At 69.2% G+C, this 54037-nt stretch carries 63 protein-coding genes and 5 pseudogenes (2 of these 68 cut by a window edge); 39 read left to right on the top strand and 29 right to left on the bottom strand.

The annotated features are described in order from the left end of the window. Positions 1–208, top strand: the final stretch of a protein-coding gene (locus tag ACIPWY_RS18980) for a hypothetical protein (RefSeq protein WP_401533972.1). It extends 923 nt beyond the left edge of the window; only the last 208 of its 1131 coding nucleotides appear in the window; the start codon falls outside the window, past its left edge; its stop codon occupies positions 206–208. Between the two features lie 171 nt (positions 209–379). Here the strand turns inward: ACIPWY_RS18980 and ACIPWY_RS18975 are convergent, their stop codons facing one another. After that, positions 380–1012, bottom strand: a complete 633-nt coding sequence (locus ACIPWY_RS18975; protein WP_362907406.1) for an HdeD family acid-resistance protein — start codon at positions 1010–1012, stop codon at positions 380–382. A 98-nt stretch (positions 1013–1110) separates the two neighbouring features. On the opposite strand from ACIPWY_RS18975, the gene ACIPWY_RS18970 reads away from it, so the two are divergent. The 4 genes from ACIPWY_RS18970 (at position 1111) to ACIPWY_RS18955 (ending at position 6440) form a co-directional block, all read left to right on the top strand. Beyond that, complete coding sequence (locus ACIPWY_RS18970) at positions 1111–1494, top strand: DUF488 family protein (protein WP_362907408.1); 384 nt, start codon at positions 1111–1113, stop codon at positions 1492–1494. A 347-nt stretch (positions 1495–1841) separates the two neighbouring features. Then, positions 1842–3206, top strand: a complete 1365-nt coding sequence (locus ACIPWY_RS18965) for a dipeptidase (protein ID WP_401533970.1) — start codon at positions 1842–1844, stop codon at positions 3204–3206. 20 nt (positions 3207–3226) lie between these two features. Next, positions 3227–5050 (top strand): alkyl/aryl-sulfatase, encoded by a 1824-nt coding sequence (locus tag ACIPWY_RS18960; RefSeq protein ID WP_401533968.1) that lies wholly within the window; start codon positions 3227–3229, stop codon positions 5048–5050. Positions 5051–5141: 91 nt separating this feature from the next. Continuing rightward, positions 5142–6440 (top strand): hypothetical protein, encoded by a 1299-nt coding sequence (locus ACIPWY_RS18955; protein WP_401533966.1) that lies wholly within the window; start codon positions 5142–5144, stop codon positions 6438–6440. An 18-nt stretch (positions 6441–6458) separates the two neighbouring features. Here ACIPWY_RS18955 and ACIPWY_RS18950 read toward each other — a convergent pair whose 3' ends face one another. Continuing rightward, positions 6459–7070, bottom strand: coding sequence for a TetR/AcrR family transcriptional regulator (locus ACIPWY_RS18950; protein ID WP_401533964.1), 612 nt, complete (start codon positions 7068–7070; stop codon positions 6459–6461). A gap of 224 nt (positions 7071–7294) precedes the next feature. On the opposite strand from ACIPWY_RS18950, the gene ACIPWY_RS18945 reads away from it, so the two are divergent. The 5 genes from ACIPWY_RS18945 (at position 7295) to ACIPWY_RS18925 (ending at position 12005) form a co-directional block, all read left to right on the top strand. Then, positions 7295–8221, top strand: a complete 927-nt coding sequence (locus tag ACIPWY_RS18945; RefSeq protein WP_401533962.1) for an acyl-CoA thioesterase — start codon at positions 7295–7297, stop codon at positions 8219–8221. A gap of 43 nt (positions 8222–8264) precedes the next feature. Continuing rightward, positions 8265–8753 carry a PaaI family thioesterase gene (locus tag ACIPWY_RS18940; protein ID WP_362907417.1) on the top strand — a complete coding sequence of 163 codons (489 nt, stop codon included), beginning with the start codon at positions 8265–8267 and terminating at the stop codon, positions 8751–8753. Between the two features lie 69 nt (positions 8754–8822). Continuing rightward, a complete protein-coding gene (locus ACIPWY_RS18935; protein WP_401533959.1) occupies positions 8823–10505 on the top strand; it encodes an AMP-binding protein in 1683 nt (560 codons plus the stop codon). A gap of 291 nt (positions 10506–10796) precedes the next feature. Next, positions 10797–11435 (top strand): SRPBCC family protein, encoded by a 639-nt coding sequence (locus tag ACIPWY_RS18930; protein WP_362907419.1) that lies wholly within the window; start codon positions 10797–10799, stop codon positions 11433–11435. Positions 11436–11492: 57 nt separating this feature from the next. Further along, complete coding sequence (locus ACIPWY_RS18925) at positions 11493–12005, top strand: DinB family protein (RefSeq protein WP_362907420.1); 513 nt, start codon at positions 11493–11495, stop codon at positions 12003–12005. Here ACIPWY_RS18925 and ACIPWY_RS18920 read toward each other — a convergent pair. Then, a complete protein-coding gene (locus ACIPWY_RS18920; RefSeq protein ID WP_362907421.1) occupies positions 11999–13702 on the bottom strand; it encodes an AMP-binding protein in 1704 nt (567 codons plus the stop codon). The two genes, ACIPWY_RS18925 and ACIPWY_RS18920, sit on opposite strands and share 7 nt — an antisense overlap. Before the next feature lie 57 nt (positions 13703–13759). Then, positions 13760–17011 (bottom strand): carboxyl transferase domain-containing protein, encoded by a 3252-nt coding sequence (locus tag ACIPWY_RS18915; protein WP_401533956.1) that lies wholly within the window; start codon positions 17009–17011, stop codon positions 13760–13762. A gap of 184 nt (positions 17012–17195) precedes the next feature. On the opposite strand from ACIPWY_RS18915, the gene ACIPWY_RS18910 reads away from it, so the two are divergent. The 3 genes from ACIPWY_RS18910 (at position 17196) to ACIPWY_RS18900 (ending at position 19664) form a co-directional block, all read left to right on the top strand. Continuing rightward, the gene (locus ACIPWY_RS18910; RefSeq protein WP_393700629.1) at positions 17196–17846 is read left to right on the top strand and encodes a TetR/AcrR family transcriptional regulator; all 651 of its coding nucleotides are present in this window, start codon (positions 17196–17198) and stop codon (positions 17844–17846) included. Positions 17847–17985: 139 nt separating this feature from the next. Continuing rightward, positions 17986–18570, top strand: coding sequence for a nucleosidase (locus ACIPWY_RS18905; protein ID WP_362907425.1), 585 nt, complete (start codon positions 17986–17988; stop codon positions 18568–18570). A gap of 119 nt (positions 18571–18689) precedes the next feature. Continuing rightward, the gene (locus ACIPWY_RS18900) at positions 18690–19664 is read left to right on the top strand and encodes a YihY/virulence factor BrkB family protein (protein WP_393700627.1); all 975 of its coding nucleotides are present in this window, start codon (positions 18690–18692) and stop codon (positions 19662–19664) included. Here the strand turns inward: ACIPWY_RS18900 and ACIPWY_RS18895 are convergent. Next, complete coding sequence (locus ACIPWY_RS18895) at positions 19633–20799, bottom strand: alpha-hydroxy-acid oxidizing protein (RefSeq protein ID WP_362907427.1); 1167 nt, start codon at positions 20797–20799, stop codon at positions 19633–19635. The two genes, ACIPWY_RS18900 and ACIPWY_RS18895, sit on opposite strands and share 32 nt — an antisense overlap. A gap of 130 nt (positions 20800–20929) precedes the next feature. Here ACIPWY_RS18895 and ACIPWY_RS18890 point away from each other — a divergent pair. Next, a pseudogene (locus tag ACIPWY_RS18890) lies at positions 20930–21378 on the top strand (L-threonylcarbamoyladenylate synthase); the annotation flags it as partial. 4 nt (positions 21379–21382) lie between these two features. Here the strand turns inward: ACIPWY_RS18890 and ACIPWY_RS18885 are convergent. Further along, positions 21383–21629, bottom strand: a pseudogene (locus ACIPWY_RS18885) (dehydrogenase); the annotation flags it as partial. Between the two features lie 40 nt (positions 21630–21669). Continuing rightward, complete coding sequence (locus ACIPWY_RS18880) at positions 21670–22425, bottom strand: SDR family NAD(P)-dependent oxidoreductase (protein WP_393700624.1); 756 nt, start codon at positions 22423–22425, stop codon at positions 21670–21672. A 908-nt stretch (positions 22426–23333) separates the two neighbouring features. Between ACIPWY_RS18880 and ACIPWY_RS18875 the strand changes: the two genes are divergently transcribed. The 10 genes and pseudogenes from ACIPWY_RS18875 (at position 23334) to ACIPWY_RS18830 (ending at position 28405) form a co-directional block, all read left to right on the top strand. Continuing rightward, the gene (locus tag ACIPWY_RS18875) at positions 23334–23750 is read left to right on the top strand and encodes an SseB family protein (RefSeq protein WP_393700622.1); all 417 of its coding nucleotides are present in this window, start codon (positions 23334–23336) and stop codon (positions 23748–23750) included. 391 nt (positions 23751–24141) lie between these two features. Further along, positions 24142–24236: pseudogene (locus ACIPWY_RS18870) on the top strand (Hsp70 family protein); the annotation flags it as partial. 436 nt (positions 24237–24672) lie between these two features. Then, on the top strand, positions 24673–25020 hold the full coding sequence (locus ACIPWY_RS18865; protein WP_362907432.1) for a gas vesicle protein: 348 nt from the start codon (positions 24673–24675) through the stop codon (positions 25018–25020). A 26-nt stretch (positions 25021–25046) separates the two neighbouring features. After that, positions 25047–25562, top strand: coding sequence for a gas vesicle structural protein GvpA (locus ACIPWY_RS18860; protein WP_362907434.1), 516 nt, complete (start codon positions 25047–25049; stop codon positions 25560–25562). A 3-nt stretch (positions 25563–25565) separates the two neighbouring features. After that, the gene (locus tag ACIPWY_RS18855) at positions 25566–26279 is read left to right on the top strand and encodes a GvpL/GvpF family gas vesicle protein (RefSeq protein WP_362907436.1); all 714 of its coding nucleotides are present in this window, start codon (positions 25566–25568) and stop codon (positions 26277–26279) included. Positions 26280–26288: 9 nt separating this feature from the next. Next, the gene (locus ACIPWY_RS18850; RefSeq protein WP_329567452.1) at positions 26289–26540 is read left to right on the top strand and encodes a gas vesicle protein GvpG; all 252 of its coding nucleotides are present in this window, start codon (positions 26289–26291) and stop codon (positions 26538–26540) included. Positions 26541–26568: 28 nt separating this feature from the next. Further along, positions 26569–26967 carry a gas vesicle protein gene (locus ACIPWY_RS18845; protein WP_362907438.1) on the top strand — a complete coding sequence of 133 codons (399 nt, stop codon included), beginning with the start codon at positions 26569–26571 and terminating at the stop codon, positions 26965–26967. Next, positions 26960–27772, top strand: coding sequence for a GvpL/GvpF family gas vesicle protein (locus tag ACIPWY_RS18840; protein WP_362907440.1), 813 nt, complete (start codon positions 26960–26962; stop codon positions 27770–27772). Before ACIPWY_RS18845 ends, ACIPWY_RS18840 begins: the two co-directional genes overlap by 8 nt. Beyond that, positions 27772–28020 (top strand): gas vesicle protein, encoded by a 249-nt coding sequence (locus tag ACIPWY_RS18835; protein WP_362907690.1) that lies wholly within the window; start codon positions 27772–27774, stop codon positions 28018–28020. The genes ACIPWY_RS18840 and ACIPWY_RS18835 overlap by 1 nt, the downstream gene beginning before the upstream one ends. Continuing rightward, positions 27998–28405, top strand: coding sequence for a gas vesicle protein K (locus ACIPWY_RS18830; RefSeq protein ID WP_362907442.1), 408 nt, complete (start codon positions 27998–28000; stop codon positions 28403–28405). The genes ACIPWY_RS18835 and ACIPWY_RS18830 overlap by 23 nt, the downstream gene beginning before the upstream one ends. A gap of 409 nt (positions 28406–28814) precedes the next feature. Here the strand turns inward: ACIPWY_RS18830 and ACIPWY_RS18825 are convergent, their stop codons facing one another. Then, positions 28815–28991, bottom strand: a complete 177-nt coding sequence (locus tag ACIPWY_RS18825; protein WP_362907444.1) for a CsbD family protein — start codon at positions 28989–28991, stop codon at positions 28815–28817. Positions 28992–29250: 259 nt separating this feature from the next. On the opposite strand from ACIPWY_RS18825, the gene ACIPWY_RS18820 reads away from it, so the two are divergent. Both ACIPWY_RS18820 and ACIPWY_RS18815 read left to right on the top strand, forming a co-directional pair. Then, positions 29251–29385 carry a hypothetical protein gene (locus ACIPWY_RS18820; RefSeq protein ID WP_362907446.1) on the top strand — a complete coding sequence of 45 codons (135 nt, stop codon included), beginning with the start codon at positions 29251–29253 and terminating at the stop codon, positions 29383–29385. Positions 29386–30553: 1168 nt separating this feature from the next. Further along, positions 30554–30709 (top strand): DUF6131 family protein, encoded by a 156-nt coding sequence (locus ACIPWY_RS18815; RefSeq protein ID WP_234374301.1) that lies wholly within the window; start codon positions 30554–30556, stop codon positions 30707–30709. 113 nt (positions 30710–30822) lie between these two features. Here ACIPWY_RS18815 and ACIPWY_RS18810 read toward each other — a convergent pair whose 3' ends face one another. The 12 genes from ACIPWY_RS18810 to ACIPWY_RS18755 form a co-directional block, all read right to left on the bottom strand. Then, positions 30823–31101 carry a gas vesicle protein K gene (locus ACIPWY_RS18810; protein WP_362907448.1) on the bottom strand — a complete coding sequence of 93 codons (279 nt, stop codon included), beginning with the start codon at positions 31099–31101 and terminating at the stop codon, positions 30823–30825. Then, positions 31098–31328 carry a gas vesicle protein gene (locus ACIPWY_RS18805; RefSeq protein WP_266678019.1) on the bottom strand — a complete coding sequence of 77 codons (231 nt, stop codon included), beginning with the start codon at positions 31326–31328 and terminating at the stop codon, positions 31098–31100. Before ACIPWY_RS18805 ends, ACIPWY_RS18810 begins: the two co-directional genes overlap by 4 nt. A 3-nt stretch (positions 31329–31331) precedes the next feature. After that, positions 31332–32135, bottom strand: a complete 804-nt coding sequence (locus tag ACIPWY_RS18800) for a GvpL/GvpF family gas vesicle protein (protein ID WP_393700617.1) — start codon at positions 32133–32135, stop codon at positions 31332–31334. 50 nt (positions 32136–32185) lie between these two features. Beyond that, on the bottom strand, positions 32186–32530 hold the full coding sequence (locus ACIPWY_RS18795; protein WP_362907454.1) for a gas vesicle protein: 345 nt from the start codon (positions 32528–32530) through the stop codon (positions 32186–32188). Next, positions 32523–33644 (bottom strand): SRPBCC family protein, encoded by a 1122-nt coding sequence (locus tag ACIPWY_RS18790; protein ID WP_393700615.1) that lies wholly within the window; start codon positions 33642–33644, stop codon positions 32523–32525. Before ACIPWY_RS18790 ends, ACIPWY_RS18795 begins: the two co-directional genes overlap by 8 nt. A 6-nt stretch (positions 33645–33650) precedes the next feature. Further along, the gene (locus ACIPWY_RS18785; protein WP_393700613.1) at positions 33651–34481 is read right to left on the bottom strand and encodes a histone protein; all 831 of its coding nucleotides are present in this window, start codon (positions 34479–34481) and stop codon (positions 33651–33653) included. 7 nt (positions 34482–34488) lie between these two features. Beyond that, positions 34489–34743, bottom strand: a complete 255-nt coding sequence (locus tag ACIPWY_RS18780) for a gas vesicle protein GvpG (protein ID WP_362907460.1) — start codon at positions 34741–34743, stop codon at positions 34489–34491. Position 34744: 1 nt separating this feature from the next. Then, the gene (locus tag ACIPWY_RS18775; protein ID WP_393700611.1) at positions 34745–35494 is read right to left on the bottom strand and encodes a GvpL/GvpF family gas vesicle protein; all 750 of its coding nucleotides are present in this window, start codon (positions 35492–35494) and stop codon (positions 34745–34747) included. Positions 35495–35497: 3 nt separating this feature from the next. Next, a complete protein-coding gene (gene gvpJ, locus ACIPWY_RS18770) occupies positions 35498–35962 on the bottom strand; it encodes a gas vesicle protein GvpJ (RefSeq protein WP_362907464.1) in 465 nt (154 codons plus the stop codon). A 32-nt stretch (positions 35963–35994) separates the two neighbouring features. Next, positions 35995–36315 (bottom strand): gas vesicle protein, encoded by a 321-nt coding sequence (locus ACIPWY_RS18765; RefSeq protein ID WP_362907466.1) that lies wholly within the window; start codon positions 36313–36315, stop codon positions 35995–35997. 412 nt (positions 36316–36727) lie between these two features. Further along, positions 36728–37234, bottom strand: a complete 507-nt coding sequence (locus ACIPWY_RS18760) for an Asp23/Gls24 family envelope stress response protein (RefSeq protein ID WP_393700608.1) — start codon at positions 37232–37234, stop codon at positions 36728–36730. After that, a complete protein-coding gene (locus ACIPWY_RS18755; RefSeq protein WP_393701163.1) occupies positions 37225–37806 on the bottom strand; it encodes an RNA polymerase sigma factor in 582 nt (193 codons plus the stop codon). Before ACIPWY_RS18755 ends, ACIPWY_RS18760 begins: the two co-directional genes overlap by 10 nt. A gap of 200 nt (positions 37807–38006) precedes the next feature. Between ACIPWY_RS18755 and ACIPWY_RS18750 the strand changes: the two genes are divergently transcribed. The 5 genes from ACIPWY_RS18750 to ACIPWY_RS18730 all read left to right on the top strand — a co-directional run bounded on the left by ACIPWY_RS18750 (position 38007) and on the right by ACIPWY_RS18730 (position 40519). Next, positions 38007–38492, top strand: coding sequence for an Asp23/Gls24 family envelope stress response protein (locus ACIPWY_RS18750; RefSeq protein WP_362907470.1), 486 nt, complete (start codon positions 38007–38009; stop codon positions 38490–38492). 83 nt (positions 38493–38575) lie between these two features. Beyond that, complete coding sequence (locus tag ACIPWY_RS18745) at positions 38576–38743, top strand: hypothetical protein (protein WP_165914339.1); 168 nt, start codon at positions 38576–38578, stop codon at positions 38741–38743. Positions 38744–38859: 116 nt separating this feature from the next. Then, positions 38860–39153: a hypothetical protein gene (locus ACIPWY_RS18740; RefSeq protein WP_362907472.1), complete on the top strand. Its 294-nt coding sequence runs from the start codon at positions 38860–38862 to the stop codon at positions 39151–39153. A gap of 239 nt (positions 39154–39392) precedes the next feature. Further along, positions 39393–39893, top strand: coding sequence for a DUF6286 domain-containing protein (locus ACIPWY_RS18735; protein ID WP_362907474.1), 501 nt, complete (start codon positions 39393–39395; stop codon positions 39891–39893). Between the two features lie 20 nt (positions 39894–39913). Further along, positions 39914–40519 (top strand): alkaline shock response membrane anchor protein AmaP, encoded by a 606-nt coding sequence (locus tag ACIPWY_RS18730; protein WP_362907476.1) that lies wholly within the window; start codon positions 39914–39916, stop codon positions 40517–40519. 76 nt (positions 40520–40595) lie between these two features. Here ACIPWY_RS18730 and ACIPWY_RS18725 read toward each other — a convergent pair whose 3' ends face one another. Next, on the bottom strand, positions 40596–40760 hold the full coding sequence (locus ACIPWY_RS18725; protein ID WP_393700604.1) for a hypothetical protein: 165 nt from the start codon (positions 40758–40760) through the stop codon (positions 40596–40598). 2 nt (positions 40761–40762) lie between these two features. On the opposite strand from ACIPWY_RS18725, the gene ACIPWY_RS18720 reads away from it, so the two are divergent. Together ACIPWY_RS18720 and ACIPWY_RS18715 are read left to right on the top strand one after the other, a co-directional pair. Continuing rightward, positions 40763–41092: a 50S ribosomal protein L11 methyltransferase gene (locus tag ACIPWY_RS18720; RefSeq protein WP_393700602.1), complete on the top strand. Its 330-nt coding sequence runs from the start codon at positions 40763–40765 to the stop codon at positions 41090–41092. Next, positions 41067–41330, top strand: a pseudogene (locus ACIPWY_RS18715) (iron-containing redox enzyme family protein); the annotation flags it as partial. The gene ACIPWY_RS18720 and the pseudogene ACIPWY_RS18715, both read left to right, overlap by 26 nt. A 108-nt stretch (positions 41331–41438) precedes the next feature. On the opposite strand, the gene ACIPWY_RS18710 reads toward ACIPWY_RS18715, so the two are convergent. The 5 genes from ACIPWY_RS18710 to ACIPWY_RS18690 all read right to left on the bottom strand — a co-directional run bounded on the left by ACIPWY_RS18710 (position 41439) and on the right by ACIPWY_RS18690 (position 45689). Beyond that, positions 41439–42113 carry an HAD family hydrolase gene (locus ACIPWY_RS18710; RefSeq protein WP_393700600.1) on the bottom strand — a complete coding sequence of 225 codons (675 nt, stop codon included), beginning with the start codon at positions 42111–42113 and terminating at the stop codon, positions 41439–41441. Positions 42114–42216: 103 nt separating this feature from the next. Continuing rightward, positions 42217–43182, bottom strand: coding sequence for an LLM class F420-dependent oxidoreductase (locus ACIPWY_RS18705; RefSeq protein ID WP_362907694.1), 966 nt, complete (start codon positions 43180–43182; stop codon positions 42217–42219). A gap of 460 nt (positions 43183–43642) precedes the next feature. After that, positions 43643–44035: a hypothetical protein gene (locus tag ACIPWY_RS18700; RefSeq protein WP_393700598.1), complete on the bottom strand. Its 393-nt coding sequence runs from the start codon at positions 44033–44035 to the stop codon at positions 43643–43645. A 72-nt stretch (positions 44036–44107) separates the two neighbouring features. Further along, on the bottom strand, positions 44108–44263 hold the full coding sequence (locus ACIPWY_RS18695) for a DUF6131 family protein (protein WP_227291662.1): 156 nt from the start codon (positions 44261–44263) through the stop codon (positions 44108–44110). Between the two features lie 517 nt (positions 44264–44780). Continuing rightward, positions 44781–45689 (bottom strand): NAD(P)-dependent oxidoreductase, encoded by a 909-nt coding sequence (locus ACIPWY_RS18690; RefSeq protein ID WP_362907482.1) that lies wholly within the window; start codon positions 45687–45689, stop codon positions 44781–44783. A 285-nt stretch (positions 45690–45974) separates the two neighbouring features. Between ACIPWY_RS18690 and ACIPWY_RS18685 the strand changes: the two are divergent. The 6 genes and pseudogenes from ACIPWY_RS18685 to ACIPWY_RS18660 form a co-directional block, all read left to right on the top strand. Then, positions 45975–46139, top strand: a pseudogene (locus ACIPWY_RS18685) (IS5/IS1182 family transposase); the annotation flags it as partial. 625 nt (positions 46140–46764) lie between these two features. Next, positions 46765–47757, top strand: coding sequence for a dihydroxyacetone kinase subunit DhaK (dhaK, locus tag ACIPWY_RS18680; RefSeq protein WP_362907484.1), 993 nt, complete (start codon positions 46765–46767; stop codon positions 47755–47757). A 44-nt stretch (positions 47758–47801) separates the two neighbouring features. Beyond that, positions 47802–48404 (top strand): dihydroxyacetone kinase subunit DhaL, encoded by a 603-nt coding sequence (dhaL, locus tag ACIPWY_RS18675; RefSeq protein ID WP_393700595.1) that lies wholly within the window; start codon positions 47802–47804, stop codon positions 48402–48404. After that, positions 48397–48831: a PTS fructose transporter subunit IIA gene (locus tag ACIPWY_RS18670; RefSeq protein ID WP_362907488.1), complete on the top strand. Its 435-nt coding sequence runs from the start codon at positions 48397–48399 to the stop codon at positions 48829–48831. The genes dhaL and ACIPWY_RS18670 overlap by 8 nt, the downstream gene beginning before the upstream one ends. A gap of 163 nt (positions 48832–48994) precedes the next feature. Then, complete coding sequence (locus ACIPWY_RS18665) at positions 48995–49981, top strand: fibronectin type III domain-containing protein (RefSeq protein WP_393700592.1); 987 nt, start codon at positions 48995–48997, stop codon at positions 49979–49981. Positions 49982–50125: 144 nt separating this feature from the next. Beyond that, positions 50126–51223, top strand: coding sequence for a Gfo/Idh/MocA family oxidoreductase (locus tag ACIPWY_RS18660; protein WP_362907492.1), 1098 nt, complete (start codon positions 50126–50128; stop codon positions 51221–51223). Between the two features lie 10 nt (positions 51224–51233). Here the strand turns inward: ACIPWY_RS18660 and ACIPWY_RS18655 are convergent, their stop codons facing one another. The 3 genes from ACIPWY_RS18655 to ACIPWY_RS18645 all read right to left on the bottom strand — a co-directional run. Then, positions 51234–51773 carry a PadR family transcriptional regulator gene (locus ACIPWY_RS18655; RefSeq protein ID WP_393700589.1) on the bottom strand — a complete coding sequence of 180 codons (540 nt, stop codon included), beginning with the start codon at positions 51771–51773 and terminating at the stop codon, positions 51234–51236. Positions 51774–51834: 61 nt separating this feature from the next. Then, entirely contained in the window at positions 51835–53856 is a 2022-nt protein-coding gene (locus ACIPWY_RS18650) for an FAD-dependent oxidoreductase (protein ID WP_401533940.1), read from the bottom strand. Positions 53857–54005: 149 nt separating this feature from the next. Further along, positions 54006–54037, bottom strand: the end of a protein-coding gene (locus ACIPWY_RS18645; RefSeq protein WP_362907497.1) for a hypothetical protein. It continues 235 nt past the right edge of the window; only the last 32 of its 267 coding nucleotides appear in the window; its start codon lies off the right edge, out of view — the gene reads right to left on this strand; its stop codon occupies positions 54006–54008.

Below are 54037 nucleotides of genomic sequence, written 5' to 3'. Positions count from 1 at the left end.
GGCCAGGAACGTGTGGACGCTGGCCGTCTGGCTCGTCGTCGGCCTGGTCATGACGGGGCTCGCCGCCCTCACGGAGCGACGGCGCGGCGCCGATGCGGCCGAGCCCCGGCAGCACGCCGCGCACAGCGTGACGGAGTCTCCCGCACGCTCCACGGAGAGCTCCGAGGAGGCGGCGGAGGAAGAGATGGAGGAGACGGTCGCGGTCTGACCGTCACCGGCAGGTCGGCTGTCGCGCCGGACCGTCATCCTCGAAGCCGTCGGCAGGTCGGCTGTCGCGCCGGACCAGCGTCCTCAGAGCCCGGCAGGTCGGCTGTCGCGCCGGGCGTCCTGATGCGGGCGCCCGGCGCTCACGTGCCGGCCCAGCGTCCTTGAAAGCCCGTCACGCCCCCTGCGGCATCCGCTTCGCCTTGCCCCGCAGCTGGATCGCCGTGACCATCTCCACCACGCCGACGGCGATCAGCCAGCAGCCGCCGACCAGGGTGAGTACGGCGACGGACTCGAACGGCGAGACGATCAGGACCACACCGGCCAGCGCGCTCACGATGCCGAGGAAGATCTGCCAGCCGCGCGCCGGCATCGCCGGGTCGGAGCCGGCCGCGACAGCCTGGGTGATGCCGCGGAACAGCCAGCCGATGCCGATCCACAGCGCGAGCAGCAGGATCGACTGCATCGCCCCGCGGAAACAGAACAGGCCCAGCAGGATCGACAGCGCGCCGCTGATGAAGGCCATCACGCGCAGCCCGGTGGTGACATGGGTGCCGAACGCGGCCACCACCTGGAAGATGCCGGTGACCAGGAGATAGACGCCGAAGAGCACTCCGGCGGCGAACAGGGAAGCCCCGGGCCAGACGAGGACCAGCACGCCCAGGATCACGGCCGCCAGTCCCGCCAGGAGCACCACCTGCCACGCGGATTGAGCCAGGCGTCCGAGCGGCCCCTGGGGCGCGGCCGGGCGCTCTTCGCGGGTTTCTTCGGACGTCGGGATTCGGGGTTCGTGCGGTGCGTGGGTCATATCCGACTGTTCACACGAAGACGGCGGGACCGCCACTCGGGTGAGGCGAATGACGTACGCCACCGGCACGAAGCCGCGAGACTCCGCACAATTGGGCCATGACCGAACGCTCCAAGAGCTCCGAACCGCCCTTCCGTGTCCGTCGGGTCTACGATCCGCCGTCGCCCGCCGACGGAATCCGGGTCCTGGTGGACCGCCTGTGGCCGCGCGGCGTCTCCAAGGAGCGGGCCGACGTCCAGGAGTGGATGAAGGACCTGACGCCGTCCACCGCGCTGCGCTCCTGGTACCACGAGGACCGTGAGTCCCGTTTCCCGGAGTTCGAACGCCGCTACCGCGTCGAGCTCGCGGAGCCGGACCGCGTGGAGCTGACGGACAGGCTGCGGGCGCTGGCCCGTACGAGCACGGTCACGCTGGTCACCTCGGTCAAGGACATCGAGCACAGCCATGTGCCGGTCCTGGTGCGGCATCTGACCGGGAGCTGACCGGCCCGGGGACGGTACGACCGGGTCCCGCCGCACCACCACGCGGCGCCTCGGGCGTACGGGCCCGACCCGACAGCAGGTGCGAACCGGCACAAGCTATGCCAATTTTGTGCAACGACGCATCGCATGGACGCATGGCCTCGTCCGAGCGACGCGGGCACCGGTGGCGCCGGGGCTCGCCGTAGCACCCCCGGGAGGGCCCGTATGACCTGATCTCCGACCGCAGGGCCGTCGAGGCCATGGCCGCCGAGGCCGTCGTCCTGACCCTCCACCGCCCCGACCGGCTCGACCGGATCCAGGACAAGATCGACGGCCTCGGGACCGACGACACAGCGAGGCGATGAAGCATGTCCGCGCCCGACAGTGAACTGGCCGCCCGCATCGCCGAGTTGATGCCGCGGGCGAAGGCCGACCTGGGCGAGCTCGTCGCCGTCCCGTCCGTCGCCGACCCGCGCCAGTACCCGCCCGAGGGGTGCCGCGAGGCCGCGCAGTGGGTCGCGGACACGTTCGCCGAGGCGGGCCTGCACGACGTCCACCTCGCCGAGACCCCGGACGGCAGCCTTGCCGTCATCGGGCACCGGCCGGCACCGCCCGGCGCGCCGACCGTGCTCCTGTACTGCCACTACGACGTGCGTCCGCCGCTCGACGACGCGGCCTGGACGAGCCCCCCGTTCACCCTCACCGAGCGCGACGGACGCTGGTACGGGCGGGGCACCGCGGACTGCAAGGGCAACATCGTCATGCACCTCACGGCGCTGCGGGCCCTCGGGGACGACCTCCCCGTCGGCATCAAGTTCGTCGCCGAAGGCGCACGGGAGCAGGGCACGGGCGGCCTGGAGGCGTACGTCGCCCAGCATCCCGAACTGTTCCTCGCGAACGCCCTGTTGATCTGCGACACCGGGAACGCGGCGGTCGGCACGGGCACGGCGACGACGTCCCTGCGTGGTCTCGGTGAGGTCGTGGTGAGCGTCGACACGCTGGCCGGCGACGTGCACTCCGGCATGTTCGGCGGACCCGCGCCCGACGCCCTCGCCGCGCTCGTCCAGATGCTGTCGACCCTGCGCGACCCGAAGACGGGCGCCACACGCATCGACGGGCTCGACGGCACAGGGACGTGGGCGGGCGCCAGGTACGACGAGGAGCGGTTCCGCAAGGACGCGGGCGTTCTCGACGGGGTGCGGCTGACCGGGACGGGCTCCGTCGCGGACCGGCTCTGGGCGCGTCCCGCGGTCACGGTCCTCGGCATCGACTGTCCGCCGGTGGCCGCTTCGTCCGCCTCGATCCCCGCGACGGCCCGCGCGCGGGTGAGCCTGCGCGTGCCCCCTGGCACGAACGCCGACGCGGCGCGCGAGGCGCTCACCGCGCATCTCCTGGCGGCGGCACCGTGGGGTGCGCGGGTCGCCGTGGAGGCCGGGTCCACCGCCTCCCCGTTCCGGGCCGCCACCGGCGGTCCCGCGTACGCGGCGCTGGGCCGGGCCATGGCCACCGTGTACGGAAAACCGATGGAATTCCTCGGCCAGGGCGGCTCCGTCCCGCTGTGCAACGTCCTCGCCCAGGCCTTTCCCCGAGCCGAGATCGTCCTGATGGGGGTGGCGGAACCGCAGTGCCTCGTCCACGCCCCGAACGAGAGCGTGGACCCCTCCGAGATCGAGCACATGGCGCAGGTGGAGGCACTGTTCCTGCGCGCGTACGGCACCGAAGCGCGCCGCTGACACCCCCCTGGGAGACCGAAGTGACCACCGCCGACACCCCCACCGCCGACCCCGACTTCGCCGACCGGTCCGACTTCGAGGAGGCGGACCGGGGTCTCGTCTCTCCGCCGCTCTCCTCGACCATCACGGCCGAGGACGGGCGCGTCGTGTGGAACTTCGACGACACCGCGTTCCTCGACGAGGACTGTCCCGGCACCGCGCACCCGAACCTGTGGCGACAGTCCCAACTGTGCGCGCGGGCCGGTCTGTTCGAGGTGACCGAGGGTGTCTTCCAGGTGCGCGGGTTCGACCTCTCCAACATGACGCTGATCGAGGGCGACCACGGCGTCGTGGTCGTCGACCCGCTCGCCTCGACGGAGACGGCGGCCGCCGCTCTGGAGCTGTACCGGTCGCAGCGCGGCGAACGGCCGGTCGCCGCCGTCGTGTTCACCCACTCCCACATCGACCACTTCGGCGGTGTGCTCGGCGTCATCGGAGCCGACGACGGCGTGCCCGTGGTCGCTCCGCAGGGCTTCATGGAGCACTCCGTGTCGGAGACCGTGTACGCGGGTACGGCGATGCTGCGCCGCGGCGTCTACTACTCGGGCTCCAACCTGGAGCGGGGGCCGGAAGGGCTCGTGGGCATGGGACTCGGTTTCACCGCGTCGACCGGCACCGCGGGGATGGTGGCGCCCACGGTCGACGTCCGGCACACAGGACAGGAACTGACCCTCGACGGCGTCGTGTTCCGCTTCCAGATGACACCGGGCACCGAGGCTCCGGCGGAGATGAACTTCCTGCTGCCCCAGCGGCGCGCCCTGTGCATGGCCGAGAACGCCACGCACAACCTGCACAACGTCCTGACCCTGCGCGGCGCAGTGGTCCGCGACGCCCGGATCTGGGCCCGCTACCTCAACGAGGCCGTCGAACTCTTCGGCCACGACGCGGACGTACTGTTCGCCTCGCACCACTGGCCCACCTGGGGCTCGGACCGGATCAGGTCGTTCCTGGCGGAGCAGCGCGACCTGTACGCGTATCTGCACGACCAGACCTTGCGGCTGATCAACCAGGGGTACACGGGGACGGAGATCGCCGAGCTGATCGAGCTGCCGCCGGCGCTCGCCACGGCCTGGCACGCGCGCGGCTACTACGGCTCCGTCAGCCACAACGTGAAGGCCGTCTACCAGCGTTACATGGGCTGGTACGACGGCAACCCCGCCTCTCTGTGGGAGCACCCGCCCACCGAGACCGCCGAGCGGTACGTCGAGTGCATGGGCGGCCTCGAATCGGTCCTCGGCAAGGCCCGTTCGTACCTGGAGGAGGGCGATCTGCGGTTCGCCGCCCAGCTCCTGAGGCACGCCGTGTTCGCCGCGCCGGACAGCGCCGACGCGAAGGAGCTGCTCGCCCAGGCCTTCGAACGGCTCGCGCAGGGCGCGGAGTGCGCGACCTGGCGCAACTGCTACCTCACCGGCTCCCAGGAGCTGCGCGGCGAGATCAAGGCGACCAACATCGGCGGCGGCAGCATGGCTGAGGCCATGAGCGTCGAGCAGCTCTTCGACTCGCTCGCGGTCCGGGTCGACGGGCCCAGGGCGTGGGACCACTCGCTCACCCTGCACTGGCACCTGTCGGACCTGGGAGAGATGTACCGCATGACGCTGCACAACGGTGTCCTGGTCCACACCCGTACGACCCGGCCCGCCGACAGCGCGGACCTATCCCTCACGCTGACGAAGCCCCAACTCCTCACCCTGCTGGCGGGGAAGGGGCTCCACGGCGTCTACCACTCGGGCGACCTGGGCGCCCTCGACACCCTGCTCTCGGTCCTCGACGAGAACGATCCGGATTTCGCGATCGTGACCCCGTGACCGTGGCGACGGGCGGGGTGCGCGACCGGACCACAGCCCGTACGCACTAGTCCAGCGGGCCCTCCGCCACCCCATGGCATCCCATGAGTACATGACACCGGACCGTGAGGACCGTCCCCCGGGGGACGCGAGCGACGAGATCGCCTCGCTCCGCGCGCGGGTCGCCCAGCTGGAGTCCGCGGCGCCTGCGCGGCCCCGGCACCGTCTGCGCTCGTTCTTCGCGGGCCTCCTGATCGTCCTCGTGGCCATCCTGACGCCGCTCAGCGCCGTCGCGACCTGGGCCGACGACGTCGTCGGCGACACCGATCGCTATGTGGCGACGGTGAAACCGCTGGCTTCCGAGCCCGCTGTCCAGGCCGCCGTCACGGACCGCGTCACGCACGCCGTCATGGAACACATCGATCTCAAGACGCTCCTCAGCGACGTGGCACCCGAGGACCGGCCGAGGCTCGAAAAGGCATTGGGGAGGCTGAGCGGCCCGCTCACCAGCGGACTCAGCGGATTCGTACACGACACCGTGCAGAAGTTCGTGTCGAGCGACGCGTTCGAGACGCTGTGGACCGGCCTCAACCGGCGCGTGCACACGGCGGTCGACAAGGCGCTGACCGGGAGCGGCGGCGGCGCCGTCAAGCTCACGAACGACGCGGTGACCATCGACCTGGCTCCCGTCATCGAGGAGGTGAAACAGCGGCTCGTCGACCGCGGCCTCAAGGTCGCCTCGAAGATCCCCGAGGTGCACACCGACTTCACGGTCATGACGTCGGACTCCATCGGAAAGGTCAAGAAGGGGTTCCGGCTGCTCCAGCTCATGGGTGTCTGGCTGCCGGTCATGACCCTGGTCCTCGCCGCCTGCGCCGTCCTCCTGGCCGTCCGCAGGCGCCGCGCGCTCGTGGCGGCGGGGATCGCCGTCGCGGTGGGCGCCGCGATCCTCGGCATCGGCCTGTGGGTCTTCCGCGCGATCTACCTCGACGGGTTGCCCGCCGAGATCTCGCAGCCCGCCGCCGGGGCCGTGTACGACGCGCTGGTGCGGTACCTGCGGACGACCGTGCGCATGGTGATCACCGTCGGTGTGGTGGTGGCGCTCGCGGCCTGGCTGACCGGCGACGGCCGTGCCGCGACCCGGGTCAAGGCCATGTGGCGCGGCGGCATCGGCGCGGTGCGCGACGCGGCCGGCCTCACGGGCGGCCCGGTGGGCGCCTGGGTGCACCGGGCGAAGACGTGGCTGAACTGGACCGTCGTCGTGGTGTCGGCCGTGATCATGCTGGTGTGGGACCGTCCGACGGGCGTCGTCATCGTATGGATCGCGCTGTGTGCGCTCATCGCTCTCGCGGTGGTCGAGTTCCTTGACGACGACGGATCGCCGCATGTGACGGCGGCCCCTGCCGGGTGACGCGGTGGCGCTTCGGTGTCAGGCGCGCGCGGGTCGGCGTACGGCGCGGGGGCGGTACTCGACCACGGTCAGCGCGAGGGCCACGTACCTCTCGACCAACTCGTCCACGGACACGGGTCCTTCCGTCCGGTACCACTCCGCGATCGCGTTGCACATGGCGATCACCGCGCGCCGGGCGTCGTCCGGGTACGGGGTGAGGAAGATGCCCTGTGTCACGCCCCGCTCGACGACCTCGCGGAACTGCCGGCTGCCGCGCGCCTCGTTCTTCCGGTAGCGCGCCAGGTGCTCCGGCTCCAGGCTGCGCCCTTCGGTCAGCACGATGCTGCTCTTCACGGGGTGGTCGGTACGGAACCGTACGGTCGCCGCGACGAGCGCCTCCAGTTGCTCGGCGGGGTCGTCGCCCGCCGCCTCCAACGCCTCGTCGCACGCGTTGAAGTAGGCGTCGAGACCGTCGTCGAGGATGGCGACCAGGAGGTCCTGCTTGCCTTTGTAGTAGTAGTACAGGGCGGACAGGCTCACCCCCGCGCGCTGGGCGATGTCGCGGATCGAGGTGGTTCCGTAGCCCCGCTCGGAGAACTCCTGCCGGGCAGCCTCGACGATGGCCTTGTGGCCTGCGGGTTGCGTGGACACAGTTCTCCGATCTCCTGCTCCCGTCCCGGCGCCGCGCGCTGAACGAACGGTCGAACAGTCGGAGCGGGACGCCGCCGAGTGTACTGGCACACACCACGAACCGGCCGGTCACAGGGCAAATGACCAGCGCGGACGCCTCGGAGTTCCGATCCTGGCGGCACGGCTGCGGGCCACGTGATCACCGTCACAGCCCTGGGGGCGTCCGGACTGGCAGCATGCCGACCATGGGTGCTCAATACAACCAACTCGCCGTGGCGCAGGCCGATGCCACGTCCGGCCGCGCGGACCTGCTCCCCCTCGGTGAGCTACTGGATCTCGACGCGTCGGGCGACAGCGCCTTCACCGGCATGCCGCACACGGGCCGGCCGCCGCTGGCCTTCGGCGGGGTCACGCTCGCGCAGGCTCTGCTGGCGGCGGGGCGCACGGTCGACGGCGGGCGGCAACCGCACTCCCTGCACGCCTACTTCCTGCGTCCGGTGGCCCCACAGGCCCCGGTCTCGTACGAGGTGGAGCGGTTGCGGGACGGGGCGTCCTACGCGGCTCGGCAGGTGGCCGCACGCCAGGACGGCATGACCGTGCTCAGTCTCTCCGCCTCCTTCAAGAAGGCCGAGAACGCGCTCGACCATCAGCCGGAGATGCCCGGCGCACCGGCGCCGGACGCGTGCGAGGCCCCGTACCAGGTGATGGCCCGGGAGCACCCGGAGCGGTTCGCGGAATCCGTCATCCCCCGCGCCGTCGACCTGCGGATCGTGGAGGCGGACGCCGATGAACTGGCGGCGCGGGCGGAGGGCATGTCGCGGCGGCGCTGCTGGCTGCGGGCGGCGCGACCGCTGCCCGACGAGCCTGTGCTGCACGCCGCGGCGCTCGCCTACCTCTCCGACCTGACGATCTCCCCCACGGCCGCGCTTCCCTGGGAGTCGCCCGGTGCGCGGCGTACCCGGCGGCCGAGGGTGCGGCTGGCGTCGCTGGACCACGCCATGTGGTTCCACCGTCCCGCGCGCGCCGACGCCTGGCTGCTGTACGCCCAGCACACCACGAACCTGTCCGACGGCCGCGCGATGTCACGCGGTGAACTCTGGTCGCAGGACGGCCAGTTGGTCGCCTCGGTGCTCCAGGAAGCGCTGATCCGCCACCGGCCCGCGACCGCCTGACCCCGCCCACCCCCGCAGTGCAACCGGAAGGAATCCACTCCACATGCCCGACTTCTCCTGGGGCGCAGGCACCGGCCTCGACCGCATCCGCACGCTCGCCGAGGAACTGGGGCACTCGCCGCACGTCCCCTATACGCAGTTCGGCCTGCGTATCACCCAGGTCGACAAGGGACGGGTGGAGATGGCCTGGTCGCCCGGGGAGTCCCTGCTCAACCGGGGCGGTGTCGTGCACGGCGGCTTCATCGCGACGACGCTCGACGAGGCGTGCGGCGCCGCCGTGATGTCCGGGAGCGAGCCGCTCACACCGTTCCTGACGATGAGCCTGAACGTCGAGTACCTGCGCCCGCTCCGGGCGGACGCCACGTACAAGGTGGTCGGGACGGTGCTCAAGCCGGGCCGGCTCCGGACGCTGGTACGGGCGGCCGTCGAGGACTCGGCGGGCAGGCTGTGCGCGGAGGCCACTGCTTCGATGACGCCCAACCGGGCCCTGCTGCAGACGTCTGGACACGCACCGGCGGGGACCGTAGCTTAACGAATGTTCTGACAGCGCCGAATGTTCTGACAGCACGCCCGTCGCACCCGTCGACAAGGGAGTTGTCGCGTGATCCGTCGCCGCCCCAAGGGCATGCCGGCCCGCCTCTCCTACCCGGAGGCGGCCGTCGGAGACATCCTCGCCGGCTCGGCCAGGAGATACCCCGACCGCGTCGCCCTGCGCGACGGCGACGACACGCTGACCTACGCGGAACTGCACGAACAGGCACTCCGCCTCGCCCGAGGCCTGCGCGACCACGGCGTCACCCAAGGCACCGTGGTAGCACTGCATCAGCCCAACTCCCTCTGGTTTCCCGTTACTTACTACGGGATCCTGCTGGCCGGCGCGATCGTGGCGCCGATCAACCCGACCCTCCCCCCGGCCGCCGTGCGCGCACAGCTGGACGAGGCGGGCGCCCGCGCGGTCGTGACGCACCCGGCCACGGCCGCGGCGCTTCTCGCGGCGGGCACCGACGCGCTCGAACTGGTCGCCGTCGTACCGCCGTCGGCCGTCGCACCCGGCGATCCGGCGCACCCCGACGGCACGGTGCCGCTCACCGAGCTGCTCGCGGGCGAGGCGGAGCCCGGCCCGCACGTTTCGCCCGACGCGGTCGCCCACCTGTCCTTCACGGGCGGCACGACGGGGCGCTCGAAGGCGGTCCAGGTGCTGCACCGCCATGTCGTGGCGAACTGCCTCCAGTTCACGTGCTGGCGCGCGGCGGCCGTACCCGCGGTGGACCCCGACGGGGGCATCTTCCTCGACCCGGTGCCCGAGGCCGCCACCGAGTACACCAACCCTCCCGGGCAGGGCCTCTCGATCGCCGTCGCGCCGTTCTTCCACGCCATGGGCCTGGTGGGCCAGTCGATCGGCGTGCTCGCGGGGCTGACGAGCGTCCTCGCCGGCCGTTTCGACCCCGAGCGGTTCCTCGAACTGGCCGAGAAGTTCGAAGCCACCCAGATCGCCGGCTCCCCCGCGCTCTTCCACGCCCTGCTCGCCGCCCCCGCCGCGCAGGGTCGCGCGCTCCCGGCGGTCCGCGTGGTCAACTCGGGTGCCGCGCCCATCGATACGACGACACTGCGGGCCCTGCGGACGCTCTTCCCCCGGGCCTGTGTCGTGGAGGGGTACGGGCTGACCGAGGCCACCATGGGTGTCACGTCGGGGATCGTCGACCCCGACGACCCGGTGCCGACCGGGTCGGTCGGCCTGCCCGTGTTCGACACCGAGGTCGAGATCCGGGACCTCGTACAGACCGGGAGTCGCGTCCCCGACGGCGAGACGGGGGAGCTGTGGGCGCGCGGCCCGCAGATCACGGCGGGCTACCACCGCCACCCGGAACTCACGGCCGAGCAGTTCGTCGACGGCTGGCTGCGCACGGGCGACCTGGCGCGGTGCGACGAGCGCGGCCACGTCTACATCGTGGGGCGCGCCAAGGACATGCTCATCTACAAGGGATACAACGTCTATCCGGGCCAACTGGAGGAGATCCTCAGCGGACATCCGGCGGTCGCGCAGGTCTCGGTGATCGGGGTTCCCGCCACGGAGGCGGGCGAGATCCCCGTGGCGTGCGTCGTGGCGCGCCCCGATGCAGTGCCGGCCCCCGGACCGGCACTCGCCCAGGAACTCATGGCGTACGTGTCCACCCGCGTCGCGCCGTACCAGCGGGTGCGTGAGGTGCGGTTCCTGGAGGCGCTGCCGACCTCGGCCGCGGGGAAGGTCCTGAAGGCGGAGCTGCGGCGGGCACACCAGCCGTAGATTTAACGAACGTTCAACACACCCGGCGCGAGGTCCCTCGATCGATGGAGACCCGGCCCACCCCGCTCACACCTCCCCCGCACCTCCCTCACACCCCCAGCCGCCCCGAGCCGCATGGCAGGCGGTGTTCCGGGCAGGCGACCACCGTACGTGCCTGCCCTGTCACCCGTTCGGGCTAACCCGAGATGTCGTGGAGCCGATCCGCACGCACGTTTGGAATGTAGAGCCCGTGGGGTGTCGTACCCGTCGGCAACCGCGCCGACGACCGGACGGGCGCCGGGGAGGTGCGTGATGCCAGAGATTTCCGTGGACGTCCACATCAGCCGATCCGTCAATGAGGTGTACGACTTCCTTGCCGACGCACGCAATCTCGAACTCTGGTTCTCAGGGGTCGCCAGCGTCGCCGAGAGCGCAGAGCCCGCAGGCCCCGGCGTGGCCCATGTGTACCGCTTTCCCGGGCGTCACCGGGACCAGCTGCTCCAGTGCGTGGCGTACGTCCCGGGCGAGCACCTCGTCTTCCGTGGCGACCGGATGTGGAACCCCCTGGGCGCCCAGACCCCGTTCTACTCGTTCACGCTCTCGCCGCGCCGCCGCGGCACCCTCCTGCGCCTCACCGTGCAGTGCCGCCTGGCGGGCGCCCTGATGCTGCTCGCGCCCATCGTCGCCATGGCCTGGCGGCGCGATCTGCCGAGGGACGCACGCCGACTCGGCGAGCGCCTCGGCGCCCCGCACTGCCACGTCATCGCCGCCCCGCGACGGATACGCACGCCCGTGCCGGCACTCGCGCCGGCCGTCATACCCGCGGCCACTCCGCCGCCCCTCTCGCCGTCGGTCCCACCGCACCTCCAGCCCCACCCTGGGCCGCACCCCGAGCCGCGCCCCGCCTCGGTCCCTGCCGCCAAGGAACGCGCGTCGCGCCCCGCGGCCTGAGCCGCCCACATCAAATCCCGTGCGCCGGGGACAGCGCGACCGGTAGCGTCCCCGCCCATGACTCTTCCTCGCATACGCCCTCCCTACGACGCCGACGAGCGCACGCAGTTGGTGGCCTGGCTGGACATGCAGCGCGCCATCATCGAGTGGAAGTGTGAGGGCGTGTCCGAGAAGGACGCCCATCGCTCCGTACTCCCCGCGTCCCCCGCCATGACCTTGGCGGGGGTCGTGTCGCATCTGCGGTGGGTCGAGCACTGCTGGTTCGAGGTCATGCTGATGGGCGGCGCGGCCGAGGGCCCGCAGTTCGACGACGGGCCGGAGGACGCCGACATGCTGGCCGACGGCGTCGCCCTCGACCAGCTCCTCGGCGAGTACGCGCGCCAGTACACCCGGTCGAACGAGATCACCGCCGCACACTCCCTCGACCAGCCGGGCCGGCACCCCGAATTCCGCGCGGGGGCGGCGAATCTGCGCTGGATCCTCCTGCACATGATCGAAGAGACGGCCCGGCACGCCGGTCACCTCGACGCGATCCGTGAACTCCTCGACGGCGAGCGGGGCTACTACTGACCGCGTTCGTCTGCGAGCTGCTGCGCGCGGGCCACCAGGTCCACCTTCCGGATCTTCATCGTCGTCGTCATCGGCATCTCGTCGACCGTCTCCACGAGGGGAACCTTGTAGGACGCCATGCTTTCGCGGGCCCAGTCCATCAGTACCGAGGCTTCCACCGCGCCCTTTTGACGGAGCATCACGAACGCCACCGGGATCTGCCCCTTCGTCAGGTCGTCGGCCGGGACGACGGCGGCCGTGTCCACGTCGGGGTGGCGGCACAGCAGCATCTCGACCTCCGCGGGAAAGACGCTCATGCCCCGCACCTTGATGAGATCCTTGTCGCGGCCGAGGTAGTGCAGACAGCCGTCGTCGTCGATCCGGCCGTTGTCCCCCGTGTACAGCCATCCGTCACGCAGCTGGTGCGCCGTGGCGTCCGGCTTGTTCCAGTAGCCGGTCGTCACCGAGGGACTGCGGACGACGATCTCGCCCGCCTCGCCGAGCGGCAGCGGTTCACCGGTCACGGGCGACAGCACGGCGATGTCCGTACCGGGCATGGGCAGTCCGCAGAAGACGGGGTCGGCGTGCAGATCGTGGTCCCCGTCCTGGAACCCGTACGGTGTCACGTCGATCGTGTGCGTCTCGGTCATGCCGTACGCGGCCTCACGCAGGACCGAGTGGACGCCCACCGCGGCCGTCCAGCGCCGCCGGACCCCGACGTCGAGCTTGCGGATGAACGACGTGCAGAGCGGGTCGACGAGGGAACTCAGGTCGTACGAGGCGAAGTCGGGCCGGTCGAGGAGTTCCAGGTAGTTCTCCACGATGCCGACCATCGTGGTGACCTTGTGGTCGTCGATCGCCCGCAGCACGCGCGCCGGGTCCCAGCGCGTCATGAGGACCGAAGTACCGCCCAGCATCAGGGGATTGAGGATGCCCAGGTCCTCGCCCGCGATCCAGAAGACCGGGATGTAGCACAGGACCACCACCTCGCCGTCGGCCGTCTGGCGGGTGGCTCCGGCGCTGGTGGCGATGGTGTAGATCATGTGCCGCTGGGTGTGCATGCAGCCCTTGGGAAGCCCGGACGTGCCGCCCGTGTAGTTCAGGGCAGCCAGGGCGTCGAGGTCGGCGGGGGCGCCGTCGACCGGCTCGTGGGCCACGGCCTGCGCCCACGTGTGGACCGCGAGCCCCTCGATCGCCACGGCATCGGGGGCGGTCGCGGCCTCGGACATCTCAGCGAGCGAGGTGACGAACACCCGGCGAACGGCGGTCTGTTGGCGTACGGCAGCGAGCAGCGGGAGCGAGGTGTCCAGGGTGATGACGGTCTCGGCGCCGCAGTCCGCGAGTTCGTAGGCGAGTTCGGCGCTCTGGAACATCGGGTTGACCGGCACGTGCACCGCACCGAGGCGCAGCACAGCCAGGAAAGCGACAAGGAACTGGGGGCAGTTGGGCAGGTGGACGGCGACCCGGTCCCCTGCGCCGATCCCCTCGGAAGTGAGCCGTCCTGCCACCCGGCGGCTCAGCTCGTCGAGTTCACGGTAGGTGACGGTGCGGCCCTCGAAGACGATCGCGGCCCGGTCGGGGCGCAGCCGCGCCCAGTGCGCGACATGCTCCGGCACGGAGATCTCGCCGAGCGGGTACACGACGTCGGACGGGGTGCCGTGCGGACGGACCCGGGCCTGACGGGCGCGGAGGTCTTCCAGGTACTCCTCGATCTTCATGCGGCTCCTCGGTTTGTTGTCCCGACCTGACCTGCCTGGATCTTCACCGCTCCGGCGTCACCACGGGTCGACGAAGCGAGTGCGGGAGCGCCCCTCGGGCGCACGCGACTGCGGCTGCGGACGCCGATCCGGGTGCGTGGGGTGCTGGGCGAACGCCATGGTGATCCAGCGGCGGGTGTCGGCCGGGTCGATCACGTCGTCGACCTCGAAGGTCGTCCCCGCGTTGAGCGCCTTGCCCCGCTCGTACTGCTCCGCGAGCAGCGCCTCGTACGCGGCCCGGCGCTCCTGCGGGTCGGCGATGGCTTCGAGTTCGCGCCGGTAGCCGAGCCGGACCGCGCCCTCCAGGCCCATCGGGCCGATCTCGCCGGTGGGCCAGGCGACCATCGCCGCGGGGGCGCGGAAGCCGCCGCCGGTCATCGCCATGGCGCCGAGGCCGTAGCCCTTGCGCAGGACGGCGGAGAAGACCGGGACACCGAGATGGGCGCCCGCGACGAAGAGCCGGCTGAAGTGCCGTACGGTCGCTGTCCTCTCGGCGTCCGGGCCCACCATGAACCCTGGTGTGTCGCACAGGGTGACCACGGGCAGGCCGTGGGCGTCGCAGAGTTGGAGGAAGCGGGCCATCTTGTCCGCCGCGTCGCTGTCGATGGCGCCGCCGAGGTGCTGGGGGTTGTTGGCGACCAGGCCCATCGGCCGCCCTTCGACCCGTATGAGCGCGGTGATGACGCCGACGCCGAACTCGCGGCGCAGTTCCAGGACCGAGTCGGTGTCGGCGAAGAGGGTGACCGCCTCCCGGACGTCGTACGCGCGCAGCCGGTTCTCAGGGACGACGTGCCTCAGGAGGCGCTGGTCCGCGCAGTCCCAGTCGGTCAACTCGCCCTGGAAATAGGAGAGATACTGCTTGGCGACCGCTGTGGCCTCGGCCTCGTCGTCGACCAGGATGTCCACGACACCGTTCGGGACCTGGACGGACATCGGTCCGACCTCCTCCGGCAGGAAGTGGCCCAGGCCGCCCGCCTCGATCATCGCGGGGCCGCTCATGCCGACCGTGGCGTCGGCGGTCGCGATGACGACGTCGCAGCAGCCGAGGAGCGCGGCGTTGCCCGCGAAGCAGCGCCCGGTGACGATGCCGACCGTCGGCACCTGCCCACTGAGCCGGGCGAGGGTGGCGAAGGTGGGGACGTCCAGCCCGGCGACCGCCATCATGTCGGTGTCGCCGGGGCGTCCGCCGCCGCCCTCCGCGAAGAGCACGACCGGGATCCGCTGCCGCTCGGCGAGTTCGAGCAGGCGGTCGGTCTTCTTGTGGTTGAGCATCCCCTGCGTGCCGGCGAGGACCGTGTAGTCGTACGCCAGGACGGCGCACTGACTGCGCCGATCGCCGAACTGCGCGCCGTTGACCTGGGCGACGCCGGTGAGGATGCCGTCGGCCGGGGTGTTGGCGATCAGGTCGTCGAGGGTCCTGCGGCGGCGCTGCGCGGCGATCGCCAGGGCGCCGTACTCGGTGAAGGTGCCCGGGTCGCAGAGGTCGGCGAGGTTCTCGCGTGCGGTGCGGTGACCGGTGCGCCTGCGGCGCTCGACGGCCTGCGGCCTGGCCTCGTCGAGGGTGACGCGATGGCGCTCGACGACCTCGGCGAGGTCGGGCCTGATGACGTCGAGATCGACGTCGGCCGCCGCTTCGTCGACGCTGTCCTCGCCCGCCGAAGGTGAGAAGACGACGAGTTCGGCACCGGCCGGGACGACGTCTCCGACGCTCGCGCGGACCTCGCGAACGACTCCTCCCCGGGGCGCGGTCAGGACGTGTTCCATCTTCATCGCCTCGAGGACGACCAGTGGCGCACCGGCCGCGACCTCGGCGCCCGGCTCCACGCAGACGTCGACGACGCTGCCCGCGGACAGGGCGGTGAGGACCGAGCCGTGGTTCTCCCCCGGCGGAACAGCTCCCGGTACGAGCTTGTCGAGGTGTTCGTTGACGAAGGCGGTCGTCACCGTGCCGTCCCGGAAGGACTCGTGGCGCAGGACGGCGCACAGCAGCGGGATGTTCGACGGGACACCGCAGAGCGTGAACTCGCCGAGCGCGGCGGCCGCCCGCCCGGCCGCGTCGGCGAAGTCGCCGCGAACGGTGCGGGTGATCACCTTGGCCACGAGCGAGTCGTACCAGCCCCTGATCTCCAGGCCCGCGCGGCCGTGGGTGTCCACGCGCACGCCGGGACCGCCGGGGGCCTCGAAGGCGGTCAGTGTGCCCTGCGAGGCACGTGCGGTGCCGTCCGCGGACAGCTCTTCGAGGTTGACGCGGGTCTGGATCGCGAAGCCACGCGGCCGTGGGACGTCCTCCTGGAGGAGGCCGAGTTCGGCCAGCGACCTGCCCTGGGCGAGGCGCAGTTGGGTGGCCACCAGGTCTACGCCGGTGAGCTCCTCGGTGATGGTGTGCTCGACCTGGAGGCGCGGATTGGTCTCGATGAAGTAGTAGGCGTCCGGGTCGTCGGCGTCGACGAGGAACTCGAAGGTCCCGAGGCCGAGATACCGGGTCGCGGACGCCATCGTGACCGCCGCCTCGATCAGCAGGTCACGCGTGCGCGCGGGGAGCCACGGGCTGGGCGCGACCTCGATCAGCTTCTGGTTGCGGCGCTGGACCGAGCACTCACGGTCCCACAGGTGGGTGACCTGCCCGGTGCCGTCCCCGACGATCTGGATCTCGATGTGCTTGGCACGGGGCAGGAGTTGCTCGACGTACACGTCACCGTTGCCGAAGGCGCGCTCGGCCTCGGAGCGGCAGCGCTCGTAGGCCCAGGCGAGGTCCGACGCGTCGTGCACCACGCGCATGCCGCGGCCGCCTCCCCCGGCGACGGCCTTCACCATGACGCCGTGGCGCGCGCCGGCCAGGAGCTCCGTGGCCTGCGCGAGCGAGGCCGGGGCGCCGGTCGCCGCGAGGACGGGGACGCCGTGCCGGACGGCGAGCGCCCGTGAACTCGCCTTGTCGCCGAAGAGGGAGAGGAGTTCCGGGGTGGGCCCCACGAAGGTCGGCCCCGCCTCGGCACAGGCCTGGGCGAAGTCGGCGTTCTCACTGAGGAACCCGTAGCCGGGATGGACCAGATCGCAGCCCGCGCGCCCGGCGATCCCCACGAGCTGGCGCGCGTCGAGATAGGCGGCGACGCCGTCGCCCTTGAGCAGATGGGCCTCGTCGGCGAGCCGTACATGGGCCGCCGAGCGGTCGTCCGCGGAGTGCACGGCCACGGTCCGCAGGCCGAGCGCCGACGCCGCCCGGTGGATCCGGACCGCGATCTCGCCCCGGTTCGCGATCAGCACACCTGTCATCGGACGTCTCCTCCATGGGCCCTGGATGCGGGCCTTGTGTACGTGACGGACGGCTTTGGGCTGTACGTGACGGCTTCGGGCGCCGCATCACGTGCCGACGCGCCGATGCGTTGACGCTGGCGTCAACGTCAATGGCGGGCCCAGTCTGCGTTGACGCCAGCGTCAACGTCAATAAGCTGGGGCCATGCCGACCGCGAAAAACTCCTGGACCGTGCGCGACAAGCTGGACCGCCAGGACAGCGCCACGCGCGCCCGGCTGCTCACGGCGGCCCGCACGGTCTTCGAGCAGCGCGGCTATGCGCGCACGACGATCGCCGACATCACGACACAGGCCGACGTCGGCCGCGCCACGTTCTACGTCTACTTCGCTTCGAAGCAGGATGTCTTCGCCGTGCTCGCCGCCGATCTCCGGGACCGGTTCCTCGCGGCGCAGGAGACGGCCGACCCCGAGGCCGAGGACCCGTACCTGCTCGCCGAGCGGACCAACGCGGCGTTCCTGGACGCCTATGTGGACAACCTCGCGTTCATGACCGTCCTCGACCACCAGTCGCTCACGGATCCGGCGATGCGCGTGCTCCGCGACGAGATCAGCGACCGCCCGCGCGGGCGCACCGCGCGCTACATCGCCCGTCTGGTGCGTCAGGGCCTGGCCGATCCGGCCGGTTCACCGGAGTCCGTGGCCACCGCCGCGGCCGGCATGGTCGCGGGTTTCGCCCGGTCCGTGGCCGCCGACCCGGCGTGCCGGGACCAGGCGGTCGCCGATCTCACGGCGATGTACCTGCGGCTGCTCGGCCTCTCGCCCCGCGCAGGCGCCCGCGCGTCCGGCCGCGACTGACCCCGCGATTTCACCGGCGCGTTCGATCGACCCACGTCCGCTCGCGAAGGTGGGCACGGCCGCCGTCCATCTCGCCGTCGGACTCCCGTGCCGTGCCCCGGCTGCGGGTGGGCGAGCGCCCCGGCGCTACCGTTGCGGCATGGAACTCACACGTGAGATCACCGCCGGACGCCCCCTGCTCGTACTGGCAGTGAAGGAAGAGGCGCAGTTCCTCGAAACGGATCTTCCCGTCCTGCTCACCGGAATGGGCAAGGTCAACGCGGCCACCGCCCTCGCCACGGTCCTGGCCCGCGGCCCGCACCCCTCGGACATCGTGAACCTGGGCACGGCGGGCGCGCTGCGTCCCGGCTGGACGGGCACCCACGTCATCGGCTCCGTGATCCAGCACGACCTCGACGACGCCGTGCTCGCCTCCCTGACGGGCGAGACGTACGGTGCGCCGATCGACCTGCCCGACCAGGGCGGGCCTGTCCTCGCGACCGGTGACTCCTTCATCTCCGACGAGGTGTCCCGCGCCCGCCTGGCCGCGCAGGCACCGCTCGTCGACATGGAGGGCTACGCCCTCGCGTCCGCCGCCCGGCGGGCCGGTGTTCCGCTGCGCATCGTCAAACACGTCAGTGACGAGGCGGGCGACGGCGCGGCCAGGACGTGGCGCGAGACGGTCGCCGACTGCGCACGCGTTCTCGCCGACTGGACCGCGCGGAACATCCCCGTACGCCCCTGATCCACGACTCCCCCGGCAGAGCGCGGGGCCGGCGATGAGATGATCGCGGGCCATGTCCCGCGCGCGCAGGCCCTCACACCCGCGGCCGCCGGGCGCCCATCGACCGAGACGAGTACGCCTTGGGAACGCGGCCGACGGCCCCGGTCATCCGTACCGACCCCTCCCCCGACACGACCGTCTCCGCCGGTCACAGCCACGTGCCGGGCGCCACGTCGGTGTCGATGGACTGGCCCCGGCTGCGTGCGGCGCTGCGGCGCACGCCGGTGTCGATGTGGAACGACGACGTGTCGGACTGGGCCGCGGCGCTGACGTACTACTCGATCCTCGCCCTGCTGCCCGCCATGCTGGTGACCGTCTCGCTCATCGGCCTGGTCAGCCCGGCGACGACGGACGCCCTGATCGCGCACGTGACGGCCTGGGCGCCCGCCGAGTCCGGCGAGGCCCTGCACAGCGCCCTGCGCCACATGGCACACCAGCGGTCCGCGGCACTGACCGTGACCATCGCCGGCGCCGTCAGCGCCCTGTGGTCCGCGTCGAGTTACTCGGCCGTGTTCCGCCGGGCCCTGCACACGCTGCACGGCGTCCGCGACACCAGGCCCGCGTGGCGCAAGGCCCACCGCATCCTGCTGACCGCCTGCACCCTGCTCGCGCTCCTCGTGGCCAGCGCGCTCGTCCTTGTGCTCAGCGGATCCCTCGCCCAGTCGCTCGGGCACCGGCTCGGGCTCGGGGACGCGGGCGCCGCGGCCTGGAACCTCCTCAAGTGGCCTGCCCTGCTCTGCCTGGTGGCGCTGCTCGTCCTGGTCCTGTTCCGCTCGGGGCCGCCCGCCGCCCGCGGGTGGCGGCACGGCCTGCCGGGCGGTCTGCTCGCCGCGCTGATCTGGCTCGTCGCATCGGCGGGCTTCACGTTCTACGCCTCGCAGCTCGGCACCTACAGCAAGCTCTACGGCTCCCTGGCGGGCGTCGTCGTCTTCCTCGTCTGGCTGTGGGTGTCGAACCTGGCGCTGCTGGCCGGCGCCCAGTTCGGCGTGGAACTGGACCGGTCCGCGCCGCACGCGCCGTTGGTCAGCGCCGACGACGCAGAGCCTGCGGAGTGAGGTCGGCGAGCGTCGGATAGCCGTCGACGGCCATGATCAGATCGGTCTCCGCGAGCAGCGACCGCAGTACGTGCACGATCCCGTCGACACCGCCGAGTGCGAGGCCGTAGGCGTAGGGGCGGCCGATTCCGACCGCCGTCGCGCCGAGGGCGAGCGCCTTGACCGCATCGGCGCCGGAGCGCACGCCCGAGTCGAACAGCACGGGCAGACCGTCGGCGGCCTCCACGACGTCGGGCAGGGCGTCGATGGCGGCGAGTCCTCCGTTGGCCTGGCGTCCGCCGTGGTTGGAGCAGTAGATCCCGTCGACGCCGCCGTCCTTGGCGCGGCGGACGTCCTCGGGGTGGCACAGGCCCTTGACGATGAGCGGCAGGCTGGTGAGCGAGCGCAGCCAGGGGAGGTCGTCCCACGTCAGGGGGTTGCCGAAGACGCTCGCGAACTGCATGACGACGGCCTGCGGGTCATCGGCACGGCCCTGCGGGAGGCGGGAGCGGAAGACCGGGTCGGAGGTGTAGTTGCTGAGGCAGTGGCCGCGCAGCTGGGGGAAGTTGCCGGTGGACAGGTCGCGGGGACGCCAGCCGGTGACCCAGGTGTCGAGGGTGACGACGATCCCCTTGAAGCCGGCCGCCTCGGCGCGGCTGACGAGGCTCTCCGCGAGGTCACGGTCGGTCGGCGTGTAGAGCTGGAAGAAACCGGGTGTCTCGCCGAACTCCTTCGCCACGTCCTCCATCGGGTCCGCGGACAGAGTGGAGGCCACCATCGGAACCCCCGTGCGCGCGGCGGCCCGTGCCGTCGCGAGGTCCCCGTGCCCGTCCTGCCCGCAGAGCCCGATCACGCCGATGGGACACATGAACAGCGGGCTGTCGAGCTTCAGCCCGAACAGGTCGACGGTCAGGTCCCGCCGGCTCGCCCCGACGAACATGCGCGGCACGAGCCCCCACTGCTCGAATGCGGTGACGTTCTCGCGCTGCGTGAACTCGTCGCCCGCGCCACCCGCGACGTACGACCACACGGACGGCGCGAGCGCCTGGCTCGCCCGCTGCTCCAACTCCGCGAACGCCATGGGCAGCTCAGGGACGACACCCCCGAGCGCGTTGAAGTAGATCTCGTGCTGGTAGTCACCGAACTGCTGCGTCATCGCGGCCACCCTCCTTGTCGAACGCCACCGTGTCCTGGCGGCGGCGGTCAGACACTAGTGCGCAGGCCGGCAGGTCGGTGCCCGTGGGGTGCGGCGGGTGCGTGCGTCCGGTGGCCATGGGTGCGCCGGCATGGCCCGTCGGTATGACTGTTCCACGGCGGCCGGGCATGCCGAGGGGGTGCGTGCTGCCGTGTTGGCGGTGGGCCGGGGGAGCTGGTGGTGCTGCCCACCGACACCGTGTACGGCATCGGTGCCGATGTCTTCGACCACTGGGCGGTGGAGGGGTTGCTGGAGGCGAAGAGCCGGGCCGGGCCATGCCCTCGCCGGTGCTGGTCGCCTCTCCTGACGCCGTGGACGACCTGGTCACCGGCTTCGATGAGCAGGGCTGGGCCCTGGTGGAGGCGTTCTGGCCGGGTGGGCTGCCCCTCATTGCCCGCCACCGGCCCACGACCGTCCTGGGATGTGGGGGAGCCCCATGCCACGGTCGCCATCCAGATGCCGTCGCATCCGGTGGCTCTCGATCTGCTGGCCGAGACCGGGCCGATGGCGGTCTCCAGCGCCAAACTGACCGGCAGACCGTTCCGACCGTCTGTCCCTTGAGGTCGATGCCGTCGGCCTCTCCCAGCACCAGCCTCACGTGAGGCAGGGTGGCGGTGAGCGAGACGGTGACACGGCGTGGTTCCAGAACGCCTGCGGCGACCTGAGGCAGCAGGGGCAGATACAGAAAGTAGTCGGTCGGGTTGAGGAGGATGATCTCCGCCCTGTGCCCGGCCGGCCGGGCACAGAGTGCGGGCCTTCTGATACCCGGCGAAGCCGGCACCGACGATCACGATGCGAGGTCGCGCTACGTTTCGCCTCCGAGGAGGTCGCTCATACGGGCTTACCGCGTCCCCCTGCCCGGAGCGACCAAGCACCCCGGGACGGCCCGAGGTGAGAATCTCCCGCGCTGCGGATCACCTTGCGTGCGAAGACGGCAGCCCCGCAGACAATGACGGCGGCCTTACCCGCCCGCCCCCGGTTGCGGGACACCCATTCCTGCGCGCTGCCCGGCACGGACTCCGCGTCGAAGCGCCCGTGCGCGCCGAAGCCCCGTCCCTGAGGACCTTCGGCGGGGCGCCAGAGGTGGCCGGTCCCGGCATGCTCGCCTTCCTCGATCTGGGAGTCGTATCCGGTGCGGGCGAGGTATCGGCCGAGCCGACCGGGCACCAGCGCGTTGGCCACCACTGTGGCCGCCTTGGACCCACCGACCCAGTACTCACGCCACCGCAGGTGTGCAACTGCGTGGACTTTGGCACGGGCGGCCAGTTCCGGTTCATGGATCGCGGCAGCGGGCGGGCCCGCCCCGGCACGCGGATCAACATCCAGTCGGCTTGGGGTGTGTTGACGCCGGGCAACTGCACCATCGATCCGGCCGAACGCGTCGGCCACCTGTTGGGCAGCCCGATCGATGGCCTTGGGGTCGCCCACGTCGACGGTGACGATGGGCGCCTCGCCGCCCGCGTGCCGCGTATTGTCCGCCGCCACGGCCAGTCCGGCACTGCCCCGGTCCAAGAGAGCGGCCCGGCCGCTGCGGGCAGCGAAGGCCAGGACCGCGGCCAGACCCACGCCGACGCTCGCCCCGGTCACGACGACGGTCCTTGAAAGCCGGATCATGACTCGCCGGGCCGAGCGTTGTCGTGTCCGAGCTGCTCCAAACGGCCCATGGCGGCCGGGTACCCGACCGCTATGACACGTAACGCCGTTCTTTTCGTGCCGCGTCGGAGTTCGGAATACCGAGTGCCTCCGACGGCCCCGCCCCGGGCCGTGGCGCCCCCTTTTGCGCCTGATCAGATCCTGGGCGCCCGCCTGCGCTGAGCGAGCTGGCGATCCAGTTCGGTGCGGATGTCGGCGCACAACAGGTCCGAGCGGCCCCACTCGACCAGCTACCTTCGGCCGCAGGCTCATCGCTTCGCTGCTCATGAGGGTGGAGCCCCAAGGGTGCCTCCAGGGCAATCGGCGATAGATGTAACCACTGCTTCACCCGAGTGACCCGACAATCCGCCGAGAGACCTACAGCGTGGCCATGGGCGTGGCACAACAACAGCCACCTCAGGAGCTCACAGGGGTCGTCGTACTTGTCCCGGTGCGCCCCCTGCATGCGGCTGCCCGGTCTTCGACGATGACGTCGGTGATGACCATGTCCTCGAACTCGCCGTCGGTGAGCACGGCGTCGGTCCGGGCCGCATCGATCCCTGACGCGCGACTTTCCCCGCTTACAGCCCGGCATCCTCACCCCGATGTCGCCTGTGGTGACGCAGTGCAGGTCCGCACCCTCCCGCGCAGCGGCCGATGCCGGCTGTCGGCCTCAGCGGCCACCAAAATCTCCGCGGCTCAGAGCATTCGCCCCTCCCCCATCCCCGGCGTGCGGGCCCGTCCTCGCCGCCGACACCCTGGTGCCGCATAGTTGGATCACTCCCGGGTACCGGGGAGACGGCAGACCCCCACCCGGCGAACCCGCGCCGGGCGGCCCACTCGGAGCCACTAGGGGACAAACGATGTGTGACGACAGCATCCCCGAGGAACTTTTCGCGGCCGCCGCCCAGGATGCCCTGCGCGACCTCCACCAAGCACCCGACGACCCGGCCGCGCTGGACACGCTGGCCGCCTGCGACATCCTCGTTCCTGAACCTACGGAACTCGGCGCTCACGATCACCCGGAAGAGGGCGGACTGACCCTCCCCGTGATTGATGACCCACCACGCCTCCGTGCCGTCCCCGTCTTCACGTCAGCAGAGCGAATGGGCCAGGCACTCCCCGACATTGTCGTAAGTCACCAGATACAACTTGGACTGCTGGCAGCCAACTGGCCCACCGACGAAGACCTGGCACTCCTCATCGACCCTGGCCACCACGACGGCGTGATCCTCACCAGCCAAGGCGTGCGAGCCCTGCTCGCCCCGCCCCGGTCATGACCGCCACCTCACCCAAGCGCTCATGACTGGAAAGCAGACCACACCCTGCGTGGCCAAGGCCCTGGCCCTGGCCCTGGCCCTGGCCAATGAACATGTCTCCGCTGCCTGACCGATGCACTGCGGATGATTCCGGTAGCCACCATCGGCAAGGCCGCCGCCAGTCTGTGGTGTCCCGCGATTCCGTCGGGCTAGCGCCGCGCCTGTCCCTTACATCCGGGCGGGCCATGTGACCCCCGAGCCATGGGTGCGAAAGATACAAAAAGGGGCGGTGTGGACATGCCCGAGTTCCTGTTGCAACGGGTCGACCTGACTCAAGCGGAGGGTGGCGTGACGGGTCGCCGTCAACCACGACAGACGAGGGAGAGGCAGATGGCTCGCTCGCTCGGTCGGTATCGATCTCGGCACGACGAACTCGGTGGTCTCGGCCCTCGAGGGCGGTGAGCCCACCGTGATCACCAACACGGGGGAGCCAGGACCACCCCGACGGCTACGCGCGGGAGGAGCGGCCGGCATGGTGTCCACACACCACCACCGGAAAGCCTCACGCAGTTGTCGGGTCACGGATGCTCAGAGCGCATCGAACGTCCACGGGGAACCGTCCGCCGTGGGGCCACCACAACAACTGCCTTCTCTTAAAGGTCCGCAGGAAGATGATGGCGATCGTCCTCGTGGAAGCTCAGTGCGCCATGGGCGAAGCGCGTCGCCCTCGCGTCAGGCGAACACCTTTTGCACAGCCCGCAGTTGAAGCGCGGGATGCCACAGGGATGTATCACTGGGCGCCGTCTGCTTACGACTCTCAGGTACTCGCCGATCCAGCCGTTCAGACGGAGCACACCTTCGGCAAGGCGGCAAACATCCCTATACCATGGGATTATATGTTCGTCCATGAAATGTGGCTTTTGCTCCTACCATCGGTGGCGTCATGCCCGCTGAACGACCTCCCAAGCGCCGGTCCGGCGCGGGCGCCCGCGCCGGCGAGGGAGGCGGCGCCGCTCGGCATCGCTCCGGCAAGGGCAACGCGGCGCAGGCCATGCGGTCCGCGGCGGAGCAGTTGTACGAGTTGCTCGGCAGGCGCCCCGAATCGGTCTCCGCGGTGAAACCGACGGAGGACGGCTGGGTGGCGGATGTCGAGGTCCTGGAGCTCGAGCGCATCCCTGAGACGACGAGCGTGATGGCCAGCTATCGCGTCACTCTGGACAAGGAGGGCGACCTGGTGGGTTACGAGAGGGTCCGGCGCTATACACGTGGACAGATCGACCGTCGGGGCTGAGGGCACCGTCGGTGAAGGGAGGCACCATGACCATGGTGCCGCAGGGCGGCAACAGCGTTTCCAGAGGCGGCACAGGGAGTCTGTACGACGTCCTGGAACTCATTCTTGATCGCGGACTCGTGATCGATGTGTTCGTCCGAGTTTCGTTGGTAGGGATCGAGATCCTCAAGATCGACGCCCGCATCGTGGTCGCTAGCGTCGACACCTATCTGCGCTTCGCGGAAGCCTGCAACCGCCTTGATCTCGAGGCGGGAAGGAAGGCACCCGCCCAACTGACCGACATCGTCGGAGACACGGTCGAGAGCGGCGCCAAGGGAAAGTCCAAAGGCGCTCTGACCGGCGCCGTGGATGCGGTCACCGACACCATCAAAGGCGTCACCGGGCGCGACGAGGACGACAGCGAAGAGAGCGAACCTGAGGAGAGCGAAGAGGGCGAATCCGAGGAGGAGGACACCAGAGAGAGGGAGCCCGTGGAAAGGCGACGGCGGTCCCCCCGGCGGACGGCCCATCGCAGCAGAGGCTCGTCCCGCGAGAAGGAATGAGCGATGGCCGTATACATCTACTCGATCACCAGCAAGCAGCACCCCCTCCGGCTCGACGGACTCGACGGCGTGGGCACCCCACCCACCCAACTGCGTACCGTGATTGGCGGAACACTGTGTGCCGTCATCAGCGATGCGCCGGACGGCCTGCGCCCCAAGCGTCGGGACCTTTCTGCGCATCACCAGGTCCAGGACCGTCTCATGGAAGACGGTGCGGTGCTGCCGCTGAGGTTCGGTTTTCTGGCCCCGGACGACGAGGCAGTACGTCTTGCGCTCGAGGAACGCGCGGAGGAGTACACGGCCAGGCTGGAGGCACTCGAGGACACGGTGGAGTACAACCTCAAGGTGTCGCAGGACGAAGACACTCTGCTACGACAGGTTCTTGACTCGGCGCAGGAGGCACGGGAGCTCAACGACGAGATCCGCAGCGGAACCGCCGGTCCCGAGGCCCCTGTACGACTCGGCGAGTTGGTCGCGGCGGAGGTCCAGGCGCGCCAGCAGGCACTGGCCCATGGGGTCGTCGAGGCGCTTCGCCCTTACTCCCGGGACAGGGAGTCGTCCCAGCTGACCGGCGAAGACTTCCTCAATGTCTCGTTTCTCGTCCCTCACGATCAGGAAGAGATGTTCCTCACCGCGGAGCTGAGCGTCGCCAATCAGCTGGGTGATGACGTCCACTTCCGACTCAACGGCCCCCTGCCTCCCTACAGTTTCGTCTAAGGAATCACCATGGGCCTGCTCACCCAAATCCTCACCCTCCCCCTCGCACCGGTGCGAGGCGTTGCCTGGGTCGCGGACCGTGTGCTTGAGGCCGCTGAGGACAAGTACTACGACCCTGCGCCTGTCCACCGTGAATTGGCGGAACTCGAACGTCGGTTGCTCGACGGGGAGATCGACGAGGCGACATTCGACGAGCGCGAAGACGAACTGCTCGACCGGCTCGATGAAATCAGAGCTCGTCGCGACCGCGGCGCTCCCTAGCCGCACTACAGAACGCGAGGCCACTCCTGTGACTGACTCTCCCGTCGACAGGCTCGGCTCGTACCCGACCCGAGCCGCGCCGGCCTACGCCCAAGGCTCGTCAGCCAATCTCGCGGACATCCTTGAACGGGTCCTCGACAAGGGCATCGTCATCGCGGGAGACATCCAGATCAACCTGCTCGACATCGAGCTACTCACCATCAAACTTCGCTTGCTGGTCGCATCCGTCGACAAGGCGAAGGAGATGGGCATCGACTGGTGGGAGCACGATCCGTCACTCTCGTCCCGAGCCAGAGGAGAGCGGTCGCTGTCCGAAGAGAACCGGCGGCTGAGGGCTGAGCTCGATGCCCTGCGCCAGGGCACGGAGCTCCCCGAGGGTGAACAGGAGCAGGCGAGGCACAATCCCCGGAGCCAGACAGATGAGTGAACTGGTCACGTACGCCTACGCCGTAGCTCGCGACGCCGACGGGCTCGCAGAATTCGCCGCCACCCTCACTGGTGTCGGCGAGAGCGTCGCACTCGTGACCAGCGACCGCGACGCATCGATTGTCCTCGTGGTGAGCCGCGTCGGAGCGGACGACTTTCAGGAGGCCGCCCTCAAGCAGCATCTGGAGGACATGGCGTGGCTGGAGGCCGTCGCCCGCGCCCATCACAGCGTCATCGACGCACTCGCGACCCGCACCGACGTTCTCCCTCTGCGCCTGGCCACCGTCTATCTCGACAACGCGCGCGCCCGTGAGGTGCTCGACGACCGAGCGGCGGTGTTCGACGAGCAGCTCACCCGGCTCGCAGGTCATGTCGAGTGGGGTGTCAAGATCTACGCAGACCCCGCGGCTCCAACTCCCGCCCCAGCAACGGCCGAAGCCGGCGCTCTGTCGCCGGGGCGGGCCTATCTTCTGCAGCGCAGGGCACAGAAGGGTGTCCGTGACCAGGTCTACCGGGCTGCGCAGCAGGCTGCCGAGCGGGTGGAAGCAGCCGGGCGCCGGTTCGCGGTCGGCCGTGCACGTCATCGTGTCCAGCAGGGCGACCTCGCTAACGCGGGGGACGAAAACGTCCTCAACGACGCGTATCTCGTCTCCATGGACCGCGCTGAGAGCTTCCGCTCCGAGGCCGCACGAGCTGCCGAGGGACTCCAAGGAGTGAGAGTAGAGATCACCGGCCCATGGGCTCCGTACTCGTTCGCGGCAGCCTCTCCCGGGTCGGACCCTCCCATGGACGGACCAATCGCATGATGACGGCAGACGAATCGTCCGAGGTGGCCCCCCTACCGGACCGACAGGTCGCCCTCATAGACCTGCTCGACCGGCTGCTCAGCGGAGGCGTGGTCATCACCGGGGATGTGGTGCTCTCCATCGCCGACATCGACCTCGTGCGCATATCGCTGCGCGCCCTGATCGTGTCCATCGGCCCGGACAATCCCTCGCCATGGCCCCCGCCCACTACAGCAGGACACCGGGATGACCTCCGAAGAACACGGTAGGCACGCACAGCGGCAAGCCGAGGTCGCTGAGGCTGCCACGCGCGCCTTCCGGATGCTGCCCGCCACGCCCCGTGACCTCCTCTCGGGGGCCGAGCCCGCACGCGCACCCTCACACCGGATCAGCTCCGACCCTGACACCGTGGAACGGGACCTGGTCAGGCTGGTTCTCACGCTTGTGGAACTGTTGCGTCAGCTCATGGAACGCCAGGCGCTCCACCGGGTCGACCAGGGCGACCTCACCGAAGAGCAGGAGGAGCGCCTCGGTGCCACGCTCATGGTCCTTCACGAACGCATGGCCAGTATGTGTGCCGAGTACGGGATGACGATGGAAGACCTAAATCTGGACTTGGGGCCACTCGGCACATTGCTGCCGCCGTCCGCGTGACTCATGCAGCGGCCAGGCCAAGCTTCACCAACAGCAGCCAGACGGGTCTCGGGACCGGACCGGACCGAGCGTCGGAGCGGCCGAGGAGACGTCTGACCTCCTCTGCCGACCTGAGTGCACAAGCATCGTGCTCAGCCAGAATCGCTCTCGAGGTACGACGGCAGCCCTCGTCGGTGACAGCGACAGGTACGAGGGCTCCAACGGCTCTTCCGCCAGCTGCTTCCTCGTCTGATTCCAACGCTGGCTCGACCACATAGCGCCGGACAACCGTTCTCACGTACACAGCCATGCAGGCCTCGACGCGCACGGACGGGAGGACACGCTCCCGAGGGGCGGCGCAGAGCGCTGCTGGCGCAGGCAGCCCAAATCCCGGCAGCCATGGCGGCTGCCGGGATCATGAGCGGCGCGCCTACTTGGGCTTGATGGCGTCCTTGGTCTTCTCCTTGGCCGCGCGCATGTCACCCTTGGACTCTTCGGCGTGCCCCTTGGCCTTCAGGGACTCGTTGCCGACCGCACCACCGACGGCCCGCTTGACCTTGCCCTTGACTTGCTCGCCCTTAGCCTTAGCCTTCTCGTCCCCAGCCACAACCACTCACACCCTGTCTCGCTCGAAATAGGTTCGCCCTCTCGAGTCACCCGAGATTCCAATCTTAAACCGGAAAGTTGCTCCACGGACTTTTCGCAGCCCTGAATTCTTTAACAACAGCTACTTGGTTCAGGGGGGATCGGAACGAGAAGCGTCGGAGTGTCGGCCTGATGTGAGGAAGCAGGCGACGGCCGTCGGCGGTGAAGCGAAATGGGCTGACCTCGCCTCGTCGCCTTCCACCCTGGGCGACGTAATTACCATGGCACCGCTCCGGCCGGACTGCGAGCCTGCGGGCTTCGCCGAGACCTTCGGTGACGAGCTCGGCTTCGTCAAATGGCAAGTCACCGACAACCGCAGGTGCTTCAAGCAGTACTTCGCATCCCGTGGCGCCTGATCCCGCTGCTGACACGGGGGATCCGAGTGTCGGGGAACGTCTGCGCCACACGTTTCACCGCCATCTGACCGACGATGGTGGGACGCACGCTCTTCGTCGCCGTTGGTGCGACGGTTGTCGCCGCTTCCGGCCAGAACCCGACCGGATGCGCATCCTAGACCCGATCGCGCCCTACCTGGGCGGAAAGGCACCGCTCCGACGTGCCGGACAGCCGTTGAAATGAAACGTTCCCGGGTCCGATTTCCGGCAATGGCGCCTGGCAACGGAGTCCCTTACTACCGCTTCTTGCATCGGGCCGAGTGTCCCCGTATACGGCGCACTCGTACATGGCCGGAGCCTGCCCGAGGCCGAGCCATGTGGCCGGCCCCGTGGCGACGAAGATCCCCCACCGGTCCGCTCGATCAATGCCGATCGGTTCCTCCTTCATCGACGTCACCCATGAGCCGGGGACGTCTGGTCAGGTGAGCCGGGGACGTCTGGTGAGGTGCGAATGCCGACTGCTTCCAGCGCGTCTGTTCACCCCGGCCCAAGCGTCGAGCGCCTTGCCGTGGCGGTGTCCCGGTGAGCATGAGGGAAACGCAGAACGATGCCTCACGGCCAACGCGATGTCCTCGTCCACCTCGGCGTCGCGGGCTCCGCAGACGCCATCCGCCCGGGGTGGGTTCCCCGACCGGATGGCGGCGAACTCGTGGTAGCAAAGGTGCACTATCCCTGTCTCGAAAATCGGGGGGCTGATGCTAAGGGGGCGACTTGTCGCCCCCTTTCTTGTTCCCTGCGGCTCTTATGTTTTTATCCCCTGCCTCACGGGCACAGGGTCAGTGAGGCTCCGTGGAGGTATCGAGATGACTGCCGGAGAACGAGCCAAGGCAAAGGCCGAACAGGTCGTCGGAAAGACCCTGCGGAAGGCGGCTCACGCAGCACACAAAGAAACCCTTGCAGCGAAAGGCGCCGCTCTCGAAGCACGGGGCATGATGCGGGGCGCGAAGGAGCACTCCAAGGACTCCTTCAAGCGCTGACGCAATCATGACATTGGACGCCAGGTGCTTCCGCGAAGGCGCAAGAGGACAGCTCTCGCAAGGGGCGTGCCCCTGCTCGAAACTCCATTTCGGCGTCTGAACTCACGGGCATCCGGCAACCAGGGAGTCAAGCTCCCGTAGCGGAGGATACGATGATCATCCTCGGAGTTATTCTGCTCATCATCGGGCTTCTGGCAGGCATCAGCATTCTCTGGACCATCGGAGGAATCCTGGTGATCATCGGGGTTGTGCTGTGGATTCTGGGGAGCGTCGGCCACGCAGTCGGCGGCCGACGGCACTACTGGTGATCCATCTCGAGATCAACTTCTGCCGCATGTGCGGTCGACGCCAAGAGATCGATGGTGCAGGTTCCACGTGATGCCCGGTACTCGAGTCGCTCGTAGGCTGCAGGCCTGCACCATCAGCTCCGCGGCAGGAGGGTTCCGAGTGGCCCGAGGTCGAGGTTGAGATCCTCCGGCCGGACTCCGTGCTGCTCGCAGAGTTCTGCCATCCGCTGGTCGAGCAGCATCAGGGTGGTTCCGATCTCGTCAGCCTGCGCATCACTGAGATCGCCTTGATCGACACGTCGAATTGCCTGCCGCTCCATCAACTGCCGGAGGAGTTCGACCACGGTGAGCACGAAGGCGACGAGGTCCCGCCCCATCTTGTCGGAGTCAAGATCAAGTCGAGATCCGGTCACAACGGGCCTCCGTCCGCCCAGGGCGCCGGAACGCGTTCGTTGACGGACGACAACAGAGCATGAAGCGACAGGCGCACCAGGGGAACGTCGGCGATGGCGATGACCAGGTCGCCGCTGATGACCACCCCGGTGGCCAGGAGTCGGTCCAACAGATCGACGAGAGGCACTCCGATGGGGCCGTTCAGTGGCCCGGGGCTGTCCCAAGGCGCCACGTCGTCGTAGGTCACGGTCTACACCTCGCCAATGAATGAGTAGGGCACCCACGGCCCCGACAGCTCGATCTCCACCCCGGTCCGTGCTCGCAACGACCGTGTCAGCAGGGCGAGTTCGTGGGCGCGCTGTTCGGCTACCAAATAGGTTGCGTTGAGGACCTGGATCCGCCGTTCCCCGGCAAGCTGGGGGGCATGCGGTCGCAACCTACGGGACGCCGTGGCGAGGCGACGGACTTCGGAATCTACCGTTTCGGCAGCCTGCAGCGCCTCGTCCTGGCTCTGGTCGCGACGTTCCTGCACACCTCGCTTGCGCTCCAGGTAAGCAAGGCCTGCTCCGGGTGCCGGTCGGGACCGGTCGGCCGGCGCGGCCCTACGGCTCGAATCGTCCGGTGGGCAGGGTGGCGAGTACACCTTTACGCCCCATTCGGCATGGTGCGCGATGCGCCGTAGTGCTGCATGAAAGCGGTCCGCCGCGTTGGTAAGTGCGTCCCTCGCCCTCTGTTCATCGTGGTACAGCGTGGCCAGCGGCAAGGGCACTGTAGGGCAGCAGGCGGCAGCCACAGTAACGACGTCATGGTGGGCGCGTGCGTAACGTTCCAGCTCCCGCTGGTCGGACAGGCGTGCCTGCCAGGCCTCGTCGGTGAAGTCGCGAGCTCGGACCTCCTGGACGATCGCAGTCAGTGTCCCCAGCGGCAGTATGCTCACGGGCGCCTCGTCGGCGACACCTGGCAGCCCGACGAAGGCAGACGGGTCCGGTTTCCGGCAAACCGCGAACACGTAGGTGGCGTGGGCGTCCGAATGCTCAGGACCGCGCTCCGTCATGTGCCTCGGCTCTCCTTGATCCTTGCTGAATGGGGAATTTCGCTGCGGGGTCACTGGGGTTGCAGCTCGGGCGATTCGTCCTTCATCTTGGATTCGAGCGCCTCCAGACGTTCTCGCAATGCACGATTCTCGTCCTGCAGGGCGCTACGGGAAGCGCGCGAGCTGAGTGCCGGATCGGTTTCCCACCAGTCGATTCCGGCCTTCTTCGCGGTATCCACGGAGGCCACGAACAGTCGGATCCGGATGGTGAGCAGCTCGATGTCGAGGAGTTCGATCTTGATATCCCCGGCGATCACGATCCCTTTGTCGAGAACACGTTCGAGGATGTCGGCGAGATTGGTGGTCTGCGGGCCGGATGCGGGATAGGACGTCTGCCGCAAGTCGACGTCAGTCACGACGCCGCCTCTTTCCTCGTCGCTTCTTGGAAGCCGACTCCTCCTCGTCCTCGTCCTCCTCCTCGTCCTCCTCCTCGCCCTCGTCCTCGTCCTCCTCCTCGCCCTCGTCCTCGTCCTCCTCCTCCTCGTCCTCCATCTCGTCTTCGTCCTCGTATTCGCCGTCGGCGTCGGATTCTTCGTCCTCCGCTCCCTCGTCCTCCTCCTCGTCCTCGTCCTCGTCCTCGTCCTCGTAGGCACCTTCGGCTTCGTCCCCGTAACCGGAGTCGGCGCCTTCCTCCTCTTCCTGCTCAGCGTCCTCTTCTTCCATGGCGTCCTCGTGCGACACGACGACTTCACCGTCACGGATTTCGCCGCGCCAGCCTTCGGGTTCTTCATTGGTGAGGCTGACGTACCGCTGGAAGTTCTTGAAGTCCAGTCGCATACGGCGCCCTTGGGCCCGCCATAGGTTTCCGGTCTTCTCGAAGAACCCTGATGGGTAGTACTCCACGACGAGGACGATCCGGGTCAGGGTGGGTGCCAGTTCATGGAAGCTGACCGCGCCGCGAGTGGTGCCCTTGGCTCCTTCGGAGGTCCAGACAATACGGTCGTCGGGAATCTGCTCCTGAACAGTCGCTTTGAAGCTACGCGAGGATGGACCGACTTTGACCTTCCAGTCACTCCCGACCTCGTCACTCTTCGAGACGTCGCGAACGCCCTTCGCGAAGCTGCTGAATTGGTCGTACTGCGTCCAGTAGTCGTAAGCGTCGCGCAGGGGCACCCCCACATCGAGAACCTCGATGATGTTCATGACCTTGCCACCGCTGGACTTGCGTTTCCCCTTCCCCCCGCCAAAGGCGTCCTTCACCTTCCCAACTACATTGTCCTTGACACCTTTTGCTTTTTCTGAAATGAATGCCTTCACCGGGGAGTCGCCCTGCAGGATGCGGGATCCGATCGCCGGAAGTGAACCGGACTCGGACGCGTCGGTGAGCTTCTCGGTCACGTCGGTCAGTTTCTCTCCCGCCTTCTCGGCGAGATTTTCCACCTGCGCGGAGAGGAACTTGGACAGCTCTTCGCGGAGCTGGTCCATACCCGAAGCTTCCTCAGTGGGTTGATCTTTCTCCGTCTTGGCCATGACTGACTACCTCCGACGATCGGCGCGCTTGGATGCTGCTCGCTTCGATGACGTCGTCTTCTTGGCCGCGCTCTTCTTGGCGGGCGCGGACTTCTTCGCCGCTGTCTTCTTGGCCGCGCTCTTCTTGGCGGGCGCGGACTTCTTCGCCGCTGTCTTCTTGGCCGCAGACTTCTTGGCCGGCGCGGACTTCTTCGCCGCTGTCTTCTTGGCCGCAGACTTCTTGGCCGGCGCGGACTTGGCTGCCTGACCTTTCTTCGCGCGGGCGGGTGCGGCCTTCTTGGATGTCGCTGCTGCGGATGTCCTGCGGCGCCGCTGCGGCCGCGCCTCCTCTTCAGGCTCTTCCTCCTCCTCTTCCTCCTCTTCGTCCTCCTCCTCGTACTCGGCCTCCGGCTCTTCTTCTTCCTCTTCCTCTTCCTCGGCCTGGTCTTCTTCGTACTCGTCCTCCGGCTCCTCCTCTTCCTCGTACTCCGCGTCTTCCTCTTCCGGCGCGTACTCCTCCTCGTCCTCCTCGTCCTCGTCCGCAATCTCGCCGATCCGGGCCGTGCGATCGCTGATGGCACCGGCAAGCGTGCTCATCCCGCGGTCGGCAGCGGCAGCCACCGCCTGACGCCCCGCTTGGAGGACTTCCCCTCGCAACTGCTCCTGCAGATCAGCAAACTGGGGAATATCCCCCAACCTGCGCATCCCCTCGGCTGCAAGCTGGCGAGGGTCGAGACCGAACCTCCGGCCTGCCAGATAGGTCGCAATGGACAGAGCCATGCGACCCTTCTTCGTTCGACCCAGCACATAGCCGCCCACTACAGCAGCAGCAAGCGCCACCTTTTCTTTTTCATTCATGAGCCTGTCACCTTCGATCGTTCGGAGCGGGACCAACCCGTGTGGAATACAGCCGATCGAGCAGTCGTTCCTCTTCTCGTTCGAACTCCTCCAAGCTGATGTCCCCGTCTTCAAGTTCGCGGTTCAGCAGAGCCAGCTGGGCGCGGAGCACTCCCGGGTCGTGCAGCTCTCGCTCAGCTGCGTCGTTGAGTTTTTCTGCCACCCAGATCACGTTGCGGACCGGCGCTATCGGGAGTGTGAGAATTCCAGTGATCAGACCCATGTCAGACTCCGACGGTCCGAACAGAAGTGCTTTCAGCGGAGACAAAGCTGTAGCAGGGCAGTGGGCCGGCAAGACGCAACTCAACGCGTTCACGGTGCGCCTCGGCGAATTGCTCTGCTGTGCTTCGGAAGTCGTCGCTGTCGCCACGGTCTACTAGGAACGACACGTTGAGCACGCATCCGTGGACCTCCGGTCCCGAGGCCACGGCACGTGCTCTGGACGTGAGCTCGCGCAGCACTTGCCGACCAGCTGCGGCGGCCCTGCTTTCCAGAGCACTCGCGACGGCTTCGCCCAATCGGACGTTGGCTTCGTAGCCGGGCCTGCGGCGCGCCTCATCTCGCAGTCGGCGGAGGTTCTTGTCCTCCGCAAGGAGGCTTCTCAGCGCATTCTGTGCCGGAAATGCCTTGACGTTGACCTCGACCGCGTCCGCGAGATGCTCAAGTACAGCCACGTGGTCCGCCTCGCAGGCTGCCAACTGATCGCGTACCGTCGCCTCGTCCGGTGCCACCATCCCAAATCGCATGGGAAGAACAGGGCCTTGGCCCGTGAGGCGCAGCAAAAGCTCCTGATGAGCCAAGAGGTCGCGTCGTCTAGCGCGGAGGTTCGCGGGCGCCTCGCTGACGACAGCGGCGACCCGGCCCTGCCGAATCACTCGCAGATGGGCGGCAGGGCTGCCTACCCCGCTTGAGTCAGTCGGCAGCGGTCTTCCCGCCCGAATGATCGCGTATACGTATACCCCATCGGTTGTCACGACTCAGGCCTCCACCGGTCGTCGACGTGAACTGCCGCGGGCTGGAGCACGCCGCTTCCTTGGCCGTTCCTGCTGCTCTGCTTCGTCGTCGTCCTGCTCGTCGGAGTCGTCGTCGTGGCCCCCGACTGCCTTGCGTACGGTGTCACCCACGGTCTCCGCGGCCTTGCGGACCTTCCGTTTGCCGATGGACTTGGCGGCACTGCCGCTTAGCAGCTCAGGGATGGTGGTGCTGCCCGAGTCCCGTTCCAGGTCCAGCCGGTTACAGGCCTCGGCGAACCGCAGGTAGGTGTCCACACTCGCGACAACGATGCGCGCGTCAATCTTGAGGATCTCGATACCGACCAGGGAGACCCGAACGAACACGTCGATCACCATGCCCCGATCGAGGATGAGTTCGAGCACGTCGTACAACGTGCCGGCGCGTGGTGGGCACGCCACTACCTCATCGGAGTAGGTGGTCGCAGGCATGGGGTGTCCTTCCGGTTGTCGACGAACCAGGGTCACTCATCGGCGGATCCACGCCGGTAGCGGCGGACCCTGCAGTACTCCATGAGTTCACCGTCCTGGTCGAGCTGCACCTCGTACGAGGCGAGAAGGCTCGTGGTATCCGGAATCCGGGGCAGCTCGAGGACGTCCACGACGACGCACCAACCGTCATCGATGCGCTTCACGGCCGATACGCCCTCCGTGGGATGGCCGATGAGCCCTTCCAGGCTCTGGCAGGCAGCCCGCGCGGCTTGGCCTGCTCCCCGCATGGGCGGTGAGCGGCGAGCGGCTGTCGTCGAGGACTTCCCGGCGCGCGGCCGACGTTCTTCTGCCATGAATACAAGTCTGACCAATGTCGGGCTCAGCGCACTTCGAGCGGAGCAGACGAGCGCACGCGTCGGACCGGGTTGCTCGCGCCTCAAGGCCCGTCACCTGCAGATCCGGGCATTTGGTGTGCACTCGGCAAGCTATTGATCGCGTCAGCGTGCCCCGGGGGCTGTTGACGCAATACCTGCTGGGCTTCTCATGCTTCCAGAGGATCCGGTCGTGGTTCCCACCTGAGACTGCAGGACGCTCACACCGCTTTCCGGGCCGCGACGGGCGGCGGGCTTCCGGTCGCGGCGGCAATCAACCTCTGGTCTACGGGGAAGCGGCAGCACAAAATGCGCTGGCGGCGCCACTACGGCGGTTTGACGAAGGGCGACGGGGCGCACCGGACGCGGCTCGGTCTGCTGCAGTCGAGTGCGGCTACACGGACGCGTGGTGGACCTCGATCACCGTGATGTCGACGGCGGTCACCACCATGCCCAGGACATGGCCGCAGGTGTCTGCTACTGAGCGGCGCACCAGTCCGACCGTCTCAGGCAAAGGGCGGTTCATTTCGGCGGTCAGGGTCATGCTCACGCGCACACCCGTGAAGAGGTCAGATCGGGCAAGGCGACAACTGACGGTGGTGACGCCGGGCACCTCGTCCGCTGCGCTCCGCAGCACGGCGGACGCGGCGCGCTCGGCTATCCGCAGGGCGCGCGTCGGGCCGCCGAAGGGCAGTGTCGATCCCGGCCACACCTGATCATGGATGATTTTTGTCATGACGCGGGCGATGAGGCACTGCGTGCTGGGCGGTTCCCGTTCCCGCAGGGTCTTCGTCGCTGTGTCCAGCGCCGGGTCTTCGACGGAGTCACCGGGCCAGCCGTCAGACGGCACGCGCAGGCAACCGGGGAGCGGAGGCTGGGCGGGTTGATCGTCTAGCGCCACGGGCCCATCATCTCCTTCAGGGATCGGCGTGCCCGGTACAGCCTTCCGCGGACCGTCTGCTGGCTGGTGCCAGTCACTTGGGCGATCTCTTCGTAGGGCAGTCCGTGCAGCTCCCGCAGGATCCAGCACACCCGCTGACGGGGCTCAAGGGCGCCGAGCGCATCGGCCAGGGCGCCGGCAAGAGCATCCTCTTCAGCTGCCTGGGCGGGCTGACTGTCCACACCGGCGGTGGGTTCCTCCACTGCATTCAACGGTACCGGTGCCGGCCGCCGGCGCAGAGAATTCAAGCAGCGGTTGACGGTGATGCGGTACATCCAGGTGCTGAACGCGCAGGCGTGACGGAACTCGGGAAGGCGCCTCCAGGCACTGATGAACGCGTCCTGGACTGCGTCCTCGGCGTCCTGGAGGTTGCCCAGTGTGTGGAGGGCCAGTGCGAGCAGGAGGCCGCTGTGGCGCCGCATCAGGATGGCGAAGGCTTCCTCGTCGCCCTCACCAGCTCGCGTCGCCAGCAGATCGTCGGGGGCGGTGAGCAGTGCATCGGCCGTGCCGGTGGCAGGGTGCCTGAAAGACAGGGAGTCGCTGGCACCTTGGCGCGAGGAAGGACTGGTGCTGCGCTTCACGCCTGCACCTCCTTCCCGCTCTGTCACGAGTGCCCGGCCCGGGAGCCATGATGTCGATTTATTGATTTATGTGACGATTTCCCGCCTGGCTGTGTCGAACCTTGTGACGGGCATTGTGATGGTGCCCGCATCGACTGATCGAGGTGACTGCCATGACGGACACCACCGACCGTCCTTCTTCCGAGCAGGACGGCCGTACGGAAACCGCGACCATGCTGAAAGGGCCGACCGGCGCCGGCACCTCACCCGAAACTCGGGGCAGGACCACCATCGCCGACGGCGTCGTAGCCAAGATCGCGGGGACGGCCGCCCGCGAGGTACCCGGTATCCACAACCTCGGCGCGGGCGTGACCCGTGCCATCGGAGCCGTTCGTGAGCGCGTCCCCGGTGGAGGGACCGGCGGCGTCAGCCGCGGTGTGAAGGTCGAGGTAGGCGAGCGCCAAGCCGCAATGGACATCGATGTCGTCGTCGAGTACGGCTTCGCCATCGTCGATGTGGCAGCTGAGGTGCGCGTCAATGTGATCTCTGCCGTGGAGCGCATGACGGGGCTCGAGGTCGTCGAGGTGAACCTCGTCGTCGACGACGTGAACCTGCCCGACGAAGACGACGCAGAGCCAACCGAGGGCCGCGTCGAATGACTTCCGGCTACCGGCGGTGCTCCCCCGAGCGGGAAGAAGCGCGCCCTAGGTGGCAGAACACCCAAGGGACAGGTGAGTGAGCGATGAATACAGCAACAGTGGGTCTGGCAGCCGGAATGGCACTGGGATTCGCCGGATACTTCGGCGGCTTCTGGGCCTTCCTCCTCGTAGCCGTCCTGGGTGCGGTGGGCTTGGTCCTGGGTCTCGTCCTGCAGGGCGACGCCGACATATTCACTCGGCGGCAACGGTGAGTACTACGCCCAGTGCCGACGAGTCGTCCACACACCCGGACGGCCGGTATGCGAGCGGCGCACAGCGCCCACCGCCGCCCGCGGAGCGCGGCGCGACGGTGATTCCTGACCGGGTCGTGGCACGCATCGCCGCGAGAGTGGCCGGCACAGCCCTGCACCGGATCACCGGACCGCAGCACCCGCTGACGGACCTGGCTGAACCCGGCGCTCACGCGACTGCGTACAACGGGACGGCACAGCTAGCGCTGTCCGTGGATCTTCCCTATCCCGCAGATATCACCGCCACTTGTCGGCAACTGCAACGCGAGGTCACCGAACGGGTGGCCCACCTGACCGGTCTGGACATCAGCGAGGTGATGGTGACGGTGCGGCGGCTGGTTGTCGCGGGTCAGCCAGGTCGCGTCCGCTGAATCCCGCAGCCCAACTACCTGCGCCTACTCAGCACCGTGCTTGACCGGAGCAGCAGACACAACCCGACAGACGACGGAGGGCGGACACCATGACGCTGTCACACCGAACCGCCTCGACCGATCAAGCAGCCGGAACGGACCGGCCCGATAACCGCGCTCCCGCGACAAGGCCCGCAACGTACGACGGGCGAGGGGCGAGATCACCCCGCCTGTGGTCCGCACGCCGCATCCCGGCCGCCGTGGTCGCTCTGCTGGCGTTTTGCGCCATCGGAGCCCTGCTGTACGACGTGATCGTGGTGCGCGCGGGACACCGCTCTGGAGCCTGGCGCACCCGCATCGCCGAGGAGATGACCACCCGGCCCGTCGACGACCCCTGGCTGCTGGCCACCGGCGCCGTCGCCGTCGTTCTCGGCCTGTGGCTACTCATCCTCTCCCTCACACCCGGGCTGCGCCGACTCCTGCCCCTGCGGGCACCCGAAGAGTCCACGGAGATTGGGGCCTGGCTGGATCGCAAGGGCGCCGCAATGGTGCTGCGTGATGCCGCAATGCGGGTCCCCGGCGTCAGCCATGCCCGGCTCCGGGTCAGGCGCCGCCGTGTCATAGCCCGCGCGGAGGTCGGCTTCCGCGACACTGCGGTCGTCCGCAACGACCTCACCCAGGCTCTGCAGGAGCAGTGCCGTCAGCTCGCCCTGGTGCACACCCCACGGCTGACGATCCGCCTACGACACCACACCCGCTGAGGCTGCCCCGGGAGCGCGCCATGAACGGTCGATCCACACTCAACCGTCTCCTCCTGTCTCTTTGCGGCCTGGTGCTGCTAGGAGGCGGCCTGCTGATCCTCACAGCCGGGTTCGATCTCTACCGCCGGCTTCACGTGGCCCCGCCCGCCGGGTGGCCCGTGGCCGCGCCTCACGACGTCCTGCTCAGCAACGCCGACCGCGTCCACTGGAGCGATCAGGGCTGGTGGTGGTCGGCCGCCGTCATCGCCGTCCTGGTTCTGGCAGCCGCCTTGGCCCTCATCTGGCTTCTCGCACAGCTGCGTCACCGCCCCAGCGGAGTACACCTGGGTGGGACGCCTCCGCCCGAAAGCGTCGAGCTGCGAGGCCGTGCCCTCAGCGACGCCGTGACCTCCGAAGCGCGTGCTCTGCCCGACGTCAAGCAGGCCAGCGCCCACCTCACCGGACGGGCGACGGGCCCCCAACTGCATGTGGCGCTCACGCTGACGGACCACGGACTGCCCGCCCCCGTCCTGCAGGCCCTGTGCCATGGCCCAGTGGCCCACGCACGCGAGGCCACTGGGTTGACCCATCTACCCGCCCGAGCGCACCTGAACGTTGGCAGGCACAAGGCGCGCCGTGCCGAATAGAGGGGCTGCTACCGAGTGCGGTGAAAGGCACGGACCGGCCATGGGCGCTTCGTCGTCGCTCCGTCGGGGTGGGTCCTCAATCGAGGGTGGCGAGGTGACCGGCGCCGGCGCCCAGCCACTCGATGAGGGAGATGGTCGCGTCATCGGCCCAGAGGCGTACCGCGAGCACCTCTGCTTTAGGTACCGCCGCGAGCCAGCGCCGCTTCGGCAGCACCACCACATCCACCACAAGAGGCCGCACGTGTGGATCTCACCCCACAGGGCACCCGGTGCCACAGTAGTCACGCACAATGTCCACACGGAGTGGAATCCGATGACCGCAGAGGCCGAGTCAGCACCGGCTACCCGCCCCGCTGGCTCACGCCGCCCGGCGTGTACGCACCGCAGAGGGACACGCAGATACTCGTCCAGGCGCTGTGCGGGGAGAACATAGGGCCCACCGCCGGTGTACTGGATCTGGGGACCGACAGCGGAGCTCTCGCCGTCCAGGCCACGCGCATGGGAGCCCGTATGACCGCCGTCGACATCTCGTGGCGTGCTGTGTGGGCCGCGCGTCTCAACGCGCGCCTGTGACGGCATCACGTCACCGTCGTTCGACGCGTTCGGCGCGGGACACCCGGAGGACATCCACGCCCAGCTCTTCGCCGACCTCATGGCGGACCTCGGCCTGCGCACCACCTACGGGCATTACGTCGAAACGGCTCCAGCGGAAGCCCTGGCCACCGTCAACGTCATGTCTCTGTTCGGCCTTCACCGTGCTCTGCGCGGAGCCCTGGTGGGGCACTTCGCCGCTGTCGAAGTCCCCTTTTCGCAGAGCGCATGCGTGAGGAAGTGATTCTGCATCGCTGGGATCTCACCGGCGACGACCAAACGGGCGTGCAGGCGCTCAATGAGCCGTAGATCCCACCGAGATGATGCGTCAGGCGCGGTTCTCGTACTCCGCGATCAGACTGGAATCCAGATGCGAGAGAAGGTCTGCAGGGTCCTGGTAGACGGCGGCTGCTCCGGCTTCTTCGAGATCCGCGCGGGGGATGCCGCCCGACAGTAGCGCCACGGCCCTTGCGCCCGCCTCGGTGGCTGCCTTCATGTCCCATACCGTGTCCCCGACGAAGACGGCTTCCGTGACGCTCGCTCCGACGAGTTTCAGCGCTTGGTGAACCGGATCGGGTGCGGGCTTGCCGGCCGCCACGTCATCGGCCGAAGCCACGCCGGCGATGACGTCGTCCGCATCGACGGCCCTCCGCAGAGCCTTGAGTTCCGCTCCCCCGGCAGAGGTGGCCAGCACGACAAGCCAGCCCCGGTCTGCGAGGGTGCGCAGGAGGGCCTGGGCTCCGTCGAGAGCGGGGAGCCGGTCGAACCATGTGCCGTACAGCGTGTCGTGGGCGGCTGCCAGGGCTTCGTCCTCGTTCCCGTCACGGCCGTCGCCCAACAGATGGGCGACGAGATCGTTTGCGCTGAGTCCGATCGCCCGGTGGATCTCCCGCATCGCCACATGGTGCCCCGCTTGCCGGAACGCCTCCCACCACGCGATGACGTGAAGGTGGTTGGTGTCGGTGAGGGTGCCGTCGACGTCGAACAGGACTGCGCGTGGCATGAGCGTTGCCTTCCGGGACTGGGGAAGTGAGGTTCACGGCGTGAATCACCATGCACCGGTGCGGTCGAGGCGGATGAACGACCGACGGCACGGGTTGACCCGTTCAAAGCTCTCGCAGTGCGGGCAGCAGGTGCTGCTCCGCCCAGTCGATGAAGGGGCGCTGCCGGTCGCCCCCCACCTGGACGAGGGCGATCTCGGTGAAACCCGCCTCGATGTAAGGCCGGACAGCGTCGGCGAAGGCTCCGACGTCGTCCCCGCAGGGGATCGTTTCAGCGACGTCGTCAGGCGTGACATAGGTCGTCGCGACTTCGAAGCCGGACGGGCCCGGCAACTCGGCATTGACCGGCCAGCCGCCCAGAGCCCAGCGGAATTGGTCGTGAGCACGGAGTACCGCGGCGTGCCGGTCGGTGTCGTAGCAGACCGGGAGCTGACCGATCTTCGGCTTGCCTGCCCCTCCGTGCCGGTCAAAGGCGTCCAGCAGTTCGGCCTTCGGCTCGGTGGCGATGACCAGGTCGGCGAGCCGGCCGGCAAGTGAACAGGAGCGTTCCCCGGAGACCGCGATCCCGATCGGTGGGGCTTGGGCCGGCAGGTCCCACAGCTTCGCGTTCACCACGTCGAAATGTGTGCCCTGATGGTTCAGCTCACCGCCGGCGAAAAGAGCGTGGATGATCTCGACCGCCTCTTCCAGCATGTCGAGACGGACACCGGCCGACGGCCAGCCCTCGCCCACCACGTGCTCGTTGAGATTCTCACCCGACCCGAGACCGAGACGGAATCGGCCCTCGGAGAGCAACTGCATCGTGGCTGCCTTCTGGGCCACCACAGCCGGGTGATAGCGAATCGTCGGGCAGGTCACGAAGGTCATGAGCGGAATGCGTGTGGTGGCCTGGGCCGCAGCACCGAGCACACTCCAGGCGTAAGGTGCGTGCCCCTGCGAGGCGAGCCAGGGGGAGTAGTGATCCGACGTCACGGAGAAGTCGAACCCTGCCCGCTCTGCCGCGACGACGTTGTCCACGAGAGTCCTCGGACCAGCCTGCTCCGTCATCATCGTGTAGCCGAATCGCACCATGTTTTCACGCATTGCCGAGGTCCTCGCGTCCAAAACTCCTTGGGTTCCAGGTTCACCTCGTACGGCCTGCGGTCAGAAGAGGCCGACCGACCGCCCACTCCTCGATACTGAGGCCGGGTGCGCGCCCCGGTGCCATGCTGATACCGCCGCCGAAGCTCCCGGTGTCGTTACTGATGGTGGTGTTGGTATCCCGCAATCGCCGGACGTAACGCTGAACGACCGACCGCACCGAGGGGTCTCGGTTCGGACACCGCATCGAGGTCACGGCACCCCCGACAGCGCCAAGTGCGCGCCTGAACGTCGAACCGCACATCAGGAAACGGCTCCATCGAGCGCGGGGGCCTTCGGAGCGTCGCTCGGCGATTCCTGCTCCTGCTCCTGCGAAGCCGTCCCACTGTTGCAACTGTTGCGGGGAGCAGGGGCCACCGCAGGACATCGACAGCGGATCCGGTCGCGATGTTCAGCCTGCGCTGCGCGTGCCTGGCGGGTCCTTGGGGTCGACGCCGGTGGAGGCGGATGCGTCCTTGGTTCCGCTGGGGCGCTGGGAGCGACCCCGGGGGCCAGTGTCGTGCATACCCTCCTCGTCCCTGTCGGCCTTGCTCTGGTCCTCGCCGCGGCGCCCCCTGCTTTTCACGGGCTTGCCATGCGGGTCCCCGGCCTCCTTCTTGGAAACCTCGCGCCCGGGGCCCTTGGCGGGGGCGTACTTGTCGGGGTGGAAGGAGCGGTGTGCGCTCGGGTTGTCCTGCTGACGGGTCTCGTCGACATCGGGAGACCAACCGTGCTGTTTGGTGCCCTTATGCGGGCCTGGGCCCTCGCCGTGCGAGGGTTGCGATGACTTCGGCTCCTTAGCCATGGTCTGGCCTGCCTCTCTGGTCGCGGGATGAAGCCCCCCGCGCCTGCCGCGCTCCCCGTGATGACGCGCTCGTCACCAGTAATGCTTGCGTCCGCCGACGGAGTGTCCGACCGCTCCCATGATCCAGAGGATGGCTCCGATGACGACGAGGATGACGCCGATCGTCCACAGGATGCTGATTCCCGTGACGAAGCCGATGACCAGCAGAATTACGCCGAGGGCGACCATGTTGACCTCCGATTTCACTGTGACGCTCCAACCAGCCTAGGCGCGTCCGGCATTAGCGGCGTGTTGTGCCCTGTGATGCCACCCCAGTGGGCGGAAGCCCCTCGGGCGCGCGGCCCCTACCGGCTTACTGGGACTGCTCGTCCCGGACATCCGCAACCCATTCTTCTCCGAACTGCCCCACGCCGCCGAACAGGAGGCACGCCACCACGGCGACACCGTGCTGCTGGCCTGTGGTCGCACCTGAAACGGTCTCTGGCCAACCTCACCAGACACAGCCTCGACCAGCTCACCGCGCTGGTGAGGACCCGGCTCAAACGGACGCAGTACCGCCCCGGCCTCACCGCCAAGACCGGCCTCGACTTCCAACCGCCGTAACCTCAGCCGTTGAAGATCCCTAGCGCCGAAGCCTAGGCCTCCTCGTCTGCAAGACGCCGGGCCGTGGCGGCGCCGATACCCCCGGCCGCTCACGTCACCACAATGACGCGCGTGGACCTGGCGCCCACCGCGGTCGCGACGGTCAGTCGCCGGCCTGCTCCGCCGGGCGGCCTGCGTAGTAGGTGGCGATCATGTCCTCACCGCCGTGGCCGGCCGCCTCCGAGCGCTCAAACCGGTTGGCCGATGCGGCGACCAGGTCCAGGGTCGCTCCGGACCGTTCGGCGGCTGCCAGAATGAGGCGGGTGTCCTTGAGCGCGGTGGACAGCGTGAAGCTGGGGGTGAGGTCGCCGGAGAGGACCGCCGCGGACTTGCCCTGGAGGTAGGCGGAGTCGAGCGGGCCGCCCTTCACCATGTCGAGGAACGACTGTGGGTCGATGGACAGTCCCTCCGCGAGGTTGAGGCATTCCGCGATGCTGCCCACCAGGTTGATGACCCAGGTGTTGACCACGAGCTTCAGCCGCGAGGCGGCGCCCGGTGCTTCGTCGACCCAGATCGTGCGTTGCCCGATCGCGTTCAGCACCGGGTCCACCGACGCCCGGACTTCGGAGGGTCCGGCGACGAGGACCGTCAACGCGCCGTGTTCCGCGGGCTGCTTGGTTCCGACAACCGGGGCGTCCAGATAGACGAGCCCCAAGTCAGCAGCTCGTTGGGCGAGTTCGGTGGTGGCGTCGAGTCCGACGGTGGTGCTCTGCAACAGGATCTGGCCGCGGCGCACGCCTGGCGCGGCGCCGGCGAGCACGGCGGCGACGGAGAGGCCGTCGTTGAGCATCGTCACGATGACATCGGCCCCGCTTACGGCTTCCTCCGCCGTTTCCGTGACTGTGGCGCCGTCGGCGGCGAGGGGGGCCGCCTTGTCCTGCGTACGGTTCCAGGCACGGACGTCGAGTCCCGCCCGGATCAGGCTCCGCGTCATCCCAGATCCCATGATCCCGGTACCGAGGACGGCCACGGTCGGCCGCTCGGGGGTGGCGTGGACAGGTGTGGACGTCATGAGGGCGTGGTCCATTCGTCGGCTGCGCCCCGCACGGGCGCGGGGCGGTAGAAAGTCAAGGTTGCCGCAGTGCGCCGTCGAGTACCGCACCGTGCACCGCTCTGGCGAGTCGCGATCCCCACCTCGAGCGCGGGCCCGCGAACTGCTCCGCCACCACTCCGGGTCGGCGATTGAGGGCCGGTGCCTACCGCACCATCGTCCGTTTGTCGTTGAGCCGTCTCCGGCTCAACGACAAACGGACTCAGGCGGTGTCCTACCTGGTGAGGCTGGGTAGTGCTCCTCAACATGGGTCAGGGGACGTGGAGTTGGATTGTTCCGGACGGGCTGCGGGAGATCGCCAGGCCGTTGATCCCGGCGGATCGCGTGCGGCCGCAGGGTGGCGGAAAGCGGAACACGCCTGATGACACGCTGTTCGCCGCGATCATCTACGTACACGTCAGCGGTTGCGCCTGACGGGCGTTGCGGATGTAGGCATCCGGTCGGCCTGGCGCAGTCGCAGTCCTTGAAGAACGACCCCATGCCGCGGGCGAGCTGTCGAGCCACGAAGTGAAGCCTTCCGAACGGGAGCCAGGCACCTGCGCTCGGGCCCCGCCGTGGCGGTCACCAGGGTCAGCAAGGCGTGACGCCTCAGCGCCCGATGCTAACCATTTGCTGACCTGAGCGGCAAGCGGCCCCACGCCTCCGACCTGCACATATGGCCAAGCGTTAGATCTTGGACGTGAAGATCGCCCAGGGAAAACACCACACCCCGGCCACCCTCTGGCGCGCACGGCGCCGAGCCGACGTCCTCTTGGCCGTGCTCCGCGACGACACCTTCTGCCAACCACCCACGCCGCACACGTGACCAGGGCTCCGCGAGAGCCGATACTGCCGTGAGTGAGCGGTTGGGAGCGCCGGTCCGCACCACGCCCCACCTGGCACCCCGTCAGTAAAGTCAGCAAAAGGTCAGCAACAGCCCCGCCGGAGCCCGCTTCCAGCCGCCACGGACCGCCAAGGTCGAAAACCTTCCAAACCCGCTTTGACCAGGGAACACACTGGCCAGAGGTCCAGATGCTACGCCCACTTGGAGGTACCCATGAAGATGCTCATCAACGTGGCCGAGACCGTGGTCGCCGACGCGTTGCGGGGAATGGCCGCGGCCCATCCGGAGCTGGTCGTCGATGTCGAGAACCGGGTGATCGCGCGCAGGGACGCCCCCGTCGAGGGAAAGGTCGCGATCGTCTCCGGTGGCGGGTCGGGCCACGAGCCGTTGCACGGGGGGTTCGTGGGGCACGGGATGCTGTCGGCCGCTTGTCCCGGCGAGGTGTTCACATCGCCGGTGCCCGACCAGATGGTGCGGGCCGCGGCCGCCGTGGACAGCGGCGCCGGGGTGCTCTTCGTCGTGAAGAACTACACGGGTGACGTGCTCAACTTCGACATGGCCGCGGAACTCGCCGAGGACGAGGGGATCCAGGTCGCCAAGGTCCTCGTCAACGACGACGTGGCCGTCACCGACAGCCTGTACACGGCGGGCCGGCGCGGCACGGGAGCGACCCTGTTCGTCGAGAAGATCGCGGGCGCGGCGGCCGAGGAGGGGCAGCCGCTGGAGCGCGTCGAGGCGATCGCCCGTCAGGTCAACGCCAATGCGCGGAGTTTCGGTGTGGCCCTGAGCGCGTGCGCCACGCCCGCCAAGGGCAGCCCGACCTTCGATCTGCCGCCGGGCGAGCTGGAGTTGGGCGTCGGCATCCACGGTGAGCCGGGCCGCGAGCGGCGCGCCATGATGACCTCCGGCGAGATCGCCGACTTCTCCGTGGACGCCGTCCTCGAGGATCTGCAGCCGACCGACCCGGTACTCGTCCTCGTCAACGGCATGGGCGCGACCCCGCTCCTCGAGCTGTACGGGTTCAACGCCGAGGTCCAGCGCGTGCTTGGCGAGCGCGGCGTGCCGGTGGCGCGCACGCTCGTCGGGAACTACGTCACCTCGCTCGACATGGCCGGCGCCTCCGTGACCCTGTGCCAGGTCGACGAGGAACTGCTGCGTCTGTGGGACGCGCCCGTGAGCACGGCGGGCCTGCGTTGGGGCATGTGAGGCAACCTGTCGTCCGTACCATCACCACCACGCAAGGAGATGACGTGCTCGACGCCGATTTCTTCCGACGCTGGCTCACCGCGGCCACCGCGGCCGTCGACCGGGAGGCGGCCCGGCTCACCGAACTCGACTCGCCGATCGGTGACGCCGACCACGGCAGCAATCTGCAGCGCGGCTTCGTCGCCGTGAGCGCCGCCTTGGAGAAGGAGGCACCGGCCACCCCGGGCGGCGTCCTCACCCTCGCGGGACGTCAGCTGATCTCGACGGTGGGCGGCGCTTCGGGCCCCCTGTACGGGACGCTCCTGCGCCGGACCGGCAAGGCGCTCGGGGATGCCGCCGAAGTGAGCGAGGCCGAGTTCGCCGCGGCGCTGCGAGCCGGGGTGGACGCGGTCATGACGCTGGGCGGGGCGGCGCCGGGTGACAAGACCATGATCGACGCACTGGTGCCCGCGGTCGACGCGCTCGGCACGTCCTTCGACGCGGCGGCCACCGCCGCCGAGCAGGGCGCGCTTGCGACGACGCCGATGCAGGCACGCAAGGGGCGGGCGAGTTACCTGGGCGAGCGCAGCATCGGGCATCAGGACCCGGGGGCCACGTCGTCGGCGCTGCTGGTCGGGGCCCTGGTCGAGGCGGCCCGCGATGAGTGAGCCCGGGGGCGTGGGCAGCGGTCGGGAGAAGACCGTGGGGATCGTGCTCGTGTCGCACAGCCGCGCCGTCGCCGAGTCGGTGGCGGCCCTCGCGACGGGGCTCGCGGGCGGCGGCGCGGTCGTCCCCGTGGCTCCGGCGGGCGGCACCGAGGACGGCGGTCTCGGCACCAGCGCCGAGCTGATCTGCGGCGCCGCGCGGTCGGTCGACCGGGGTGCGGGTGTCGCCGTCCTCGCCGATCTGGGCAGTGCGGTGCTCACCGTGAAGGCGCTGCTCGCGGAGGGCGACGAACTCCCGGACGGGGCACGCCTGGTGGACGCCCCCTTCGTCGAGGGGGCTGTGGCAGCGGTGGTCACGGCGTCGGCGGGGGCTGATCTGGACGCGGTCGAGGCGGCTGCCGTCGAGGCGTACACGTACCGGAAGGTCTGAGCGATCCGGAAGGTGTGAGCGATCCGGGGCGGCGGTTCGACCGTCGCCTCGACGCTCCGGCGCGGGGAGCGTGGGGCCGAGGAGGGCGGCACGCCCTCTTGATGTGACCCCGTCACTCATGGCATACAGGTCTGTACCAATGCTTCCGAGTGGAAGGCCTGCCGTGCGACGCTCCCCCGGACGCAGCCCCCTGGCGTACGCGACCTGCGCCACGGCGCTCCTGTTCGCCACCTCGTGCGGCCTGCTCGGTGAGGACACCCAGGAGGGGCCCGCCCTCAGCGCCCCCGCCGGAGTCACGGCGCAAGCGGGCAGCGCCACCTCCGTCCACGTCATGTGGAGCCGCCCCGAGGGCGACGCCGACGTCAAGGGCTACACGGTGTACCGGGGCGCCACCAAGGTGAAGAAGGTGCCGGGCGAACAGCACATGGTCGACGTCGTCGGCCTGCGCCCGCGCTCCGCGTACACCTTCTCCGTCCGGGCCGAGGGCACCGGCGGCACACTCGGGCCGCTGAGCGTGAAGGTGGCCGTCACCACCCCGGCCGCCGTAGCCGAGGACCGGTCGGCCCCGACGCGGCCGGGAGCGCTGCGCGGCCGCGCGGAGGGCGGGCGCGCGGCGTCGCTGTCGTGGGGTGCGTCGAAGGACGACAAGGGCGTCGTCTCGTACGACGTCTACCAGGGCGCCTCGAAGATCCACAGTGTCGGCGGGAGCGAGACCCGGGCGCTGATCGCCGGGCTGCGGCCGGGCACCGCCTACTCGTTCACCGTGAAGGCGCGCGACGCCGCCGACAACACCTCAGCCGCGGGCCCTGCCCTCCGCCTCACCACCGCGAAGGGCGCCGACGAGGGCCCCGGCACCGCGCCCACCGACTTCCACGCCGCCTCACGCCGGACCGGCGGGGCGTACTACATCGACCTGTCGTGGACGCCGCCGCGCACGGGCGGCACCGTGCCCGCGTACCGCATCTACCTCGACGGCCGGCAGGCCACCACGCTCGTGTGGGGGGACGCCCCGCCCAAGGGCACGGCGCACAACGGTTTCTACGTCGGCAAGGAGGCCGGCGTCCGGCACCGGGTGCGGATCCGCGCCCAGCTGCCTGACGGGACGTGGGGCGCCTACTCCACCGAACGGAGCGTCACCACCGGGTCCTGAGCACGCCCCGGTGCCCCCGACCCTCACTGGCATCGCTGTGTCACGCCCGGGACGCACCCTTGTCCGCTCCCCTGCGAGCGTCCTACCGTCTCCGGAGCCGCGCGGGAGCGGCCGCATCACCAACGCATCCGTCTTGGGGGCAGCGTGAGTTCGGGGCCGGTCGGTGTCGCCGTCGTCGGAGCGGGCGTCATCAGCAAGCAGTATCTGCGGACGCTGTCCTCCTTTCCCGATCTGCGGGTGGTGGGCGTCGCCGACCTCGACGCGGACCGCGCCACGGCCGTCGCGCGCGAGCACGGCGTACCGGTCGCCGGCGACGTGGCGACGGTGCTCGCCGTTCCCGAGGTCGAGCTCGTCGTGAACCTCACCGTGCCCGCCGCCCACGCACAGGTCGCGACGCAGGCGTTGCAGGCCGGAAAGCACGTGTACGGCGAGAAACCGATCACCCTCGCCCCCGGTGAGGCCGAGAAGGTGCTCGCCGAGGCGGCGGAGCGGCGGCTGCTCGTGGGGAACGCGCCGGACACGTTCCTCGGCGCCGGGCTCCAGTCGGCGCTGCGGGCCGTCGGAGCCGGGCTCATCGGCGAGCCGGTGGCGGCGACGACAGCGGTGCAGGGACTCGGACCGGAGCGGTGGCACCCCGATCCGGCCTTCTTCTACCAGCCGGGCGCGGGCCCGCTCTTCGATCTCGGGCCCTACTACCTGACGTCCCTGGTGGCGCTGTTCGGCGGGGTGTCGCGGGTGGCGGCCTCGGCGGCACGCGCGCGCGAGGAGCGCGTCGTCGGGTCGGGGCCGAGAGCGGGGCAGGTGTTCCCGGTGGCGGTGGCGACGCATGTGTCGGCGCTCGTCGAGTTCGCGTCCGGGGTGCGCGCGACGTCGGTGTTCAGCTTCGACTCGGCGCTGCCGCGCATCCAGTTCGAGGTCACCGGCACCGAGGGTGTCCTCGCGGTGCCGGACCCCAACACGTTCGGCGGGCCGCTGAAGGTGCGGGCCAACGGGGCGGACGACTGGCGCGATCTTCCGGTCGTGGGACGCACCGACGGGCGCGGGCTCGGCGTGCTCGACCTGGCGCGCGCGATCCGCGGTGGCGGGGCGCCGCGCGCATCGGGAGCGCTGGCCCTGCACGTCCTGCGGACGATGACGGCGATCACGCACTCGGCCGAACACGCCGAGTTCGCCGACGTCGCCACCTGTCCCACGCCGCCGCCCGTACCGGCGGACTGGGACCCGGAGGCGGCGACGTTCTAGGCGAAGATTCCTAGGACCGGTCGAGGCCGAGTTCCTCCAGGGTCTGTTCGAGCCACCGGGCCCAGAACGTCTCCAGGTCGATGCCGGCGCGCAGCACGACGTGTTGCAGGCGGGCATCGACGGAGTCGAGGCCGGGCGGGAAGTCCCGCTTCTCGATCTCCTCGTACTCGGCCAACTGCCGCCGGTGCAGGTCGAGATGGCGGCGCAGGTCGGCCTCGATGCCGTCGGTTCCGACGACGGCTGCGGCGCGCAGGCGCAGGAGCAGCGGGTCGCGCAGCGGTTTCGGGTCCTGGCTCGCGGCGGTCCAGCGGGCCAGTTCGGCGCGGCCCTCGGGCAGCACCTCGTACTCCTTCTTCTGGCCGCGCGCGGGCGTCGGCGCGGGCAGGGCCCTGATGTACCCCTCGCGTTCCAGGCGGCCCAGCTCGCGGTAGATCTGCTGGTGCGTGGCCGACCAGAAGTAGCCGATCGACTTGTCGAAGCGGCGCGTCAGTTCGAGGCCCGACGACGGCTTCTCCAGGAGGGCCGTGAGGATCGCGTGCGGGAGTGACATGGCTGCACCTTATGCGGAGGCGCTCACGTGGCCGGCGGGCCCGGCCACGTGAGCGCCGGTCTCACAGCGCCGCGGCCAGTTCGGTGCCCTGGCGGATGGCGCGCTTGGCGTCCAGCTCGGCCGCGACGTCGGCGCCGCCGATCAGGTGTGCCTCGCGGCCCGCGGAGAGCAGGTCGTCGTACAGGCCGCGCTGCGGCTCCTGGCCGGTGCACAGGACGACGGTGTCGACGGGTATGACGGTGGAGTTGCCGTCGACGGTGACGTGCAGGCCCGCGTCGTCGATGCGGTCGTAGGTGGCGCCCGCGACCATGGTGACGCCGCGGTGGCGCAGTTCGGTGCGGTGGATCCAGCCGGTGGTCTTGCCGAGTCCGGCGCCGACCTTCGAGGTCTTGCGCTGCAGGAGGTGGACGGCGCGCGGCGGCGCGGGCCGTTCGGGCTTCGCGAGGCCGCCGCGCTCCTGGTAGTCCATGTCGACGCCCCACTGCCGGAAGTACGTCGCCGGGTCCTGGCTCGCCTTGTCGCCGCTGTCGGTGAGGTACTCGGCGACGTCGAAGCCGATGCCGCCCGCGCCGACGATCGCGACGCGCTCCCCGACGGGCGCGCCGTCGCGCAGGACGTCGAGGTAGCTGACGACACTGGGGTGGTCGAGCCCCGCGATCTCGGGGGTGCGCGGGGTGACGCCGGTGGCGACGACCACGTCGTCGTACGCGTCCGGGGTGAGGTCGGCTGCGGTGACGCGGGTGTTCAACCGGACGTCCACGCCGTGCAGTTCGAGCTGCGCGCGGTAGTAGCGCAGGGTCTCGTCGAACTCCTCCTTGCCGGGGACCTTGCGGGCGATGTTGAGCTGCCCGCCGACCTCGGACGCGGCGTCGAAGAGGGTGACGGCGTGGCCGCGCTCGGCTGCGGAGACCGCGCAGGCGAGGCCCGCGGGGCCCGCGCCGACGACGGCTACGCGCTTGCGCAGACGGGTCGGCGCGAGGACGAGCTCGGTCTCGTGGCACGCGCGCGGGTTGACGAGGCAGGAGGTGATCTTGCCGCTGAAGGTGTGGTCCAGGCAGGCCTGGTTGCAGCCGATGCAGGTGTTGATGGTCTCGGAGCGCTCGGCCTGGGCCTTCGCCACGAAGTCCGGGTCGGCGAGCAGGGGCCGCGCGAGGGACACCATGTCGGCGCAGCCGTCGGCGAGCAACTCCTCGGCGATCTCCGGGGTGTTGATGCGGTTCGTGGTGACGAGCGGGATGGAGACCTCGCCCATGACCTTCTTGGTGACGAAGGTGTAGGCACCGCGCGGCACCGACGTGGCGATGGTGGGGATGCGGGCCTCGTGCCAGCCGATGCCGGTGTTGATGATGGTGGCGCCGGCGGCCTCGATCTCCTTGGCGAGCTGGACGACCTCTTCGAGAGTGGAGCCGCCGGGCACAAGGTCGATCATCGAGAGCCGGTAGATGAGGATGAAGTCCGTGCCGACCCGCTCGCGGACGCGGCGGACGATCTCGACGGGGAAGCGGATCCGGTTCTCGTACGAGCCGCCCCAGCGGTCGGTGCGCTGATTGGTGGCGGCGACGATGAACTCGTTGATGAGGTAGCCCTCGGAGCCCATGATCTCCACGCCGTCGTAGCCCGCGCGCTGGGCGAGTTCGGCGGCGCGCGCGAAGTCCTCGACGGTCTGCTCGACCTCGGCGTCGGTGAGTTCGTGCGGCGGGAAGGGGCTGATCGGCGCCTGGAGCGGGCTGGGGGCGACGAGGTCCTCGTGGTAGGCGTAGCGGCCGAAGTGGAGGATCTGCATCGCGATCTTCGCGCCCGCCGCGTGCACGGCGTCGGTGACCTGGCGGTGCTCCTCGGCCTCCGTCTCGGTGGTCAGTTTCGCGCCGCCGGCCCAGGGGCGCCCGGCCTCGTTGGGGGCGATGCCGCCGGTGACCATGAGGCCCACGCCGCCGCGGGCGCGGGTGGCGTAGAACTCCGCCATGCGCGCGAAGCCGTTCTCCGCCTCCTCCAGCCCCACGTGCATGGATCCCATCAGGACCCGGTTGGGCAGTGTGGTGAATCCGAGGTCGAGCGGGGTGAGCAGGTGCGGGTATCGGCTCATGGTGGCCCTCCGTGCGCGGCGAACGTCGTCACAGTTGTAGACGACGACGGCTCCCTTTTGCAACAAGTTGCATAAGAGAGCTGCGCCACGATGCGTCACGGCTCGGCCGGGCGAGCGGGCAGGCGGGAGGCGGGCGGGCAGGCAGCCGCTCAGTCCTCGGCGACCTCCGCCACCCACCCGT

This window comes from Streptomyces sp. NPDC090032 (assembly GCF_044748025.1).
GTDB lineage: Bacteria > Actinomycetota > Actinomycetes > Streptomycetales > Streptomycetaceae > Streptomyces.
Note: the sequence above shows the minus strand (reverse complement) of the source record. Positions and strands in the feature narration are given on the sequence as shown.

Bases quoted from the DNA above. Each gene is read 5' to 3' on its own strand.
- ACIPWY_RS18850 (WP_329567452.1), top strand. From the start codon at position 26,289: ATGGGCCTGCTCACCCAAATCCTCACCCTCCCCCTCGCACCGGTGCGA.
- ACIPWY_RS18875 (WP_393700622.1), top strand. From the start codon at position 23,334: ATGTGTGACGACAGCATCCCCGAGGAACTTTTCGCGGCCGCCGCCCAG.
- ACIPWY_RS18695 (WP_227291662.1), bottom strand. From the start codon at position 44,263: ATGGTCGCCCTCGGCGTAATTCTGCTGGTCATCGGCTTCGTCACGGGA.
- ACIPWY_RS18765 (WP_362907466.1), bottom strand. From the start codon at position 36,315: ATGGCAGAAGAACGTCGGCCGCGCGCCGGGAAGTCCTCGACGACAGCC.
- ACIPWY_RS18700 (WP_393700598.1), bottom strand. From the start codon at position 44,035: ATGGCTAAGGAGCCGAAGTCATCGCAACCCTCGCACGGCGAGGGCCCA.
- ACIPWY_RS18710 (WP_393700600.1), bottom strand. From the start codon at position 42,113: ATGCCACGCGCAGTCCTGTTCGACGTCGACGGCACCCTCACCGACACC.
- ACIPWY_RS18655 (WP_393700589.1), bottom strand. From the start codon at position 51,773: ATGTCACTCCCGCACGCGATCCTCACGGCCCTCCTGGAGAAGCCGTCG.
- ACIPWY_RS18905 (WP_362907425.1), top strand. From the start codon at position 17,986: ATGGAACTCACACGTGAGATCACCGCCGGACGCCCCCTGCTCGTACTG.
- ACIPWY_RS18780 (WP_362907460.1), bottom strand. From the start codon at position 34,743: ATGGGTCTGATCACTGGAATTCTCACACTCCCGATAGCGCCGGTCCGC.
- ACIPWY_RS18855 (WP_362907436.1), top strand. From the start codon at position 25,566: ATGGCCGTATACATCTACTCGATCACCAGCAAGCAGCACCCCCTCCGG.
- ACIPWY_RS18815 (WP_234374301.1), top strand. From the start codon at position 30,554: ATGATCATCCTCGGAGTTATTCTGCTCATCATCGGGCTTCTGGCAGGC.
- ACIPWY_RS18830 (WP_362907442.1), top strand. From the start codon at position 27,998: ATGACCTCCGAAGAACACGGTAGGCACGCACAGCGGCAAGCCGAGGTC.
- ACIPWY_RS18730 (WP_362907476.1), top strand. From the start codon at position 39,914: ATGAACGGTCGATCCACACTCAACCGTCTCCTCCTGTCTCTTTGCGGC.
- ACIPWY_RS18745 (WP_165914339.1), top strand. From the start codon at position 38,576: ATGAATACAGCAACAGTGGGTCTGGCAGCCGGAATGGCACTGGGATTC.
- ACIPWY_RS18800 (WP_393700617.1), bottom strand. From the start codon at position 32,135: ATGACGGAGCGCGGTCCTGAGCATTCGGACGCCCACGCCACCTACGTG.
- ACIPWY_RS18975 (WP_362907406.1), bottom strand. From the start codon at position 1,012: ATGACCCACGCACCGCACGAACCCCGAATCCCGACGTCCGAAGAAACC.
- ACIPWY_RS18920 (WP_362907421.1), bottom strand. From the start codon at position 13,702: ATGAAGATCGAGGAGTACCTGGAAGACCTCCGCGCCCGTCAGGCCCGG.
- ACIPWY_RS18690 (WP_362907482.1), bottom strand. From the start codon at position 45,689: ATGACGTCCACACCTGTCCACGCCACCCCCGAGCGGCCGACCGTGGCC.
- gvpJ (WP_362907464.1), bottom strand. From the start codon at position 35,962: ATGCCTGCGACCACCTACTCCGATGAGGTAGTGGCGTGCCCACCACGC.
- ACIPWY_RS18785 (WP_393700613.1), bottom strand. From the start codon at position 34,481: ATGAATGAAAAAGAAAAGGTGGCGCTTGCTGCTGCTGTAGTGGGCGGC.
- ACIPWY_RS18820 (WP_362907446.1), top strand. From the start codon at position 29,251: ATGGCACCGCTCCGGCCGGACTGCGAGCCTGCGGGCTTCGCCGAGACC.
- ACIPWY_RS18650 (WP_401533940.1), bottom strand. From the start codon at position 53,856: ATGAGCCGATACCCGCACCTGCTCACCCCGCTCGACCTCGGATTCACC.
- ACIPWY_RS18840 (WP_362907440.1), top strand. From the start codon at position 26,960: ATGAGTGAACTGGTCACGTACGCCTACGCCGTAGCTCGCGACGCCGAC.
- ACIPWY_RS18895 (WP_362907427.1), bottom strand. From the start codon at position 20,799: ATGACGCAGCAGTTCGGTGACTACCAGCACGAGATCTACTTCAACGCG.
- ACIPWY_RS18865 (WP_362907432.1), top strand. From the start codon at position 24,673: ATGCCCGCTGAACGACCTCCCAAGCGCCGGTCCGGCGCGGGCGCCCGC.
- ACIPWY_RS18860 (WP_362907434.1), top strand. From the start codon at position 25,047: ATGACCATGGTGCCGCAGGGCGGCAACAGCGTTTCCAGAGGCGGCACA.
- ACIPWY_RS18965 (WP_401533970.1), top strand. From the start codon at position 1,842: ATGTCCGCGCCCGACAGTGAACTGGCCGCCCGCATCGCCGAGTTGATG.
- ACIPWY_RS18910 (WP_393700629.1), top strand. From the start codon at position 17,196: ATGCCGACCGCGAAAAACTCCTGGACCGTGCGCGACAAGCTGGACCGC.
- ACIPWY_RS18790 (WP_393700615.1), bottom strand. From the start codon at position 33,644: ATGGCCAAGACGGAGAAAGATCAACCCACTGAGGAAGCTTCGGGTATG.
- ACIPWY_RS18940 (WP_362907417.1), top strand. From the start codon at position 8,265: ATGCCCGACTTCTCCTGGGGCGCAGGCACCGGCCTCGACCGCATCCGC.
- ACIPWY_RS18945 (WP_401533962.1), top strand. From the start codon at position 7,295: ATGGGTGCTCAATACAACCAACTCGCCGTGGCGCAGGCCGATGCCACG.
- dhaK (WP_362907484.1), top strand. From the start codon at position 46,765: ATGAAGATGCTCATCAACGTGGCCGAGACCGTGGTCGCCGACGCGTTG.
- ACIPWY_RS18670 (WP_362907488.1), top strand. From the start codon at position 48,397: ATGAGTGAGCCCGGGGGCGTGGGCAGCGGTCGGGAGAAGACCGTGGGG.
- ACIPWY_RS18930 (WP_362907419.1), top strand. From the start codon at position 10,797: ATGCCAGAGATTTCCGTGGACGTCCACATCAGCCGATCCGTCAATGAG.
- ACIPWY_RS18705 (WP_362907694.1), bottom strand. From the start codon at position 43,182: ATGGTGCGATTCGGCTACACGATGATGACGGAGCAGGCTGGTCCGAGG.
- ACIPWY_RS18915 (WP_401533956.1), bottom strand. From the start codon at position 17,011: ATGACAGGTGTGCTGATCGCGAACCGGGGCGAGATCGCGGTCCGGATC.
- ACIPWY_RS18970 (WP_362907408.1), top strand. From the start codon at position 1,111: ATGACCGAACGCTCCAAGAGCTCCGAACCGCCCTTCCGTGTCCGTCGG.
- ACIPWY_RS18835 (WP_362907690.1), top strand. From the start codon at position 27,772: ATGACGGCAGACGAATCGTCCGAGGTGGCCCCCCTACCGGACCGACAG.
- ACIPWY_RS18955 (WP_401533966.1), top strand. From the start codon at position 5,142: ATGACACCGGACCGTGAGGACCGTCCCCCGGGGGACGCGAGCGACGAG.
- ACIPWY_RS18750 (WP_362907470.1), top strand. From the start codon at position 38,007: ATGACGGACACCACCGACCGTCCTTCTTCCGAGCAGGACGGCCGTACG.
- ACIPWY_RS18925 (WP_362907420.1), top strand. From the start codon at position 11,493: ATGACTCTTCCTCGCATACGCCCTCCCTACGACGCCGACGAGCGCACG.